This is a genomic window from Paenibacillus lacisoli, assembly GCF_030580655.1.
GTDB lineage: Bacteria > Bacillota > Bacilli > Paenibacillales > Paenibacillaceae > Paenibacillus > Paenibacillus lacisoli.
Map to the genome: position 1 here is coordinate 228915 of NZ_JAUQTB010000004.1, position 41459 is coordinate 270373.

General features: G+C 53.6%; 34 protein-coding genes and 9 tRNA genes (1 of these 43 only partly in view). 7 read left to right on the forward strand and 36 right to left on the reverse strand.

Annotation, left to right across the window (positions count from 1 at the left end):
- Both Q5741_RS10435 and Q5741_RS10440 read left to right on the forward strand, forming a co-directional pair.
- Positions 1 to 61: the 3' end of a gamma-glutamyltransferase family protein gene (locus Q5741_RS10435; RefSeq protein WP_305024069.1), read on the forward strand. It extends 1550 nt beyond the left edge of the window; the window shows 61 of its 1611 coding nt (coding positions 1551-1611); its start codon lies off the left edge, out of view; its stop codon occupies positions 59 to 61.
- 270 nt (positions 62 to 331) lie between these two features.
- Positions 332 to 484 (forward strand): hypothetical protein, encoded by a 153-nt coding sequence (locus Q5741_RS10440; RefSeq protein WP_305024026.1) that lies wholly within the window; start codon positions 332 to 334, stop codon positions 482 to 484.
- Positions 485 to 686: 202 nt separating this feature from the next.
- On the opposite strand, the gene Q5741_RS10445 is transcribed toward Q5741_RS10440, so the two are convergent.
- A complete protein-coding gene (locus tag Q5741_RS10445; RefSeq protein ID WP_305024027.1) occupies positions 687 to 1436 on the reverse strand; it encodes a Crp/Fnr family transcriptional regulator in 750 nt (249 codons plus the stop codon).
- Positions 1437 to 1777: 341 nt separating this feature from the next.
- Here Q5741_RS10445 and Q5741_RS10450 point away from each other — a divergent pair, with 341 nt between their 5' ends.
- From Q5741_RS10450 to Q5741_RS10460, 3 genes are all read left to right on the forward strand, one after another.
- Entirely contained in the window at positions 1778 to 2227 is a 450-nt protein-coding gene (locus Q5741_RS10450; RefSeq protein ID WP_305024028.1) for a GAF domain-containing protein, read from the forward strand.
- A gap of 103 nt (positions 2228 to 2330) precedes the next feature.
- Positions 2331 to 2984, forward strand: coding sequence for a response regulator (locus tag Q5741_RS10455; RefSeq protein WP_305024070.1), 654 nt, complete (start codon positions 2331 to 2333; stop codon positions 2982 to 2984).
- Positions 2977 to 4101 carry a PAS domain-containing sensor histidine kinase gene (locus tag Q5741_RS10460; protein ID WP_407074342.1) on the forward strand — a complete coding sequence of 375 codons (1125 nt, stop codon included), beginning with the start codon at positions 2977 to 2979 and terminating at the stop codon, positions 4099 to 4101. The genes Q5741_RS10455 and Q5741_RS10460 overlap by 8 nt, the downstream gene beginning before the upstream one ends.
- Before the next feature lie 96 nt (positions 4102 to 4197).
- On the opposite strand, the gene Q5741_RS10465 is transcribed toward Q5741_RS10460, so the two are convergent.
- From Q5741_RS10465 to Q5741_RS10570, 22 genes are all read right to left on the reverse strand, one after another.
- Positions 4198 to 6201, reverse strand: a complete 2004-nt coding sequence (locus Q5741_RS10465; protein WP_305024029.1) for a beta-galactosidase — start codon at positions 6199 to 6201, stop codon at positions 4198 to 4200.
- A gap of 224 nt (positions 6202 to 6425) precedes the next feature.
- On the reverse strand, positions 6426 to 6845 hold the full coding sequence (locus tag Q5741_RS10470; RefSeq protein WP_305024030.1) for a GNAT family N-acetyltransferase: 420 nt from the start codon (positions 6843 to 6845) through the stop codon (positions 6426 to 6428).
- A gap of 29 nt (positions 6846 to 6874) precedes the next feature.
- A complete protein-coding gene (locus tag Q5741_RS10475; protein ID WP_305024031.1) occupies positions 6875 to 7654 on the reverse strand; it encodes a DUF4362 domain-containing protein in 780 nt (259 codons plus the stop codon).
- Positions 7655 to 7811: 157 nt separating this feature from the next.
- A complete protein-coding gene (locus Q5741_RS10480) occupies positions 7812 to 9461 on the reverse strand; it encodes an FAD-dependent oxidoreductase (RefSeq protein WP_305024072.1) in 1650 nt (549 codons plus the stop codon).
- A gap of 75 nt (positions 9462 to 9536) precedes the next feature.
- A complete protein-coding gene (locus tag Q5741_RS10485) occupies positions 9537 to 10499 on the reverse strand; it encodes an ROK family protein (RefSeq protein WP_305024032.1) in 963 nt (320 codons plus the stop codon).
- A 45-nt stretch (positions 10500 to 10544) separates the two neighbouring features.
- On the reverse strand, positions 10545 to 11372 hold the full coding sequence (locus tag Q5741_RS10490) for a MurR/RpiR family transcriptional regulator (protein WP_305024033.1): 828 nt from the start codon (positions 11370 to 11372) through the stop codon (positions 10545 to 10547).
- Complete coding sequence (locus tag Q5741_RS10495; RefSeq protein WP_305024073.1) at positions 11350 to 12063, reverse strand: N-acetylmannosamine-6-phosphate 2-epimerase; 714 nt, start codon at positions 12061 to 12063, stop codon at positions 11350 to 11352. Before Q5741_RS10495 ends, Q5741_RS10490 begins: the two co-directional genes overlap by 23 nt.
- A 67-nt stretch (positions 12064 to 12130) precedes the next feature.
- Positions 12131 to 13687 carry a DUF4127 family protein gene (locus Q5741_RS10500; RefSeq protein WP_305024034.1) on the reverse strand — a complete coding sequence of 519 codons (1557 nt, stop codon included), beginning with the start codon at positions 13685 to 13687 and terminating at the stop codon, positions 12131 to 12133.
- Positions 13688 to 13722: 35 nt separating this feature from the next.
- Entirely contained in the window at positions 13723 to 15555 is a 1833-nt protein-coding gene (locus tag Q5741_RS10505) for a protein O-GlcNAcase (RefSeq protein WP_305024035.1), read from the reverse strand.
- 50 nt (positions 15556 to 15605) lie between these two features.
- Positions 15606 to 16406, reverse strand: coding sequence for a carbohydrate ABC transporter permease (locus tag Q5741_RS10510; RefSeq protein ID WP_305024074.1), 801 nt, complete (start codon positions 16404 to 16406; stop codon positions 15606 to 15608).
- Between the two features lie 113 nt (positions 16407 to 16519).
- Positions 16520 to 17401: a carbohydrate ABC transporter permease gene (locus tag Q5741_RS10515; RefSeq protein ID WP_305024036.1), complete on the reverse strand. Its 882-nt coding sequence runs from the start codon at positions 17399 to 17401 to the stop codon at positions 16520 to 16522.
- A gap of 100 nt (positions 17402 to 17501) precedes the next feature.
- Positions 17502 to 18800 carry an ABC transporter substrate-binding protein gene (locus Q5741_RS10520; RefSeq protein ID WP_305024037.1) on the reverse strand — a complete coding sequence of 433 codons (1299 nt, stop codon included), beginning with the start codon at positions 18798 to 18800 and terminating at the stop codon, positions 17502 to 17504.
- Between the two features lie 353 nt (positions 18801 to 19153).
- Positions 19154 to 20104: a D-alanine--D-alanine ligase gene (locus tag Q5741_RS10525; protein WP_305024038.1), complete on the reverse strand. Its 951-nt coding sequence runs from the start codon at positions 20102 to 20104 to the stop codon at positions 19154 to 19156.
- Between the two features lie 17 nt (positions 20105 to 20121).
- Positions 20122 to 21576: an aminotransferase-like domain-containing protein gene (locus Q5741_RS10530; protein WP_305024039.1), complete on the reverse strand. Its 1455-nt coding sequence runs from the start codon at positions 21574 to 21576 to the stop codon at positions 20122 to 20124.
- Between the two features lie 163 nt (positions 21577 to 21739).
- Positions 21740 to 22315, reverse strand: coding sequence for a DUF420 domain-containing protein (locus Q5741_RS10535; RefSeq protein WP_305024040.1), 576 nt, complete (start codon positions 22313 to 22315; stop codon positions 21740 to 21742).
- Between the two features lie 321 nt (positions 22316 to 22636).
- On the reverse strand, positions 22637 to 23788 hold the full coding sequence (locus tag Q5741_RS10540; protein ID WP_305024041.1) for a glycoside hydrolase family protein: 1152 nt from the start codon (positions 23786 to 23788) through the stop codon (positions 22637 to 22639).
- Positions 23769 to 25832, reverse strand: a complete 2064-nt coding sequence (locus Q5741_RS10545; RefSeq protein WP_305024042.1) for a glycosyl hydrolase — start codon at positions 25830 to 25832, stop codon at positions 23769 to 23771. The genes Q5741_RS10540 and Q5741_RS10545 overlap by 20 nt, the downstream gene beginning before the upstream one ends.
- 50 nt (positions 25833 to 25882) lie before the next feature.
- Positions 25883 to 27820 carry a heparinase II/III domain-containing protein gene (locus Q5741_RS10550; RefSeq protein WP_305024043.1) on the reverse strand — a complete coding sequence of 646 codons (1938 nt, stop codon included), beginning with the start codon at positions 27818 to 27820 and terminating at the stop codon, positions 25883 to 25885.
- 187 nt (positions 27821 to 28007) lie between these two features.
- The gene (locus Q5741_RS10555; protein ID WP_305024044.1) at positions 28008 to 28193 is read right to left on the reverse strand and encodes a hypothetical protein; all 186 of its coding nucleotides are present in this window, start codon (positions 28191 to 28193) and stop codon (positions 28008 to 28010) included.
- A gap of 197 nt (positions 28194 to 28390) precedes the next feature.
- On the reverse strand, positions 28391 to 31036 hold the full coding sequence (locus Q5741_RS10560) for a PAS domain S-box protein (RefSeq protein ID WP_305024045.1): 2646 nt from the start codon (positions 31034 to 31036) through the stop codon (positions 28391 to 28393).
- Positions 31037 to 31227: 191 nt separating this feature from the next.
- A complete protein-coding gene (locus tag Q5741_RS10565; protein ID WP_305024046.1) occupies positions 31228 to 32025 on the reverse strand; it encodes an NAD-dependent epimerase/dehydratase family protein in 798 nt (265 codons plus the stop codon).
- Positions 32026 to 32061: 36 nt separating this feature from the next.
- Complete coding sequence (locus tag Q5741_RS10570; RefSeq protein WP_305024047.1) at positions 32062 to 32340, reverse strand: GNAT family N-acetyltransferase; 279 nt, start codon at positions 32338 to 32340, stop codon at positions 32062 to 32064.
- Positions 32341 to 32557: 217 nt separating this feature from the next.
- Between Q5741_RS10570 and Q5741_RS10575 the strand changes: the two genes are divergently transcribed.
- On the forward strand, positions 32558 to 33952 hold the full coding sequence (locus Q5741_RS10575) for an amino acid permease (RefSeq protein ID WP_305024048.1): 1395 nt from the start codon (positions 32558 to 32560) through the stop codon (positions 33950 to 33952).
- Between the two features lie 218 nt (positions 33953 to 34170).
- On the opposite strand, the gene Q5741_RS10580 is transcribed toward Q5741_RS10575, so the two are convergent.
- The 4 genes from Q5741_RS10580 to Q5741_RS10595 form a co-directional block, all read right to left on the reverse strand.
- Positions 34171 to 34824 carry an amino acid ABC transporter permease gene (locus tag Q5741_RS10580; RefSeq protein ID WP_305024049.1) on the reverse strand — a complete coding sequence of 218 codons (654 nt, stop codon included), beginning with the start codon at positions 34822 to 34824 and terminating at the stop codon, positions 34171 to 34173.
- Between the two features lie 3 nt (positions 34825 to 34827).
- The gene (locus tag Q5741_RS10585) at positions 34828 to 35652 is read right to left on the reverse strand and encodes a basic amino acid ABC transporter substrate-binding protein (RefSeq protein ID WP_305024050.1); all 825 of its coding nucleotides are present in this window, start codon (positions 35650 to 35652) and stop codon (positions 34828 to 34830) included.
- A 183-nt stretch (positions 35653 to 35835) separates the two neighbouring features.
- Entirely contained in the window at positions 35836 to 37398 is a 1563-nt protein-coding gene (locus Q5741_RS10590; protein WP_305024051.1) for a DUF4179 domain-containing protein, read from the reverse strand.
- Positions 37399 to 37550: 152 nt separating this feature from the next.
- A complete protein-coding gene (locus tag Q5741_RS10595; protein WP_305024052.1) occupies positions 37551 to 38093 on the reverse strand; it encodes an RNA polymerase sigma factor in 543 nt (180 codons plus the stop codon).
- Positions 38094 to 38587: 494 nt separating this feature from the next.
- Between Q5741_RS10595 and thrS the strand changes: the two genes are divergently transcribed.
- On the forward strand, positions 38588 to 40501 hold the full coding sequence (gene thrS, locus Q5741_RS10600; protein ID WP_305024075.1) for a threonine--tRNA ligase: 1914 nt from the start codon (positions 38588 to 38590) through the stop codon (positions 40499 to 40501).
- Between the two features lie 122 nt (positions 40502 to 40623).
- Here thrS and Q5741_RS10605 read toward each other — a convergent pair.
- The 9 genes from Q5741_RS10605 to Q5741_RS10645 all read right to left on the reverse strand — a co-directional run bounded on the left by Q5741_RS10605 (position 40624) and on the right by Q5741_RS10645 (position 41451).
- A tRNA-Pro gene (locus Q5741_RS10605) sits at positions 40624 to 40697 on the reverse strand.
- 7 nt (positions 40698 to 40704) lie between these two features.
- Positions 40705 to 40784: transfer RNA gene (locus tag Q5741_RS10610), tRNA-Leu, on the reverse strand.
- Positions 40785 to 40802: 18 nt separating this feature from the next.
- A tRNA-Arg gene (locus Q5741_RS10615) sits at positions 40803 to 40879 on the reverse strand.
- A 13-nt stretch (positions 40880 to 40892) separates the two neighbouring features.
- Positions 40893 to 40963, reverse strand: a tRNA-Cys gene (locus Q5741_RS10620).
- A 14-nt stretch (positions 40964 to 40977) separates the two neighbouring features.
- A tRNA-Gly gene (locus tag Q5741_RS10625) sits at positions 40978 to 41049 on the reverse strand.
- An 11-nt stretch (positions 41050 to 41060) separates the two neighbouring features.
- Positions 41061 to 41145, reverse strand: a tRNA-Leu gene (locus Q5741_RS10630).
- 9 nt (positions 41146 to 41154) lie between these two features.
- A tRNA-Lys gene (locus Q5741_RS10635) sits at positions 41155 to 41230 on the reverse strand.
- Positions 41231 to 41295: 65 nt separating this feature from the next.
- Positions 41296 to 41370 (reverse strand) — tRNA-Gln (locus tag Q5741_RS10640).
- Between the two features lie 8 nt (positions 41371 to 41378).
- A tRNA-His gene (locus Q5741_RS10645) sits at positions 41379 to 41451 on the reverse strand.
- Positions 41452 to 41459 lie beyond the last annotated feature (8 nt).

Here is a 41459-nt window from a genome sequence, read left to right on the forward strand (position 1 = left end):
CACCGGCGTGCTGTGCGGAGGCACGGAGACGCGGACGGACGGAAGCATCGCGGCCTGGTAACCTTTTCTCCCTCCATATGCGCATGCGCTCATACCCTTTATTCATACAAGCCTGTCTGCTGCCGGTCTCGGCGGTAGCAGGCTTTTACTTTTCATCGTTTTTTTATTCTTGCCCTCTTGCATAATGATCTGATAATGATTATCATTATTGTAGAACATCTGATCTACAAAACTTTATTTTGGATTCATATCGATTGTTCATTCAATTGCTGAAATACCGACCGTTGATGCATAGATCCTTATTTTACCCGCAAAGGAGAGTACCCGCCTGATGAACGCATCTCTGCAAAAGACTTCCCTTCATGTTGATGACTATCTGGATTTGCTGAACCTTGCGGTTCAAATCGGTGATACGAAATGGCAGAAAGATATCACCCGCAAGCTCGAGTATCTGCTGGCCCGTACAGCCAAGGCAGGACGTTAAGTTTTACTCGCCTGTTTCTTGCGAATTAATACGCCTCCTTCATAAGAAGGAGATGCTTCATACATGAGAACAAGCCGGTCCCTTCGGGGCCGGCTTGTTTGTTCCGTTCATCTTGTTGGCGCTCTCCACTCGGATTCGCAATCCGTTCTATATATAGGAAGGTGAGGGGGATCGTTGCTTCGTTTGTTCTCAATAGGGGTTCCTAGAGACGGCAGATCTCCTGCGGACACCGTCCGTACGTAGGGCAGCCGCACATGCTGCGCAGCTCCTCCATATCGCGGATGACCAGCTTGCCGTCCAGAACGTCCATCGTTCCCTGTTCTTTGAGCGAGCTGAGCATCCGGTTCACGCTCTCGCGGGTGGCACCCACCATTTCCGCCAATACGGTATGGTTCAGCTTCATGTTGATCATGATGCCGCCAGGCACCTTGACGCCGCAGCTGTTGCTGGCACGGATTAACGTCGAGGCCAATGCACCGGTCTTGCCGTACAGCAGCAGATCACGGAAGCGGGACTGCTGAATGCGCTGATTTGTACCCATCCATTTCATGAACTGCACAGCCAGGTCGCCATGCTGCACCAGCAGCTGCTCCAGATCTTTTACCCGGATCACGCCCAGCTCACCGGCCTCTACAATTTCTGCCGTATAAGTGTATTCTTCGCCGCCCAGACCGCTGAATTCACCGATAATATCCCCGTTCTGCTGGATGGACAGGATCAGCTCCTTGCCGTCTTCCGTCGATTTGCGGAGCTGAACCCGCCCGGAACGGATATAGTACAGCTGTCCGGCCTGCTCGCCTTCCATAAATAAGGTCATGCCGGCTTTCGCTTTCTTCGGCTGCATGATCTGTCCCAGCAAATCTGCCTGCCCCGCTGTCAAATATTTTTCAATCCCGCCTCTGCCTACAGCAGCCACCATTACATCCGTCCGCTCCATCATCGTCATTCCCATTTTCCTCGTCCCCCTCGGTTCCTGATGTATTCATCATAACCTGAACCCGGCTGTTTCCATATCGGGATAACTCCTGAAATTAAACTTCGCAATCCCCTGATTTAGGTGTGACTTTCCTCACTACAAAACCCTGAGTTCTATGGTAACTTGCCACTACACGGCATTATCAGTGCAGGTGGGAGGAACAGTTAGGGGTTTTCCCCGACTTACTTTTTGTACAAAAGAGCCTACAATGATTAACGGGCAACGCAATAAACGACAACTGATCTATTAACAGCATATTCAGAAACTGGAGATCCGCCGTACGGCCGGATCCTCCTTTAATAAAGGAAGTGAACAGGATGCCAGAATTGCCGGCTGAAATCCAAAGGGAAATCGACCTCGTATGCACAGACAGCCGCAGCGACATCGCCGGTGTCGCGCTCGCCGCTCTTCCTGAAGGCAAGGTAGGCTGGTTGTACGTGTCCGGCAGCCGCAATGGGCGGTACCGGCGTATTATTGTAAAGCCCGGGCGGGGAATTGCCGGGTTGACCCTGCGCTCGGGACGTCCGGTCAAGCTGGACGATGCCGAACCTGATCTGGCCAAGCTGCGCCAGAACAGTCCGCTGATGCTCGCAGAGCAGCTGCATGCAGCAATGGCTGTGCCGCTGCGTTCGGCAGATGGCCAGGCGGTGGGAGTTCTTATGGTAGGCCGCCGTTCGCCGCATGTTTATACACCGGAAGATTTGAAATCTGCCGAGTCAGCTGCCGCCAAGCTGCGCAGCCTGCTGCTCGCGGAACCTTCGGTATAGTACACGATTGTGCACAGAAGCAGGGAGCCTCTTATTGAAGGGGCCCCTGTTTTTCTGTATGCTTATGGTAATTAGAGGATACTACAGAGACGGAGGAGCTAACGTGGTTCGAATTTTAGTAGTAGATGATCATATCGTGGTTCGTTCCGGTCTGATCGCTCTGCTCGACGGCAAGCACGAGATCACAGTCATTGGGGATGCGGCTGACGGCGATGAGGCCATTGCCAAGGCCCAGGAATTGAAACCGGATGTGGTTCTGATGGATTTCAGCATGCCTCCCGGAAAGGATGGGCTGACGGCAACCACCGAGCTGAAGAAGCTGATGCCGGATGTCGCCATTCTCATTCTGACCATGCACGATGATGAAGAGTATCTGTTCCGGGCCATTCAGGCCGGGGCATCCGGTTATATTCTGAAGAGCGCCCCCCATCAGGAGCTGATCAGCGCCATTCAGTCTGTCGCAGAAGGAAGCGCTTATCTTCATCCCACAGCAACTAAGCGGCTGATGAGCGAGTACCTTGACAAGGTGAAGCAGGAAGGTGCATCAGGGCCTTATGAGCTGTTGTCCGAACGGGAAAAGGAAATCTTGGGCTGGGTTGCCAAAGGCTACTCCAACAAGGAAATTGCCGAGCATTTGATTATTAGCGTCAAGACCGTCGAGACGCACAAAAGTAACCTGATGGAGAAGCTGCAGCTGAAGACACGACCGGAGCTTGTCAAATATGCGATGAAGAAGGGACTGTTGAACTTTGAATAAAGACAGCCATCATCCGCCTTCGGATGAAATGATCGGCATGCAGGTGGGCAAGCTTCTGAGTGAGCTGGACCAGCATATTCCAGACCCCGACTTCCGGGAAGAGCTGGGCACCTCGCTCCATCAGCTGTCTGACCTGAAGTTTGCACTCGATGAATCCTCGATTGTTGCCCTGACCGACCGCAAAGGTATCATCCGCTATGTCAACGATAAATTCTGCGAGATCTCCCAATTTTCGCGTGACGAGCTGATCGGCAGGGATCACCGGCTGATTAACTCGGGGTATCATGACAAGGAGTTTATGCAGAATCTGTGGGCTACCATCTCATCCGGGAAGGTATGGCGGGGAGAGATCAAGAACCAGGCGAAGGATGGCAGCTACTACTGGGTCAATACGACGATCGTACCGATCCTCGACAAGCAGGGCAGCGGCAGACCTTATCAGTATTTGGCAGTCCGTAATGAGGTCACCAAGCTGAAGCAGGTAGAGGCCGAGCTGCAGTCCATGATGAACCAGATGATGCGCATTCAGGAGGAAGAACGGAAACGGTTCTCCCGAGAGCTCCATGATGGAGTCGGCCAGAGCCTGTTCTCCCTCGTCATCCAGATTGACCGCCAGCTGGCGGAGCATGCGGATGAGCATCTGGCACAGCTGCGCCAGCAGGTCACTGATATTATTGAAGAGGTGCGCGGGCTGGCATGGGAGCTTCGTCCGTCCGTACTGGACGACCTTGGAGTGGTACCGGCCATTCGTACTTATATTGATAACTATTCCCGTCATTATGGAATCGATGTGGCATTCAACTGTACACTCCGCCGGCGTATTGACCTTCAGCAGGAGATTGCCATCTACCGGATTGTGCAAGAGGCTCTTACGAATATCGCCAAGTACGCTGATGTAGCCGAAGCGGCAGTGTCCCTGCTGGATGAAGGCGCACTGGTTGTGACCAGGATCGAAGATCAGGGTGCAGGTTTTACGCCTGAGACAGCCGGTGATGGTGTGGGCATGTTCAGCATGGAAGAGCGGGCCCGTGGTGCGGGCGGCCGTATTCAGGTCATGTCCCAGCCGGGTCAGGGTACTGTAGTAAGCCTGGTGCTTCCTGTTGTGCCGAAGGAATGATTGTATTATTATTCATGACAAGAGACGCAGCATTATAGAAAAGGCATTCCGTCCGTGCTCTTCACGGTGTACGGAATGCCTTTATTTCTGCCGGCGTTACGCCTGTCCTATATGCTTTTGCGGTGCAGATTGCAGCACTTCCACTCCGTAAGGCTCAAGCTCCAAAGTAGATGAGGCCTGGCCACGGCCCAGCAGCCGTTCATAAGGATGATCAAGCTTCACCGTCTTCACTTCACGGCTTAAATTTAGGACAAAGGTATATACAGCCTCTCCTCTTTGGCGGGTGGAGATCTGTACACCTTCCGGCAGCTGGCTTATCACCGGAATGTGAAGGCTGCGAGCTAATTCGGCCAACAGCCTATGCCAGTATGCCTCTTCGGGGAAGGTAGCCAGATAATACGCCTGGCCTTCTCCCCATGCATTGACGCTTACCGCAGGCGTGCCTTCGTAAAAATCGCCGGAATACCAAGCGACGGCACGCGCCGTAGTGAGTTTCAGCAGGTCATTCCAGAGCGAGCAGTGATACAGCGTACCGTCTTCATCATGGAAGGTATGGCGGTCAAGAGCAATCGGATCATATTCTGTCACCTGCACACCCAAGCATTCACTCAGCGGACCCGGCAGCGGCCGCATAATACATTGGTTATTCCCCTCCTTGACCCCGGTTCGGGGTGTGGCAATGAGAAGTCCCCCTTGTTGGACATAACCGGCAATAGCATCTGCCGTGCCAGGTTCAAGCACAAACATGGAGGGCACGACAACGAGATCGTAACGCTCCAGATGGGAAACGTCTGTGATCACATCTATGCCGATACCGAGCTTCACGAAGCTGCGGTGAATGACTTTCAACTCTTCGTAGTAATCAAAGCCCTCTACCTGAGGCTGCAGCTGCAGTGCCGTATGACTGGCAAAATCGTATAAAATGGCAGCACGATTAACCAGAACAGTGTCTGACAGCTGTTCGGACAATGCACGAACCTCACCGGCGAAGGTGCGGAATTCCTCGAAGCGCCGCCCAGGTACATTGCTATGATCAATTAAGCCATGCCAGAACTGCTCTGCTCCGGCTATCGCACTGCGCCAGCGGAAAAATACTACACCATCCGCTCCCCTTGAGATGCTCTGCCAAGCATACGCACGGATGAAGCCAGGATAAGGGCTGCGCCAGATCGGCATCCAGCTGCCCGGCGGCCCGCCGAACTGCTCCATGACCCAGAAATTGCGATTTTTGAAACCGCGGGTCCGGTCAAGGAGCAGTGCACCGCTGTAAGGGTTGGTTGCGGTCTTGTCCGGACTGGACGCCGGGTAGTAATCAAATGATGCAAAATCAAGCGGTTCATACAGCTTCTCGTGCTCCAGCGGCAGCGGTGCGCTCCACGTATTATGGGTGATGAACTGCTCCGGATTATGCTGACGAATTGCATCGACCTGGATCTGCTGGTAACGGACGACCGATTCGCTCTGGAAACGCCGGTAATCCAGCAGGAACGAAGGATTAAAATGCTGCTCGCTCGTCTCATACAATGTAATCTGACTCCAGTCCGTATACGCTCCGCTCCACACAGCCGTCCCCCATTCCCGGTTGACTACCTCCAGCGTCTCATACCGTTCCTGCAGCCACTGATGAAACCCATGTATACAGTGCTTGCAGCGGCACATATGCAAGGAGAACTCGTTGTCCGTCTGCCAGCCGATCACGGCCGGGTGGTCCTTGTAATGTTCAGCCAGCTTCTCTGCAATCAGGCGTGTATATTTACGCATGGATGGACTGTTATAACAGCGATGTCCCCGCACGCCCGGGTGGGACGATGGCTGACCAGGCAGATCCGGAAGGACGTCTGGATAATGCTGCGTGAGCCATAATGGTGGCGTCATAGTCGGAATACCGAGCACAACGGCAATCTCGTACCTTCCAAACAGGTCAATCGCTTCATCCAGCCAAGCCAAGTCATACCTTCCCTCCTGAGGCTCAAGCCGGCTCCAGGCGAATTCCGCCATTCTGACGACATGGACTCCCGCCTCCTTCATCAGCACTGCATCCTGCTCCCATAACGAACGATCCCATTGTTCAGGGTAATAATCCACGCCAACCCATATCATCATTTACAACTCCCTTTTATGTAATTTCCAGCTCTTAACGCTGATGAAATGAATATCAATCGACCGAAAACGTTTTATGAATACGCTTTAAATCTATCATCATCCTTGAATAAATACAATGAGCTGTGACCTGGTCTGTTTCAGCTGCTATTCCGGAGGACCGTTGCATGGTTGCATGGCCCCCCCTGCTGTTTAATGCTAGTCAAAAAAGGACTCGAGCCGCCTTACCATGGAATACCCGCCTGCATGGCATAATTGCGCTTCAGCATGCCGGATGTCCGGATCATTCCATGCCGCTCATAATATCCCTGCAGCTCGGGGTCACACAGCAGGTCAATCATGTAGTAATCCTTCAACCTTTCGAGCATCCTGCGAACAAGTGAATCTCCGATTCCCTGAGCCTTGTAGTCAGGCACTACTTCAAGCAGAGGAATATAGGCTGTCAGCACCCCATCCGCTAATGCATTGATATAGCCGACAATAAGCCCCTTGTTCTCATCTACTGCCAGTACAATATGCGAGGAATTCCCGAGAATACGTATTAGTGTGGTTACTGAAGGCGGATTGGGCCAACCGTCAAAAAAACCTTCCGCAAAGGACGATTCCTTCAGCCCTTCTATCGATTCTATATAAGTAATGCTCATCATGATCAACCTCTCTTTGTTTATATCTGCTAATGGACGGTTGGTTCCTCCGTGAATTTCAGCTCATTCGCTCCGATCCCATACTTGAACTCCTTGGTCATTCTCGGCCCCTCTCCGCTCATGGGCTCACATTCCCGAATGACCGATACGGTAAACGGGGGGGCCTCCCCCAGAATGTGATACACCCGCTTAAAAGTACTCAGAGGCGGACCGCACTCGGAGACCTGTTCGAGGGCAACCAGTCCAGCGTTCTGCTTGGCTGTCGCCCCGTTGTCCGGACCCGCATCCTCAACCGGGAACGAGAACAAGCTCCCCTCTGCAGAACGGCAGCCCTGCAGGGCATAATGCTTCTTCCCATCGCCTCGGATGGCGGGCGGAATGTTTAACGACGCGCACACAGTCTGGGTTCGTTTTTTGTTATCCCTCCCTGCAAAAGCGTCCATCGTATTGTCGTACGTGTAATAGATCCGGTCCTGATCAAAGCGCAGCTCATTCAGGATCGGATCCCCTTCATCAGTATAGTAGACAATACGGACCTGTGCAGGCTGACCCTCTTCATAGCGTTGCACAAATGCATCCCACTGGTCACGGTTCTTATCGCCGTTTGGCATGACCACCACATCTTTATTCTGAACAGCCTGCTCCATCGTGTACGGCAGCTTGACCGCTGGGAATGGGACCCACCCGGACGCCATCCCGGCCTCTTCCGGCACAGCCGGTTCCTGCGGACCGGCAGCATCCGTTGAGCATCCCGTCAGTACAAAAAGGACTGCAACCACCAGCAGAAACCGGGACACACTTCTATTCATCACAGCAATCACCTCAAGTCTCTGACGTTCATGGAAGAAGCTTAGTTCCACATCCTACCCTATATTTTTGTGAGCATGAAAAAAGGCCCAGCTAAAGACCGTGAACCGGTGATTGGCTGGACGCCGACTCTATTCTATGATGCTGCATCTGTACTAGCTACAGTTCACCCATCTCTTCTTCCGGCCAATGCAGCTGCACTCCGTGCGCCATCAGCAGTTCCTGATAACGGGAGAGGTGCTCCGTAGAAGCATGAATTTCGCGCGGGGAGACCGCTTGCTCTACAGCGTAGGCAGCCAGAAATCCAGCAGATTCCCCGATGTTCCATTCTGTGGGATGCAAACGGTAACAGCCATTGGCGATCTGGGTCATGCCGATGTTTTTGCAGGCGGGCAGCAGGTTAATCAGCCTGACCGGAATCAGCGATCCCAGTGGGATTTCGTAGGGATAGTTGGGGATGTAAAAGGTCCGCTGGGAACCCGTCGTCGGGTGCAGATCAAGATGATAGCTGCCTACTCCTACGCTGTCTGTATATCGCCGGATCCCCAGGCTTCCGCGCAGCTCCTTGCTGACATCATGCTCGGTGACCGTGTACAGTGCCCGAATGCGGCGGGATTCCCGAATGTAAGCCGTCTTGGCCAGTCCGTCCCTGGTACCCAGCACATCTCCACGGAGACGGACACCCGGATAACCAGTGCCTCCGTCAAGTCTCGGAGCGTCGTGCTGCAGCCAATAGATAAGACAGAGGGTTAGCTCACGGGCTCTTTCGCGATGATAAGCAGCTTCCTCCGGACTGACACCGATGACCGGTCCGCGGTAATAATCATTCTGCGCCCAGTTCAGCAATGTCACTTCCCCTTCATTCAGCGGAACGGCCCAAATGGAAGGGTCTACAATTCGACGGTAATCCCAGAGTGAAACGATCCCCTGATCATTCGGGAACATGGTAAACTGCTTCAGTTTAGTCGTATCGGCTGCATCAGACGCGTACCAGCTCAGGATGGGGAACCGGGAGAACGCCGGAATGTAATCCATCCACTCCTCATAAGCACCAGGCTTCGGAATGCGGAAATCGCCTCCCTCCACATAATCTACGGCCGCCACATGCGTAATGGACTGCATATCCAGCGGATCACGAACCGGCAGGGCGTGCGGCTCACCTGTCTCTTCTGCCGATTCCGCCCCGCTGACATACTCCGCACCGGCCAGCGGAAGCAGGTCACCGCACTCGGTGGCATCCAGGTAATAATCCCCCTGCAGCCGGATGAGCGGCTCTCGAAGAGCACCCTCGCCGTATTTGTTCCCGGAATGCTGCGGCTGCGGGCTGCCCTGATGCTGTCTTCCGACAGTTACCGATACAATCTTATCTCCATGAACCTGCACATCCACAGGCACCGTGTGATACAGAATCGTAATACGCCGGGAATTCACGTAAGGCGCCAGCATATCCTCAAGCACCTGAAGAGCCACCTTCGGCTCGTGCGCCAAGCGGCTGACCCAACCATTACCCGGATTCAACAGGGGATTGCTGCGGGCTTCCTCCGTAAGCGGGTAGTTATCCAGGTAATACTGACGCACCCTGTCACGAAACTCACGAAAACTGGCCGTACAGCCGAACTTCTCAATCCAGCGGTGCTCATCTGGCGGCACAGCCTGGGCCGTAAGCTGTCCACCGATCCAGTCCGTCTCTTCCGTCATAATGACCTTCATGCCTGCCTTGGCAGCTGCCAGTGCGGCTGACGTGCCGCCCAGACCGCCGCCGATGATAATGATATCGGCTTGCCATGTGTCCAATACTGCCTCCCCCATTTCTGTCCAAGTCGTATGTCTGATCGATCTGAAGCCTCTTCCATCTACAGCAGGTCCTGTCATGCCACAGCCCCATTAATCAGCGGCTGCCGCTCCTGCTTCGCTGCCGTACTGCTTTTCGTCTGCCAATACCGGAACGGTCTGCTGCCGCTCCAGGGCCAGCCATGCCGCTCCAAGACTTCCTGCACCGTTACCAAGCTGAGCCGGTCTCACCGGCTGAGCAACCCGGGCGCGGGCCAGCGCCTGCTCCAGCGCCCTCCACCACAGAGGTGCCGAATCTGCTACACCGCCCCCGAGAATAACCACTTCCGGGTTCAGACTCACCTCAATATTACCGATCAGCAGCGCCAGTGCGTCGGCATACTGACCGAGCACGGCCGCGGCCGCAGGTTCTCCCCGGGATGCGGCCTCAAACAGTGCCCGTCCCTCTGCAGGCGCACCGGCTTCCCGGGCCAGGCGGCTCAGCGCCGTCCCGGACACGTACTGCTCAGCGCAGCCGCGTCTGCCGCAGTTGCAACGGGTCCCGCCGGGCACCAGCACGCAGTGCCCCCATTCCCCGCCGCTCCAGCGCGCACCGCGCAAAAGACGGCCCTGCATCAGATTGGCTCCGCCGACACCTGTGCCGAGTGTCAGCATGACCACATCCTGCAGGCCACGGCCCGCCCCGCTCCAGGCTTCGCCCAGAAGCGCTGCGTTGGCGTCATTATCGACCGCCGCCGGAAGACCCCAGCGCTGCTCGATCCAGTCTCGCAGCTGCAGCCCCTGCCAGCCGGGCAGGTTATCGGTCGCGTAGACGACCTCGCCGCTCTCGCTGTTGATCCGGCCGGCAGATGCCGCACCGATCGCAGCCGCACACGGCGCCTGCTCCAGCAGACCGGCGAGCAGCTGCCCCAGCTGCTCCAGAATCGCCTCGCGTCCGCGGGCTGCTTCTGCAGGACGCCGGGTCTGCAGCAAAATACGCCCCGTCTCGTCGGCGACGATCCCCTTGATGGAGGTACCGCCGAGGTCAATGCCGATGACTTGCACGTGTTTATTCATCTCCAGGCCTCCTTGTCTTTCCTGCGGCGATGACATTCTATTCCCTTAATAGATCCGGTCAATAACAGCGCGGGCCGTCTTTTCCTTCATCACTTTGGTCCGGTCTGAATGACGCCGTGCCAGACTCTCGCAGATCAGGTCAATAATGAAGAGCTGTGAGAGCTTGGCACCAATCGAGCCGCCCTCCAGCGGAGTCTCCTTGCCCGCAGTCAGCAGGACGATATCGGCGATGGCAGTAATCGGGGATTTCGCATAATTCGTAATCGCAATGATGGTGGCCCCGTTCTGTTTGGCCTTCATCAGCATATCGTTGGTATCCAAAGTGCTGCCTGATACGCTGATACCAAAAGCTACATCTCCCGCTCCCATCGTGACGGCCATCATGGATTGGATATGACTGTCTGCGACCGCCTCTGCCCGCCGGCCAATCCGGAGGAAGCGGTTCTTGGCATCCATAGCGGTAATCCCCGAGGCTCCGACGCCAAAAAATTGTACGTACAGCGCCTGGTCGAGGGCATGCACGGCCTGTTCCAGCCGCTCCCGGTCCAGCAGTCCCATGCTGGACTGCAGAATATTCATCATCGTATCGAACACCATACCGGGCACATCTTCATCGCCGCCTGTTCCTGCAGAGGCATGCCGCCTGCCCGTCTGATCCTGGGCCAGCGCCAGCTTGAAATCCTGATAACCCTTGAAGCCAATTTTGCGGCAGAACCGCATGACCGTAGCCTCGCCGATGCCTACAAATTCAGCAAGCTCGGTCACACTGTAGTAGATCAGATCATCACTGTGTTCCAGAACACAGGCTGCCACCTTCTGCTCGGATTTCGTCAATGACGGATAATAGGTATTAATACGGTCTTTCATTTCCATGAATTAACATCACTGCCTTCCGCGCGGCTTCCGCAAACCGCCTTGTGATCAACTGGGGACGTGAGATGGCGGATCCGACGACAACGGCATGGGCACCAGCCTGCAGCGCGGCCTGCACCTGCCCGGGCTCCTGAATTCGCCCTTCTGCAATGACCGGAACCGGCAGAGCGGCAGCCGCCGCCTGCACCAACGTCAGGTCAGGACCTTCCAGCTGCGGAGAGTAAGGCGTGTAGCCGGACAGTGTAGTCGATACACAGCTTACTCCCAGGGTTCCGGCATATACTGCCTCTTCCAGGGTTGAAATGTCGGCCATCGACAGCAGTCCCCGTTCCTGTATATAAGATACCATACGCTCCAGCGTAACCCCGCCGGGTCTCGGGCGTCGCGTGGCGTCCAGTGCAATGAGATCGGCCCCCGCTTCAGCCAGCTCATCAATCTCGCGGAGTGTCGGTGTAATATATACATCGGAATCAGGATAGTCGCGTTTGACCAGCCCGATCACTGGCAGCGATACCGCCTTCTTGATCGCCTGGACGTCAGCCGCGCTGTTTGCGCGGATGGCCGACGCTCCTCCCTCCTGTGCAGCCAGGGCCATCCGGGCCATGATCTCTGATCCGTGCAGCGGTTCGCCGGGCAGAGCCTGGCAGGAAGCGATTAACGTGAAGCGCAGCTGCTGCAATATGGCGTTCATCGTACTCACCCTCTCACCCTCTCTCCTTATTCTATCGGCGTTCTCTCTATTTCCCTGATTTACGGATTTATGGCTGCAGCGGTAGGACAGGCTGCTCTGCGGGCGTGTAGCCGACCGTCAAGCCGACCTCAAAGGTTCGGTTCCAGGGCATATAGCAGTCCAAAATATGAACGCTTCCTTCCTCCCCGTTGATCTTATCCTCCAGTACAGCCTGAAGTCGTTCCTTTACCTGTGCGGCTGCCGTACCGCGGTGTCCATCCAGCTGAAATTTGCTGAGCCCCATCTCCTCAACGATTCCGCCGTTCATCTCACTGCGCACCACCGCACAGTAGCACACGTCTTCAGCATAACGAAGGGCAAGGAAGTCCAGGTGCTCCGGCGTACCCCCATAGAGGGAATACAGCATAGCCTGTGCGATAACGGTCCCAAGCGAATTAGAGCTGGTATTCCAGGCAGCATAGCCTGCAAGCTGAAAGAGCAGGCCTTTTTGGCGCAGCATTTTGACCAGCTTCAAATCCCCGCCGTTGGCATATCCTACATCCGCTACAGCAACCGGCTTTCCTCTGCTGCGGAGCATATGGCTGCCGTATTCCACCAGCTCGATCAGGTTGCGGTAGACGTCATAGCTGAAGAATGGATGATGCTGGGACACCGCCTCTGCCATCGTCTCACCGGGCGTGCTGACGAGCAGTACCCAGTCAGCTTCTTCACTGCTGGAGGCAATAAGGCCGCCAGCCGCCGTGATCTGGTATTTCAGCGTCTCGTAGAAGAAGCGGTCCTCGAACAGCGGCGTGACAAATGCACCCTGAACGGAGGACAGACGGGGGTAGACCAGGGGAGTTACGCCCTTCGCTTCATTAATCATCCGCGCCAGCAGTGTGCAGCCCACTTCATCAGCTCCGGGGTACATGTAGGCCTTCAGCTCCAGATCCAGCTCTGTAATGCGGGAGCGCACGCTCTGCTGATCCTTGGCCGTGTGGCCGTAAGGAGCTGAATCGTCCTGCGGCAGGATCATAAAATCGATCACTCCGTCAGCCACCAGCTCCAAGGCGCGGCGGTTGCCTTGCATATTGATGGCCCTTCGCCCCAGATAATCGTTCAAGATATCTGCCGGCAGTCGGCGGTTGATGTCATTCAGCTCCACCAGTTCTTCGGGCGACGCCATACCCAGCTCTTCACGATGAGCGATATAACCTTTACGGAAGATTTCCCTTCCCCAGTCGGCGTAATAATCCGGTTCTTCATCAGACAGGGAATACTGCGGGCAGCGCATGATCAGCTGAAAGGCATAAATTTTGAGCTGCGGGTGCCGCTCCTTCAGACGGCGCAGACGCTGCAGCCGTTCGTCGATCTGGCTGAACTCCATTGCGTGCAGACGGGATGGAATAATACCGCCATAGAGCAGCGTATCAAGCGCAATAACCGCCCCTTCTGCGCGGGCAGCCGCCTCATCCAGCCAGTCCCATAACGCTTCGGCGTCGCCGGGCTCCTTCTTGCGTCCCATCAGCTCGAAAGGGGCACGCTCCAGGGTAAACTCGGTTCCCCGTGCCAGCAGGCTGGGGAATTCATAGTTACAAGGCCGCTCATCCAGCGGAATGAAAACAATGGTTTGCTTTGAATTCATAGTCGTCTCCCTTCAGCTCTCACATGAATTAGCGATCATTCCCTGCCATCCGCCGAATGATTGCCGGATATGGATTCCATTACGGACAGCGCCTCGGATGAAGCTGGAGAACCACCCGCTGCCAAGGCCCCCTCTCTGGACGCATACCGCCCTTTCTCGTCCCGCTCCGCGAATCCCAGACGCACGGCTGCTGCAAGTGCTGCATTACAGCCAAGCTGGACCGGTGAGGCCAGGCACAGCTTCAGCTTCTGTTCTGTGAGGGAACCGCCGATGGCCGCAGAACCATTTGGACTTCCTTTAATCTCAGTATCCTCATTCAGGTCTACCAGCTGATCCCGCAGTGCCGCCCACAGTCCCGCTTCCTGCTCGGCCCGCTCCAGCCAAGGTCCGGCCTCTTGCTGGAATTTCGCATTCTCCAGCTGGCGCAGCCTTGTGACTGATCGCTGCAGACGGTCGAAATACCCGTCCAGCCACACCGTATCGCCAGCAGCCACAGCCTGTTCAACCTCTTCATAACCGCCGAAGTATAAGCGACTGTTCAGATTCTGTCGGCAAAAGAACATCATTTCCTCTGCAGCCGGTCCTGCAAATTCCTCCACGGCCCAAGACCATGATAAGTCCGGCATGTAGCGTTCACTGTTCCACATATAGTGGGACATTGTGATCAACGTAATTTTGGAGCATTCCCACTGGTTCATCGGATTTGCAACCATACCGGTATGTCCTGTATCATGCAGCCTGGAATACCGGTTGCGCATCGGATCCAGGAACAGACGGTCCTTATCACAGTCATTAACAGGAATGTTGTCCCAGAGCCACAGATCGTGACCGTAAAAATCCCGGTTATCTCTGGCGTGCTCCTCTCCAATCTCTGGAGCGAATACGAAATATCCGGTCCAGAACACCTTTACCTCCGGCTGCAGCTGTTCCCGCATATCACGTTTGTACTCCGTATCCCAGTATGACCAGTATTCAGACGGGCACATGGCCAGCGTATGAACAGGAAGTCTGGCACCAAGCCAGTCGTTCATTCGGTTCGTGATATAAGCGTGCGCCCGGCCAGAACGTTCGAGAAAATGCCGGTTAGCACCGGTCAGCACATAGTCAATATCGTCCATCAGCAGGGCAAAATGCCGGATTCCCAAAGAGATCATCGCTTCCAGCTTACGGGTCAGACAGGCAAAATCCGCCTCACTGTCGAAGGCCAGATCATTTCCCGGACTAATACAATAATAGAAATCCACCTGATAGCGGTCGCACTGCTGCTTCAGTTCAGCGATCCGCTGAAAATCATCTTCCGGATACGGGTCCCGCCACAGCTCCCGGTGGTAGGGGTCATCCTTGGGCGCGTACATGAACGAATTCATCCGGTGATCAGACATGAACGCAATGGCATCCATCCTGTCATCGAAGCTCCAGGGAACTCCGTAGAATCCTTCAATAATGCCGCGCACGGGAAAAGACGGTTCATCCTGGATGTTCACGATCGGCAGCGTGCACTGCTGCCCATCCCGTTCCAGGAGATGCTGCAGGGCATTCATACCGTACTGCAGCCCTCTTTTGTTCGACGCATGAATCTGGATCTTCGCATCCTTCCGGATCTCCAGACGGTAGCCATCCGCCTTCAGTCTATTGTCATAATGCAGCTCCAGTTGGGCGTTCCCGCGCTCACTGGCAGCCACGCCGGGTCCCGGAGGAAGAATCAGTGCAATGGGGCCGCCTTCCTGCAGCAAGCCTTCATACTCCTGGTTCATGGCATAACGGGAAACCAGTTCACACACCAGCCTTTTCCCCTGCAGCTGCAGGCGTTCACCCGTCTCCATATAATCGCGAAAATAATACTGCCTTTTCTGCTGTGTCAGATGCATGCTGCTGCCTCCTTGATAGTGTTAGAATCAGCATTTGATAATTCGTTGCTCTAGCCTTTTACCGCGCCTGCTATCCCCTCCATGTAGTAACGCTGGGTAAAGAGGAACACGAGGATAATCGGCAGCACGGATATCATCGTACCGGCGGCAATCCAGCCGAAATTGTAGGCAAACTGTCCGTTTAGAGTCGTCAGTGCGGCGGCCAGCGGGTACTTATCCGGGTCATCCAGGACGACGATCGGCCACAGGAAATTATTCCAGAAGGCCATGACCTCCAGCAGTGCAATGACCGCTATCGCCGGCTTCACCAGCGGCAGAATGAGCTGCCACCAGATACGGAACTCGGAGGCACCATCCATTTTGCCGGAATCGCGGACGTCGATCGGAATGCCAAGAAACGTCTGCCGCATCAGGAAGATGTTGAATACGGATACGGCTCCAGGCAGCACTACGCCGAGAAAGGAGTTCGTCAGGTGAAACGACTGGATCGTCAGGTAGTGCACGATCATCGCTGTCGATGACGGGATAATCATCGTGGCGATCAGCAGGCTGAAGACCAGATTCCGTCCCCGGAAGCGGAATACGGCCAGAGGATATCCGGTCAGTGCGGCGAGCACAATGTTGAAGACGACTCCCAGCGCCGTAATGACAACCGTGTTGAAGATATATTTGGGAAAGTCCATAAACTGCCAGACCTTCACATAGTTGTCGAAATCAATGAACGTCGGCAGGATGGCGGGCGGTGTGGAAAAGACGTTCTTACCCGGCATCAGCGATACGCTGAGCAGCCACAGGAACGGGCCCATCATGAACAATGCCAGCAGCACAAGCATGAGATAGAGAATCGTCATTCGCACGAGATCCCCGGGCTTTACTCTACGCCGGGCTGCCTTGTACCGAGCTGCGGGATGCCCTCCTGTCTGAACCGGGGGAGATGAAGCTGCGTTATTTTTGATCGTATCCATCAGTAAGGGTTGATACCGCCTTTCCGGTTCAGCCTGAACACCAGCACACTCAGTACAGCAATAATGACACTAACGATCAGACCGAGGGCCGATGCATAACCGAAGTTAAACTGCTCCAGACCCTTCTGGAAAATATACACACTCGAGGTCAGCGTCGAGTTACCGGGTCCGCCTTTGGTCAGGATATAAATTTCATCGAATACCCGTACCGCGCCCATCACCGAAATCAGCGTGCAGAACAGAATGTACGGACGCAGCAGAGGCATCGTAATGGTCCAGATCATGCGGAAACGTCCGGCTCCGTCTACACGAGCTGCCTCATACAGATCAGCAGGAATTCCCTGCAGCCCTGCAAGGTATAGCATCATATAATAGCCGAGCCCTTTCCACAGCGTAATGAACATCAGGACATACAGCGCAGTCTTGCTGTCAGACAGCCAAGAGACCTGTTCACTGAGAATACCTGCCTGCATGAGGAGATAGTTCACCACACCGTTATTGCTCAGCAGCCAGCTCCAGATCAGCGCGACCGCCACCATGGACGTTACCACGGGGATATAGTAAGCTGTCCGGAAATATTTCACCCCCGGAATTTTGCTGTTCACCAGGATCGCCATCAGAATGCTGAGCACCTGAATGAATGGGACGACCAGAACGTATACCAGGGAGTTCCATAAGGATATAAGAAAATTCTGATCCTTGAACGCTTTGGCAAAGTTATCGAAACCCACATAATGCGTCTCCGAGATAACGGAATAGTCGGTCAGCGACAGCGGTATTCCATAAATAATCGGCCAGAACACAAAAACGGCGATAATCAGCAGTCCAGGGGTCATGAACGCCCAGGCTGCGAAGGTTTCGGTCCGCATCCATTTCACCATTAAGCACACACCACCCGGATAGTTAAAATGACAGGGAGGAGGCTCCAGGCCTGCGCTCCCCGAGTACATTTATCTCATCGACTTAAATGATTGACTCCAATCATTGACTCAAAATCTGATTCACTTCCTGCTCCGTCTCGGTCAGCGTCTGTTTGACATCCGCACCGTTCAGAATGATCTTCTGCAGGCCGCGGGCAATCGCACTGTTAATGTCCTTGGCGTTCGGCACACCCACCATATAATCGGCCGCCTTGTCGAGGCCTTGGGCGGATGCAATCTTCGCTTGGGCTTCGAGCGTGTTATCCGACTGGGTGAAGAACGGATCCTTGATGGACTCCTTCGTAGAAGGCAGTGTATTAGCCGCCTTGGAGAAAGCCGTCTGATTGGCCGCATTGGTTACGTAGACTGCAAAGTCAACAGCTTCCTTCTGGTGCTCCGACTTTACCGGCACGACCACATCCATCGAGTTGGACAGACGCAGATTGCCTTTGCCTGTCGGCAGGGGAACTGCGACCGTATTTTTGTACACGTCAGGTGCAGATGTCTTGATGAAGTTAATGAACGTTGAGCCTGCCAGCTCAAACGCCACCTGTTCACCGGAATAATACTGGATCTGCTTCGTAAAATCAGCGTCCTCCTTCAGGACAACCCCTTCATCCATCAGTTTCTTCAGGTTGTTGATCATCGCCTCGGTGTCTGGCGTATTAAAGGCCGCCTTCGACTTGTCTTCGCTCAGGATGGAGACACCGTCAATCGGCAGCAGCTTGGATACAAGCTGCTGGGCGTAGCCGGCCTTGCCGGTTTTGGCTTTAATCTGGCGTCCCCATTCTGCCAGCTCTTCACGGGTTTTCGGCGGATTCGCCGGGTCCAGTCCTGCCTGCTTCACCAGCTTCGTGTTCATGAAGAGGACCTCAGTGCCGGTATACCAAGGAAGCGCATAGGCTTTGCCGTCAATGACAGTTGAGTTATAGATTCCGTCGAAATAGGCGCCCTTCTGCTCATCCGTCAGGAAATCATTAAAGTCCACCACCGCCCCCTTGGAGCCCATCTGGCTTGCAAACTCAGTGTTCAGATTGACTACATCTGGACTCTTGCCGCTCGCAATGCTCGTCAGCAGCTTGTTAGTCACCGCATCATACGGATAGTCCTTCCAGTCAATCTTTACATTGGTGTGTTCCTTCTCGTAGCTGGAGATGAGTTCGTTAAAATAATCGGTAAATGTTGGCTGAAGTGCAATCGTCCAGAATTCAAGCGTGATCTTCTCTCCGGCGGATGATCCGCCCGTGGATCCGCCAGCGCTGTCCGTGCCCGATTCCTTGCTGCTGCAGGCTCCCAGCAGCATGGACAGAAGCACCACGCTCAGCAGCATCACAATGAAACCTCTCTTGTTCCTTTTCACAGAACTTCCCCCTTACAAGTTAGGATGGCAGGAACATCACCTTTAAGCTAACATCACAAGGCAGGTTCCTTTATGGAGGACGGTTAGGATTGGCAGAATCCAGGTAATTTATGGATCATTTTTCCTTTCCGTTTCTCTTTAAGGGAGATTATAGCAGGTATTTTTCATTTGTGGAGTTTTATTTCAAAAAAATATATTTTGAAGGAATATTTTTTCTTTTATATGTAACGTATAGATGTAAGTGTCATGAAATATTATGAAATGAAAGATTGGAGGAGGGAAAATAAGAAAACGATAAAAGCCCCTTTCATCGTTCAAGGGGCTTTCTTAAGCTGTATTGAGTCTTAAGAAGTCTATATTTGTGTTCTTAAGCCAGCTTTAGAGTCGTCAGTGGTTCCAGATTTCCCGCCGCTGTTTAACGAAATTTCAATAATGGCATCCAGCAGCTCCGGATAGGAGATCCCGGCCGCTGAGGCACTCTTCGGCAGCAGACTGTTCGCCGTCAAGCCGGGCAGGGTGTTCACCTCCATCACATAAGGAATGCCGTCCTTTACCATCAGGTCTACCCTGGCGTAGACCCTGCATTTGAGTATCTGATAGCACGTCAGCGCCGCTGCCTGCACCGCCTGCTCCAGTGCGGCAGGCAGCACAGCGACTGTCTCTTCAGCCATGCCGGTTACATATTTGGAATCATAGTTAAAGAAGTCCGCCTGGTGCCGGATGGAAATCGTCGGCAGCAGTTTGCCGTCCAGCAGGCCGCAGGTCAGCTCTTCCCCCTCAATATACTGTTCAATCAGCACTTCGCTGTCCCATCGCCAAGCCTCTTCAACTGCGTATATGAGCTGCCTCCGGTCCGAAGCCAGTGTAACACCGACACTGGAACCGCCGGTGTTCGGCTTCACAACCAGCGGATATCCCAGCCGTTCGGCCAGCTCGAAGGGAATCTCTTCTCCGGTACGGGCCAGTACCCACGCCGGCGTGGCCACACCTTCGGAAGCGATCAGCTTCTTGGACAGGTGCTTATCCATACAGAGGCTGCTCGACGTCACACCGCTTCCTGTATACGGAATACCCAGCGTCTCCAAGGTTCCCTGGATCGTGCCGTCCTCCCCGTATTTACCGTGCAGGGCCAGAAAGGCCAGATCCAGCCCTTCTACCTGTCCGATCCAGTCTGCGCCCTCGCCCAGCTCAATCGGCATGATTTCATATTTGTTCTGATCCAGATGTTGCATGATCTCCCTGCCGCTCTCCAGGGAGACGGCCCGTTCTGACGAATTCCCACCCATGATGACTCCGACTTTCATGTGACTCCTCCTGTTATTCATTCGTTTGCCGGTTCCCATGTCCGGATGGTCCGGCCGATGACTGAGATCCCCCGTTCGATCTGCTCCTCCGTCAGACGCGAGAAGCCCAGCCTCATCGTATGGCGCCCGCCACCGTCGGTATAGAACGTTTCCCCAGGGGTGAAGACCACCCCCTGCTCATAACATTGATCCAGCAAAATTTCGGTATCGACGGCCGGGTCCAGCTCGACGAACAGATGCAGTCCGCCGTCTCCCGACAGCCGCACGAAGGGAATATGCTCTCTGCACGCATGAACCGCAGCCTCATAGCGCGATTTGTAGACCTGTCTTGCCTTTTTCAGATATTTGTCAAAATAACCGTTATGCAGATACTGATAAAGCAGGGACTGGTCAAGTGTCGATGTGTGAATGCTGCGTGCCCGTTTGACGCTCTCCAGCGCATCGATCAGCTCCCGGTCAGCCGCAAGCCAGCCGACCCGGATGCCCGGAAACAGAATCTTCGAGAAGCTGCCGATATAAGCGACACCGTTGCCGGCTCCTCCCGTTGCGATCAGCGGCGCTACATGCGCACCCGAATAACGAAGCTCTTCACTGAAGCCGTCCTCTACGACGGGTACCCCATAACGGCCGAACAGCCGCAGAGCTTCCACTCTTTTGTCCGGAGACATCACAATACCTGTCGGATTATGATAGGAGGGGATCAGGTAGGCCAGATCGTAAGCCTGCTCTGCCAAGGCCGCCTCCAGCTGTTCCAGATCGAGGCCGTCAGGCTCCATCGCTACCCCCCGCACCTCAAAGCCATGCATCCGGAATAAACGGAGTGCCGAGTGATGGGTCGGGTTTTCGCACAGAATGCGGCCGCTGCGCTTGCGGAAAGAAGAGAGCAGCAGATCCAGTCCTTCCGTAAAGCCGTTCGTGATCAGAATGTCCTTGCCGAACATGTCGGTCCCTTTGCTCTCCATATAACCTCTGAGGTAGTCAATCAAAGGCTGATAACCCTGGGCATACCCGTAATTTAGCACTACTTCTCCTTCGATAGAGACCCGGTCCAGAAAGGCACGTTTGAAATTATTAAGGTCAAACAGCTTCTCATCAGGCGCGATGCTGCTGAAGGCAATCATCCCCCGTTCCGGCCGCACCCCATGCTTCAGCGGATCCATCTCTTCCGCTACGCCGGCATAGTCGTTGATCCGGCTGTTCCAGTTCATCTCCCATGCAGCTACGGAAGGACCGGCAGCTTCCTGTACGAAGCTCCCTTTTCCTTGTATAGAGTAGATCAGCCCCTCCAGCTCCAGCTGGTTATAGGCGGCAATGATCGTATTGCGGCTGACACCGAGCCTGCCTACCATCTCACGAGTCGAGGGCAGCTTATCATGGGGCTGCAGGGCCGCCGTCCGGATCATCTGCTTCAGGAAATCATGCACCTGCAGATAGACCGTTTCCCCCTCACGGGGCCTGAAATTGTTGAACATCTGAGTCATCTCCTTATCCGTATCTTGACATAATTTGCAGGCAGGAGAAAGAGCCGCTGCTGATGCAAATGCTGCCTTCGCTGGTCTGCCTGTCCAGGCAACAGTAAAAAACCGGATTCCCCCGCAAGGGAGAATCCGGTCTGCATTCGCTATTTTCCAGAGATCAATAATAAGGCGCCATGAACAGGTATACAACTACACCCGTGATGCTGACATACAGCCAGATCGGCATCGTCCAGCGCGCAATGCGGCGGTGCTTCTGAATCTGCATCGTCCAGCCCCATACGACCGTAAAGAGTGCCAGCGGCACGATGACGGCTGCGAGAAAGCTGTGCGTAATTAGGATAAAGAAGTAGATCGGGCGAAGGATCCCTTCTCCCCCATATTTCGCTGTATCCGGCGATACATAGTGGAACGTCAGGTAGGACACGAGGAACAGAAGGGTTGTCGTAAAGGCGGCAAGAATAAAAGCCTTATGAACCTTTACATTTTTGCGGATAATCGCAATCAGTGCAGCCACCAAAAAGATAAATGTGAAGCTGTTAAAGATCGCATTCAACCGTGGGAAAATCGTTAAATCAAAGCTGACTGAGCCCTGATAGCCGATCGGCGAAAAGAACAGCAGCAAAATCACCACATTCGCAATTACGGACACAGCAATGATCAAAGCGGTAAAGTTTCTATTCGAGGTCGGAACGTAAGGCTGCTCAGCCTGCTTGTCCCTTTGGTTAGTGCTCATTTCCGCAGTCTCCTCCATCATTAGCATTCTATATCAATTATATTGCTCACAATCTCCATATGGGAAGTGACAACACTTTGAACATTTAGCTTTTTCCTCATTTACCTCTATTCTGGGCAAAAGATTATCCTAGCAATCCCTCTTTTTTTTGGCTTTATATTATTATAAAAAACAAAGACCTCCCTGAGGAGGCCTTGGCTCTCGTTGTAGGCTGATAGACAGGCAGCGGGGATTCGCCGCCAGCTCCTTCAGCATCCCACCGGTTTTATACACCCGGTCCATCTCCTTTTCCATCTCACGGATGAAAACTGCTCATTCGAATTATGGCCGATCACTGCACAGCGAGGTTGTCACGCGGAACAAGCCTTGATGTCCCCGCAGCTTGGCCAGTGACTCTACATAGAAATAATCACCATAAATTATGGAATGGTTGACATACAGCTGCTCGGGATAATGAACCGTCCCGTGCGTCAGAATGCCTTCGCTATCCCCATCCCGCTGGGTATAGTCTTCATGCAGCCGCCGGACCAAATTTCGGGCTGCCGCCCCATAGTGTTCTCCCCGCGCCGAATAACGCTCCAGTTCAAGCAGTCCGCTTGCCGCAATGGCAGCGGCCGATGAATCCCATGCCTCCCGGTGCCCGGAGGGAGCCCGGAAATCCCAGCAAGGCACTGCCTCCCCGCCCAGCTCTTCCAGGAAAAAATCTGCCGTGTTCTCGGCAATCGCCAGATGTCGCAGATCACCGGTATAGCCATAAGCCAAGGCAAACCCGTGCAGGGCCCAGGACGTCCCGCGTGCCCAGGCAGAACCTGCGCCAAAGCCCTGCCCTCCATGTTCCCGCTGCATGTTTCCGCTGGAAAGGTCAAATTCCACCACATGCCGGATGGAGCGGTCCTCGCGGACGAAAGTCTCAGCCACTGTATTGGCATGGCGGACGGCAAGGGCTGCATAACGCGGATCGCCGGTCTCCTCCGTGGCCCAGTACAGCAGCGGAAGATTCATCATGCTGTCAATGATGGCAACCCCGCGTGTGTCCATGAAGGGTGACGGAAAGTTCCAGGCACGGATAAACGCACCTGTCACATTATACCGGGCTGCCAGCAGATTCGCGGCAAGCAGTGCGCGCCGGCGGGAATCCGCATGTCCGGTCGCCCGGTAGGAAGCCACACCGCTAAGGAGCCAGATGAAACCAAGATCGTGGTCGACCTTCTCCGGATCATCCAGCACCGCGCCCAGCTGTTCTTCACAACGGGCTGCACGTTCGGCCAGCTGCAGCTCCGGATGCTCCAGATCCACCAGCCAGAGCAATCCCGGCCAAAAGCCTGCGGTCCACCATTCCGGTTCCCGTTCGTCATACCGGCCATTCAGTACTACATGCGGGAAGCCACCCCCGATCCTCCGGGCTGTTCGCAGAACAGCCGCTTCTGCTTCGCTCCAGGCGGTCTGAAGCCAGTTAGACTCTGATATGGTCATGGTTATTGCCGCTCCCTTCTCCTCTTGCTGCTGTCTCGGATATGCCTTCTCCGGCCGTTTGCCGCCCGTTTTGATCCAGGGTAATCACGAAGGATATTTCCCGGTGATCCGGCGCTTCCAGACGAATTCCTTTTAACCATCCGTTGCGGGAGGCCACCTGATTCAGAAGCGGCGGTTCCGTCAACCGGGTTCCCGCTGCTGCTGTGATGACCAGTGCAGCACCGCCATAACGGACAGAGGCCCGATCCTCTCCCACCGCGATCTCACTGTGCTCCCTGCCGTCATAAGCGAAGAGCGGCAGAAGCGCTCCCGTCTTCTCCACGTCTCCCTTCAGCCGGTAGGTCACCTGAATATGGCCCGGCCGCTGGCAGAAGCGGGCACTCACCTGCGATACCCCGGCAAAGCTGCCGCTCCAGCTTACTTCCCATTCGGCACAACCCGCAGCGGCGGACAGGAGCCGGACTTCTGCCGTGCCGCCCCCATCAGCCGGGTCGATGCCGATATCCCGGTCGAACGGCTGGCTGCCCCGGATTCCCTCTGACAGGCTGTGCCAGGTCCCATCCAGTGTCATCCAGGCCGGACTGTAGCTTAGGGGAAAGGTCTCCCCCTCGGCGAAGCCGGTAAATCCGCGGTCCAGATGCCCGCCCGCGGAAGGACCGATCAACGCCGGCAGGCCGGCGCGTTGAATACGGACGATGCCGGGAATATTATACGGGTCGTTCAGCGAAGTCTGAACGACCACCTGCTGTCCCGGCACCTGGGCGACGACGGTCTGGAACCAGCCGTCCGTCACCAGAACCCGGCTGCCCGCTTCAGCCGGCACCGGCATCTCCGGCGGCAGAGCCAGTCGCTCCTCGTGGAGGAGCGCATAGGCCAAGGCAGCCGCCGTCCAGAGGTTGTAGCAGGTATGATTGGTGTATACCTCATACCCATGGCGGTCTGCCGGGCGGTAGTAGTTGCGGACGATGTGGAGCGATCCGTCCGCATCACGCCAGCGGTCCACCGCCGCCCAGCAGAGGTTGGCTGCCCGCCGGAATGCGCCGGCCAGCACCGTCTCGCCCGCAGCCTGTGCCTGCTGCGCCTGGTCTGTGAAGACGAAGGCCGCGGCGCCTTCGTTCCACTGGTGCTGGGAGCTGCGGCCGCGCGGCGGCAGCTCCCCGAGCGGCGAGAGCGTCAACAGCGAGCTCAGCGCGCCCTGGCGCAGGCTGCGGCGCAGCTCCTGCGCGGCCGCTCCGCCGTAGCCGGCTGCGCACATCACGCCCAGGTGATAGCGGGTGACGATGTCATAGGCGAACGGAGAATTCGGGAGATGCAGCGGACCGTCCTGGTAGAAACCGAGCGGAGTGAACCGCGGCAGGTGATACAACTGCAGATATTCATCCATCCAGCTGCTCTCTGAAGCCAGTCCTTCCCGAAATCTCAAGTACTCGCCCGAAATCATAATCGCGTTCCAGTTGATCATCCGATTTGGATTGTTCTGCCTGCGCATCGTGAATACATAATCGTCTTCCGGTTGAATCTGGGACAATGCTTTCCGCCAGACAGCAGCCTGCCCCGGCAGCCTGGGGCTCAGCAGGCGATACGCCCCCATGATCAGCACCGGGAAGAAGTCCGGGTGCGAATCGGGAGCCTGCCCGCTCGTCAGCAGTCTGATGCTGTGAGAGAGCGCCTTCTCTGCTGAGGGCAGCAGTTCTTCATAACCGTGATGTACCAGCACCGCTGCTGCCAGTGCATATCCCGGTGTGGAATAATAGCGCTCGGCTGCGGAGTAAGGATCAATGATTGCCCCCAGCTCGTCCTGGTAAACCGAATACGCCGTCACCAGATTCAAAAGCAGATCCAGCTTACGTTCCCCGCTCCAGCCGGTAGGCTCAAAGCTGCCGGACTCTGTATCCGCAGCAGCGGTATGGATGTAATCTTCCAGCATCTCTCTCCAGGGATAAGCTTCCGGCACAAACGGACTGCCCTGAGCCTGTTGATCCCTTGCTTGGTGATCTACCTGTCTTTCGCCGATACCATGCCTGTTCGATCCCGCTTGATTCATATCCTTCACTCCATTTCATATGAATGGTTGATGCGCTGCGATGAACCTCGTCACCCCCGGCGGCTGCGGCTGATTCTCCGTTCCGGCTGGCGGCTGTGCTGCCTCTGACGGGCCTCGGCCGGTTTGTTGCTATGGTATCCAGACAATATCAAACGGAGCTCGCACAGGCAGGCTTCGAGACCTGCGGATCCCTTCCGCTCCTGCTTCTTGTCCTGCAGCAGCAGTTTCGTACGATATACCGTCATCGGAGATCCGTCATGTGCCGAGGTGACGCACTCCTCCACAGAAACTGCCCATTGATCCCTGGGATAGTTAAGAGTTAGGTATGCATTCTTCCCGTTCCAGATTAGTCTGCCTGCTTCTTCAGCAGGACGGATCAGACTGATCAGCCGTTCCTCCACCTGGCCTGGAGCCGTGCCAAACTCGAATCGGTCCTGCAGGAGAAGCTGAGCCTGCCCTTCTCCCTGCTTCCACTCCAGGCGACGATGGTATCGCTGCAGGTCTGCCTCGACCGGATACGCGGAGGTCAGGTCCAGCTCCATGACAGCCTCGTTCCTCTGGATGGATACTTCGACGACCCGGGCTGCAGCCGTATGGCCGCTTCGCTGTGCAACGCCGTTAATCAATGGCACGGAATGCCCTTCCGAAGAGATCTGAAGAATAGCATCCCGTCCATCTGCAAAATAGTCCTTCGAGTATTCCCCGGCGCCCAGATCTACCAGCAGATTTTCCCCGCCGCCATGCAGGATAAAATGTCCCAAATCATTATGGTTGTGAAACTCGCCATTATGGCCGCCCTTGGCGGCAAACGCCAGTACAGGCATTATCGGCTGGTCCCTCTCAGCGTACCGGCAGACCAGCCAGGACAGGTCAGCGAGATAATCCGCCTTATGCGGCTCGCCGCCATTGGAAGACGGGCGGCTCCACAGCAGATTGCGCAGAAGATGTGCCCAGCGGCGGCACGGATCTTGCCTGTAGCGGGGAAGATCCAGCGGGACTGATGTGAGTCTGTCATCCAGCTCCGCCAGCCGGCTCAGCAGCCCCGAAGGTACAATTTCGTGATCCGAGCTGTCGGAATAGTTAACGTAAGTTCCTCGGGAGAGATGGATATGGTCCGGGAAGAGAGCGATGGTCCGGACCTTGGCCGTGTCCAGAAGATCTATGCGCCCGGAACTGAACGTATGCAGCAGATCTGCAAAATATACAAAATAGCCAAATCCGTACACCCAATAACCCAGCCCTTCCGAACAGCCTCCGTCCTCGGCATAGCCTTGCAGGAAAGAGGTCATCACTTCAGCCATTCGGGCGGCTGACTTGCTGCGCATCTTGTTCCCGTCCATCAGGAGCAGGGCCGCTATGCCACAGCCGGACCCGCATACCGCAGCCCAGTTATGACAGGCCGTCAGCCAGCCAAAGGAATCCCCACGCTCAAAGACAGGTGTCAGCACGCGCCGCTGAACTTCCTCCCGGATCCGGTCAGCCAGCACCGGATTTAGGGCATCTCCCAGCAGCAAAACAACCTCGGCTAGCATTCCCGCTGTTTCTGAAGCAAACAGATCCACCTCTTCCCAAGCGGGTCTGACCTGCTTATCCTGTGGAAGATGGGCAGGCAAACACCAGGTATATTCCCCGCAGATTTCCCACAGCATGTCTTCCAGCACAGCGATCCGTTCGAAGGCCGGGTCAACGACCGCCTGCAGGACGGAGGCACACAGCCTTCCCCGCCGTTCAAAATAAACCTGTTCATATTCGAGGCGGCCGCCGCTCTCCGCATATTGGCGGAACAAGCCAAAAGACAGAACGGGCAGCGGTTCACTGCCAGCTGCAGCCGCTATCTCTTCCAGCTCATTCCATAGCGTACTGAACACGGGGTTTTTATGGGTCTTTCTGAGCCGGGACCTCCAACTTGCACCTAATTCCTCTTTCGCCTTTTCAAAGAATGAGCCGCTTAATAATCCATCCGTCCACTGCCCGTTCACCGCTTCCATATCCAACCTCCCTAATCCGCCGTTTTCGAACGTGACATCCTCATTTCAGTTTCATCCATCCCATGATTGAGTTCATTGTAATCAATTCCGCAAGTGGATGTAAGGGGTTTCATTATAGAATAAAATAAAAAAACGCCATGCCTTATTCAGGCATAACGTTCTTATGTGAGCTTCGTAATGGAAGCCATTAGCTGGTTTTTTGGTGAAGCTCAATGAGATCCTGCTGATTCCGCAGCGAGAGATGAAAATGAATGCTGGCCATCAGTTGGAGATCATTGCTTTTCTTCGCTTCCTGGATTCGTTTCTTCTTCTCCTGCTCGGAACTGCGCAGAAAGTCAGTCATCCACAGCGAGCCTCTTGTACCGTAATCCATATGAACTCCTCCTTTGGTTGAACGCATTGCGGTTCATTGCTGTAGGAGCATACACTCTTCCTAACATCAGCGGGACAAGTTGTCTCTGCTCCTTGCTGATATATTCTATTATATACCATTCTCGTTAATAGATGCTTGGAATCAGCTTAAAATCAGGTTAAATTTTGCTTATATTTATGTTTTCCGGCGATATATGGTTAAACCGATTCCCCCAGCATGCCGCACGGGAGCGTAAAATGAAAGGAGGAGCCTTCATTTTCTTCGCTCTCCATACCGATGACACCGTCCATCAGCTCAACGAGCTTCTTGCAGATGGAGAGACCTAGGCCGGTCCCGCCATATTTCCGGTTCAAACCGTGATTCAGCTGGGAAAAGGATTGAAAGAGCTGTTCCTGCTTGTCCTTCGGAATGCCGATCCCTGTATCGCGCACACTCCATTTTAGAACGCAAGTCTCCTCCCTGCTTATTGCAAGCTGCTCCAACACCACCTGTACATGTCCGGCTTCGGTAAATTTGATCGCATTACTCACCAGATTGACCAGAATTTGACGGATTCTCGCTCCATCCGTGATGACCAGCTCAGGAATTTGCTCGTCGATCTGTGAAGTTAATGATATGCCTTTCTCTGCCGCCTTTGGTGCGAAAAGCTCCAGCACATGGGCCAGCACAGACCGGAGCTCGACTGGCTCCTGTGAGATTTCCATTTTGCCTGACTCGATCTTGCTGAAATCGAGCACTTCGTTCAGGATATGGAGCAGCGATTCACTACTGTCATTGATGACCGTGGCGTAAGCCCGCTGTTCCTCATCCAGCGGTGTATCCAGCAGCAGACTCAACATGCCGAGCATCCCGTTCATGGGGGTGCGCAGCTCATGGCTGAGTACAGCCAAAAATTCCGATTTGGCCCGATCCGCCCGCTCAGCTGATTCCTTGGCCCGCAGGATGGCTTTCTCATTCGTAATATCGTGAAAGACGATGACTGCACCCATCAATTTGTCTTGGTCATACAGCGGCGTAACCCGATAGGATACCAGGAAGCTTGAACCGTCTTTTCTCCAGAAAACAGCTTCCCGGTACTCATCTAGTACGTTCTGCTCCCATATAGCTGAAGAAACGGCATCCTGGGCTGTCAGAGGCTTGCTGCCAAGATACAGCTGATCAATCATATTCCAGTAAGGCTCACCAGCGAACTCTCCAACCTCGATACCCAGCATACGTGCACCCGCCGGATTAATGAACATCGCCTTTCCCTCTCCATTCATTCCGAAGATCCCTTCAGACACCGAATTAAGAATCAGGGTATGCTCATAGCTGAGCTGCTGGATCTGCTCAACATATTCTTTCTGATTCGTAACATCACTGGCGATACCGTATACGCCAACAATTTTGCCTTCCACTACAATCGGCAGATTTACCATACTCACCTGCACTTCATGTCCGCAGCGGTGAACCCATACGGATTCATGGGCTGATGCATGGCCTTCCAGAGCCTGCTCGAACCACTGCCGAGCATCTGCCCGCTGATCAGGATGCACAACGTCCAGCAGATCCCTGCCCGCCAGTTCCTCCTTGGAATGGCCTGTCAGCTGCTCCATGGCATGATTGGATGACTGAATATGCCCTTGCAAGTCCAGGGAGTATACACCCGCCGGATGATATTCAAACAAAGAACGGTACATCTGCTCACTTTTGCTGAGGCGAAGTTCCATCCGGCGGTAATCTGTTGTATCCTGAATCATTCCGATTAGATAAATCGGTTTTCCTTCCATATCACGCTGAATTTCCCACTGGCTAAGAATATCCCGGATTTCACCATCCGGCAGAATGATTCGGTATGCAATCTGGGACCGCTCGCCGGATTGCAATCCTCTGACTGCTTTCATAATCGCTTCATTAACCGCCTGCAGGTCATCCGGATGAACGTATTTCACGAACATACTCTCATCCGGATGGCTGGATTCAAGGGTATACCTGAAAATTCTGCGGGTCTCTTCCGAGAACAGCAGCTCACCCTTGACCAGGTCCCAGCTCCAGGAGCCTATATGGGCAATCCGCTGCGCCTCAGCCAATATATCCTCTGTATGCTTCCGCTCAGTCACATCGCGTCCCAGCGTTATGACTTTAGCCGGTTCGCCCTGATCGTTATAGACGATTTCTACCATGATCTCCAGCCATAGATAATGACCATCCTTATGCCGAACACGCCGCAGCATAGCCTTATCCCCAAGCTGGAGCTTCGCATCCGGCTCGTAGCTGTCCAGTTCCTCAGGATGATAATAGAGCTGCTGGTTGGTACCCACCATCTCTTCCGGTGTCCAGCCCAGCAGCTTCTTGATAGACGGGGATATGTAGATTATGGTCCCTTCCGGCGTTGTATAGGAGAAAATGTCGTTACGGTTCTCGGTCATCAGCTTGTACATTTCCCGGCTCTCCGATACTTGTTCCTGTGCTTGCTTCTTGTTCGTAATATCCGCGGCTTGAACGATCACATAGTTGGGCTCGCCGTTCTCCTCGTTCCGGATCAGGGAAAGATGCACCGACACCCAAATCGTATTCCCCTCACGATGAATATAACGCTTTTCATAAGTGATGTGCTGCTGAGCAGGTCCGTACAGTCTGGATCCCATCTCTTCTACATACTGAATTTCCTTATCTTCAGGATGTGTAAACTCCAGATAGGAGCGATTCAGCATTTCCGCTTCCGTGTAACCCAGCATATCGCAGAAGGCAGGGTTCATCTTAAGCCAAACACCCTGATCAGGAGAAGCAATGGCTATACCGATCGGAGCCAGTGTATAAATATGCTCATAAATCTTAGAAGAATCTTCCGAGTGGTGAAGCATGATCTTCCTCCTTCTTTTCTGCTGTTTCCGGCATGGGTATCTTAAGATCAATTTATCACGAATTCAGATTCAAGCCTATACAAAAAAACTGCCGGGAGCTCCTTGAAAAACAAAAAAGCACCGGCTGAAGACCGATGCTTCCATACTTTTCAGTTTCTATCATTTTCGCTGGTAAGGTTATACAAAAGCTGTCATGAACCTTCCCCAACTGTTCGCCGCACACCAGGTCCTCCCTGATATTCGCCCTCTTCCTGCTTAAGCTCCTCTTCCCTCAGACCATACCGGGCTAGGACGTCTGCCGCATTATCCTGAGGGGCGTATCCGATTTGTTCCTTCAGATAGCCAATATCATAGTAGTTATCTTCGTTGGCCGAAGTACCGTATAGACTGAGGAAGGCCGCGGAAGCATCTGCTTCAATACAGCATTCGGCCAGCTGCACCATATCGCGTCTGGAGATCCAGATATGGGCAGCCCGGTCTGAATGCGGACGGTCGTCTCCAGGAAAGTTCCCTATCCGTATATTGAAGGAGGAGACGCCATACTTGTCAGCGTACAGCCGCCCCAGCAGCTCGATGTAGCTTTTGCTCAGACCGTAGAAGCTGTCCGGACGATGATCCTCCGGTGTAATCTCCTCGCCGACCTTGTAGAAGCCGGTTGCATGGTTAGAGCTGGCGAAGATCACGCGGGAGACTCCGGCTTTGCGGGCACCCTCGTAGATATGATAAGCTCCCGTGACATTCACAGGCAGCACTTTGCCCAGAAAGTCCTCTTCATCCTTCGCCCAGCCGAAATGAAGCACGGTATCAATCCCGCGCAGCGCTTCCTCTACCGCCGTTCCATCGGTAACGTCCAGCTTGGTAACACCGCGCGCCGGATCGGCATGAATGTCGGTCGCTGTCACCTCATAACGGCCGCTTGCCTTCAAGCCTTCCGCCACACAGCTGCCAATTCGCCCTGCTGCGCCGGTCACAAGTATTTTTCGACTCATATCTAGCTCACCTCCGGTTCATTCTGCCTGCCGGCTCTACTCCTTCTGCCATACATCCTGATATTCCTCATGCCGCTTGAACTGCGCAAGCGCGAAGGAGCATTCCGGAACAATCTGCTTCTTGTCCTTGCGGGCCATCTCGACTACTGCCTTGACCAGCTCATCTCCGAGCTTCTGCCCACGTTTCTGTTCAGAAACATACGTATGATCGATCATAATCGTGTGATCATCAACCGGCTGGAAGCCGATTTCTGCCACTTCCTGTCCATCCTCAACCATCACCAGCCCCTGGCTGTTCTGCTGGATTTCTCTCATTTCATTCACGCTCCTTCGCAATGTAGGTAGACCTCTTTAATTCTTCCCCTTTGCAGGTACTGCCGAAACGTCGGGCCTGGGTGCCACCTGAAAAATGACTCAATCCTAAAATTTACTCTGGTGCTTTAGCAGAAGAAAGTGTATGATAGGTACCTGTCAGATATTTTTATTGCGCTGATCCAATTTCAATTTAACTTGTAAAAGGGGTTTATCATCCATGACCAGACATAAATTAGGCTTCTGGATTCTGACCGCCCTTGTTGTCGGCAACATGGTCGGTTCCGGGATCTTCATGCTGCCCCGCTCGTTGTCGGAGGCGGCAAGTCCTGCCGGGGTTATTCTCGCCTGGGCCGCTACGGGCCTGGGCGTTCTGATGCTAGCGCTTGTCTTTGGCAGCCTGGCGGTCCGCAAGCCGGAGCTGAGCGGCGGTCCGCAGATTTATGCGAAAGAACTGTTCCGCGAAGGCTCTCACGGCTCCCTGTTGGCCGGCTTTATGTCCACCTGGGGCTACTGGGTCGGCAATATTGCCGGTTTTGTAGCTGTGATTACAACCTTTGCCAGCTATCTGTCCACCTTCTTCCCGGTTCTCACCAGTGACAAGGTATGGCTGACAGCGGGAAGCTTTACGCTCAAAGCAGGAAACGCCCTGACGTTCCTCGTCTGCTCGATCCTGCTGTGGGGTACGCATGCGATCTGCCTCCGCGGTATGAACGGGGCCGGACGATTGAATTTCATCGCTACGGCGACCAAAGTGATCGGCTTTGCGCTCTTTATTATCATTGCCCTGTTTGCCTTTCAGCAGAGCAATATCGGACCGTTCCTGGCTCCGCGCACCAATGAGAGCGGCGAGACGCTCGGGCTGCTCTCCCAGGTCAATGCGGCTGCTATTGCCACACTGTGGGCCTTTATCGGCGTTGAATCCGCCATGGTCTTCGCCGCACGCGCCCGCCGCAAGCAGGATATCCGCAGTGCGACCATTGCCGGCCTGCTGATCTCGATCGTTCTGTATGTCGGGATCAGCATCCTGACCATGGGCCTGCTGACACAAGAGCAGCTGATGGCTTCCCAGAATCCGCTGGTAGACGGCATCTCTACGGTGCTGGGATCTGTCGGCGGCAAACTGCTTGCCGGCCTTGGGCTGATCAGCCTGCTCGGTTCCACCATCGGCTGGGTGCTCCTGAGCGCCGAGGTGCCGTTCCAGGCTGCCAAGCTGGGCGTGTTCCTGCCGTCTTTTGCCAAGGAGAACAGCAAGAGTATGCCGAAGGTATCGCTCTGGGTTTCTAACGCATTGGGCCAGCTGCTGCTGTTCTCTACCATCTCTGGCTCCATATCGGCGGCGTTTGACTTTATCATCACGATCGCTACGCTGGCCTATCTGGTTCCTTACCTGATCGCTTCGCTGTATCAGCTCAAGCTGGTCTGGACCGGCGAAACCTATACGCTGCAGAAGGAGCGTGTGACGGAGGGCATCATTGCAGCTCTGGCTGCGATTTACTCCCTCTGGGTGATTATTGCGGGGACCGCGAATCTTAACACCTTCCTGCTGGGTCTAGCGCTGATTGTGAGCGGGATTCTGTTCTATCCGCTGCTGCTGAAGTCCAGAAGAGGCTAGAAATCGAAAAGAGGTCTTTTCCATTGTCCGAGATGGAAAAGGCCTCTTTTCTTGCACTGCTGGAACGAATGATCACACCGTTACTGATCACACGGTTACCAGCTTTTTAGCTTTCAGTTCGTATACGGTCTGGCACAGATCAGATACGGTCGGTATACAATCTTTCAGATCATTAATAAAACCCGAGAACGTCCAAAAGACGATTCTCGGGTCTTGGTTTACGCTTCCATCCTCCGCTCAATCAGCAGCAGCAGCTTGCTTAGAAAATAAGTGAGGACCAGATAAATAAGTGCCGCCGTCAAATACGGCTCCCACACCTTGTAATACTGCCCTCGCATGGAGTTGGCATAATACATAATCTCCGGGGCAGCGACGACAGACACCAGCGATGAATCCTTGATCAAGACGATAAATTCATTGCCAAAAGCAGGGATCATCCGCTTCACAGCCTGAGGCAGAATGACATACCGCATCGCCTGCCAGTGGCTCATCCCCTGAGAATAGGCCGCCTCACGCTGTCCGTGATCGATGGATTGAATACCTGCCCGGTAAATCTCCGCCGTATAGGCCGCCGAATTCAGCGTCAGCGCAAGGATGGCCGCCACGATCACGTTTGTCTCACCGATCAGCATCGGCACCAGGCCAAAATGAACGAGCAGCACCTGCACGAGCAGCGGCGTTCCGCGGAAGAAGTTGATATACCCACTCATGGGAAGCCGCAGCCAGAGGCTGGACGCCATTTTGCCGAAACCGACGAACAATCCGAGAACAGCCCCCAGCAGAATGGAAGCGGCCGACACTCCGATGGTCAGCAGCGTTCCTTTGAGAAATAAAGGCAGATAACCGGCAATAATATCAAAGTTAAAATCCATAGCCTATTCCTTCGCGTTCTTCAGATTCGCCAGATCCGGTTCCTTGCCGAACCATTTGCTGTAAATCTTCGCATATTCGCCATTATCAATCACTTTCTGGATCGCCGGGTCCAGCTTCGCTTTTAGCTCGCTGCCCTTTGGCAGCAGGATCGAGTAATACTCCGACGCAAAATTGCCAGGGTCCGCCACGGTCTCCATATCCTTGCCCGGATTATTTTTCACATATTCATTCACGATGGCCACATCAGCTACCACAGCATCTACACCTCCGCTCTCCAGCTCCATAATGGCTATTGGATTGCTGTCAAATTTCTTCAGGTTGGCGCTGTTATCACCCATAATTCCAGTCATGATCGTATCTGCAGTAGTCGCATTCTGGACCGCTACTTTCTTATCCTTTAGATCCATGGCGCTGGTAATCCCGCTTCCCTTCTTCACAAGAATCATGTTAGTGGATTCAAAATACGGCCGGGAAAAATCATACGTCTGCTTGCGTTCTTCCGTCACCGATACCGAAGAAATCCCCGCCTGATATTCCTTGCCCTGTTTAACGCTCTCCAGCATGGTATCCCAGCCGGTATTCTTAACATCATAATCTAAGCCGGCTTCTGCCATAACCGCTGCAATAAAATCAATGTCGAATCCCGTCAACTTGTCTTTGTCCATATACTCCATGGGGGCATAGGAGGCATCGGTTGCGAACATCACTTGGTCCCCGCCTCCGGAGGAACTCTCTCCCGCAGCTGTCGAGCTGCTCTGTTTCTGTCCGCATCCAGCCACTAACACAATCATTAATGTAATAATAAATAACATAATTTTGTTTTTCATCGACTAACCCCCTCATTTTTGAATGAATTTACAGAAATATTATCAGTAAACGGAGTAGATAACAATGGATTTTTTGTATTTATGTAAGTTTAGTTTACATTGTATAGTGTTTGAGAAAAATAAAAAACACAGCCGTCATTAAGATGACAGCTGTGCCCATTGCCGCTTGACTTATAGCTTCTATCACTCCAATTGAAGACTTATGTCTCGTTGGGGGTCGTTGAACAAATAAATTCCGGGATTAATTTCCCACTCTTTGTCCGACGCAATATTCGGATATCGTTCCACTGTATCCCCTATAGGATTGGGTCCTCTCTCATGGTATTCAGGATAAATCTGCTCTTTCGTTCCCTTCAGACGCAATGTGGTCTGACTAATCCGTATAAAGCCAGGTGTATCCGAATGAGACTCTACCATAAGATCATCCCCATCCATGTAATAAGTGTATTCAATTTCATATCCATCTTCTGTACGAATGGTGGTCGACTGCTTCTTAGCTCCAGGACTCACCAATGGAGTCCAGTTCCGCGTAATATCCCGCTTGTTAACAACAGCCTCTTTCAGTTCAAGCTTCATCGGCTCCCCGGACCAGTCCCGATACCACTCCGGCGATTCAAATTGAAACAGCTGTCCTGTCACTTCATTGCGACTGTTAGTACTGCTAATCTGAGAACCTGTGATCGTTCGGCTGCCCATCTGCAGCGCAACGCTTTTGTACCGGACATCTTCCCAGACTCCTGGGGTATTCGATTGTTCGGCCCCCCCTTCTTTTTCCTCAGCCGATACCGTGATGTTTAGTGGGGAAATGACCAAATCTTTGAGATATAAGCCTGTCTTCTGAGTCAAATCCTGAGAATTTCCTTCTGCGATCTTTTTGCGGGTCAGAGCTTCACCAGCTTTTTTGCCATCTGCCTTGTAAGTAAAAGCCCATGTTCCCTCGTACTTTTTCTGCTCCTTCAAGTAGGTCAATTGTGCAGATGCCGTTCGAAGCGTTTCAGGCTCAGCCTGGTAGACGTCCTCCATCACCAGTCTCCCTTTCTCTGGCTTAAGGACACTCCGATGCAGCGTGCTCAACTTTGTCCCATGCTCTGTCAGTTCCACATGAGGATCCAGGTTCGCGGCCTCATTGACAGGTACACGAGTGCCTATGCTGTAACGGATAGCGGTTTGTTCCCCGCTGCGGGTAACCGATTCGACCCGAATATCTTGATACTCAGGTACATTCAATGCTATCTTCGCTCCTTCTTCAGCACCCCAATGGACCGGTATTTTTGTATATTGATAAAAGATTAAATTGCTTGCTGTCAGGTCATACATTTTTTCCTTTAATTCAAGTGTATTCTCTGTAGTATACATCCCCAGCAGCACATGATTGTTTTTATCTTTTGTCAGACTTCCATAGATTTGAGATGAATTGCCACCATGCTCTTGCAGCTTGGTGTCTTCAATTACCGCAGCGTCAAAGTCTGCCATCCCAGGTACCTCCAGTGACACGAGAATCTTCATCATGTCCTGGTCCGTGACGATTCCCTTCAAACTCATCGTTACACCTTCCGACGTTCGCTGCATATTATACTGCTGGCCTTCCCCCATCTCTAACGCCCTGGAGACAGCCTTCCCCCCGAATAACTGATCCCAATTCAGATGCAGACCGGCATAGGCCGGGATACCGATCACGAGACAGCAAACGGCGATCGCTGCGGCAGATATCCACTTTCTCCTGTAGTGGACTGCTCGACGATCCACTGGATATGCATCCCGTTTCTCATCCATCCCTACGCGTCCGGAGTATTCCCGACTTACTTTCTCTATTCTTCGCCTACTTGTTTCCTGTTGAATGTTCGTCCACATCGCCTCATAATCAGGTTGAGATTTGGGCGTACTTGTTAACCGTTTTATTATTTGTTTTTCGTCGCAGACAGCCATTTCCAATCCCCCTCCGGCTCTATTTCATCTCTAGATTCATTAAACATACGGCGCAGGATTCTTAATCCGCGATTCACTCTCGACTTAACTGTTCCCTCTGCAATCCCCAGCACTTCTGCTGTTTCCGCTATACTTAGATCACCGGAGTAACGCAGTAGAATGGCCGAACGAATCGGAACTGACAGCTGTCCCAACAACCGCTCCAATTCCCCTTTTGTTTCAGCGTTCTCCCAGTTTTCTTCTACCTGTGCCTGACGTTTCGTCAGAGATAAGAGATAAACCAGCTTTTCTTTATGGTGGCCTTTGCGCCTGCGCTGGAGTATCGTCATGCACTCATTGCTCGCGATACGCAGCAGCCATGGCTTTAACTCCCTGATCTGAGAGCGATCGGCGAGCATGGCTTTGACAAAAACCTCTTGGCAAATGTCCTCTGCATCCGCCTCACTGTGCATCATATACCTGCAGAATCGGTATACGTGCTCGCGGTACGTTTCAAATAGTTCCCGGTCATTCATGCCTGTTTCACCTCTCTTTCTTTCATTCACCTATACGACCAATAACCCACTGAAATGGTTCCATCTGAATTATCACTTCGACAATCCTTTTCATATTTCCACCTTGACCTTCTGAAGATGTGCCGCTATAATACGAAATCAAGCACCAATATCAGGCAATGACCAAAGACATGATTTCCTTCACGGGCTGTACAGAGAGAGAAGTTCAAGCTGCAAGCTTCTCCAGCAACCGGATGCGGAATTACCCCTTTGCAGCCGCGGCGCTGAACTGTCGGTCTCCATACCGACACAGTAAACGCTGCCGATTCGTCCCCGTTACCGGATGACAATGAGGATCTGTGACAGATACGGCTTTGTGCCCGTACAGTACAGATCAAATCAGGGTGGAACCACGAGCTGAACGCACTCGTCCCTTCGAGGATGATGTGTGTTTTTTTGCGTTCAATACATTAATTTTTAACGTAAAAAGGAGGCTTATCAGCATGGCGGTTAAGATGAACATCCGTATTATTTTACCGAATGGAGCGGTACGAGAGGTGGCTTCCGGCACCACCATTGCAGACATCGCCCGTTTGATCAGTGCCAGTCTGGGGAAAAGTGCAATCGCTGGGAAAATGAACGGTCGAGCTGTAGACTTGAACAGCCAGGTCCATGAGGATAGTCAGATTGAGATCATTACGTTGGAAAGCCCGGAAGGGCTGGAGATTTACCGTCACAGTACAGCTCATCTCATGGCTCAGGCCGTGAAGCGGATCTATGGTTCCACAGCCGTGAAGCTTGGAATCGGGCCTGTCATTGAAGACGGATTCTACTACGACATGGATATGAAACAGCCTCTGTCTGTGGAGGATCTGGCAGCTATTGAACAGGAGATGGAACGGATTGTCCTTGAGAACCTCCCCATTACACGCAGAGTAGTCAGCCGCGACGAGGCTCTCACCATCTTCTCTGATCCGGAAAATCCTTTGAAGCTGGAGTTGATCCGCGACCTTCCGCTGGAGGCAGAGATCAGTATATACGAGCAGGGGGAATTCCTGGACCTGTGCCGTGGGCCCCATCTTCCATCAACAGGACTGATCAAAGCCTTTAAGCTTCAAAATGTAGCCGGTGCCTACTGGCGCGGGGATTCCGAGAGACAGGTACTGCAGCGGATATATGGAACTTCTTTTCCACGTAAAAAGCAGTTAGATGAGCATCTCGAACTGCTTGAGGAAGCCAGGAAACGGGATCATCGCAAACTGGGAAAAGAGCTAAACCTGTTCATGTTCTCGGAAGAAGCGCCGGGCATGCCCTTTTACCTGCCCAACGGCATGACGCTGCGTACACAGCTGGAGCAATTCTCCCGGGAGCTGCAGCTGAAGCATGATTATTCGGAGGTACGAACTCCTTTTATGATGAACAACCGCCTGTGGGAGCAATCCGGCCATTGGGATCATTATAAGGACAACATGTATTTTTCCGAGGTGGATGATTCGACATTTGCCCTGAAACCGATGAACTGCCCAGGCCATATGCTGATGTACCGAAATGAACTTCACTCCTACCGGGACCTCCCCATCCGTATGATGGAATTCGGTCAAGTGCACCGCCACGAACTGTCAGGGGCATTGAACGGCATGATGCGGGTGCGGACCTTCTGTCAGGATGATGCCCACCTGTTTGTCCGCCCCGATCAGATCGAGGAGGAGATCAGCCAAGCGATGGCTTTAATTGATCGGATCTATCAGGTGTTCGGCTTTGAATACAGTATAGAACTCTCGACGCGCCCGGAGGATTCGATGGGATCTGAGGCACTGTGGGAGGAAGCGGAGCAAGCGTTGAAGAATGTCCTCGACCGCCGCGGTATCGCCTACCGGCTGAACGAGGGTGACGGTGCCTTCTATGGCCCTAAGATAGACTTCCATATCCTCGATGCCCTCAAACGAAGCTGGCAGTGCGGTACCATTCAATTGGACTTCCAGATGCCAGAGAAGTTTGATCTGAACTACGTGGATGAGAATAACCATAAGCAGCGACCGGTTGTTATTCACCGTGCTATCTACGGTTCCATTGACCGTTTCATCGGCATTATTACCGAACACTATGCAGGTGCCTTCCCGCTCTGGCTGTCCCCGGTGCAGGTTAAGCTCTTGCCGGTGTCAGAGCATTATGTGGATTATGCTCTCCAGGTAAAGCAGCAGCTGCAGGCCGCAGGAATCCGGGTGGCGATGGATGCCCGCAATGAGAAGCTTGGTTATAGAATCCGTGAAGCTCAGCTGGAGAAGGCACCCTATATGTTCGTGCTCGGGGAGAATGAGAAGAACGATCGGTCTGTCTCTGTGCGTGAACGGGGAGAAGGAGATGTGGGCAGACAAGGATTGGAGGAAGTGATTTCTTCTATTCTAGAAAGAATCAAGGCCAAAGCTTAAACCGTTCTACATTGAATAAAAGAAACAGCCCGCCCCGCCTAAAAGCGTGGTTGCTGGCTGTTTCATTAATATAAGCAAAAAAAGAAGAGATGGTGATATACCATCTCTTCTTCATTCATTTATCGGGATGACACGATTTGAACATGCGACCCCCTGGTCCCAAACCAGGTGCTCTACCAAGCTGAGCTACATCCCGTTATCAATGCCGGTGAAGGGACTCGAACCCCCACGGTTTCCCTCACGATTTTGAGTCGCGCGCGTCTGCCAATTCCGCCACACCGGCTTATATTAGAAATGATAATGGCGTGCCCTGAGAGATTCGAACTCCCGGCCTTTTGATTCGTAGTCAAACGCTCTATCCAGCTGAGCTAAGGGCACAAAATAAAAGTGAAGGCGCCACCCAGATTTGAACTGGGGATCAAGCTTTTGCAGAGCTATGCCTTACCACTTGGCTATGGCGCCAAAAATATATATAAAGCGGACGACGGGAATCGAACCCGCGACCCTCGCCTTGGCAAGGCGATGCTCTACCGCTGAGCCACGTCCGCGAAATATAGGATGCGGTCGAGAGGACTCGAACCTCCACGGGGGGTTAGCCCACACGGACCTGAACCGTGCGCGTCTGCCAATTCCGCCACGACCGCATAATATAATGGTGAGCCATGAAGGACTCGAACCTTCGACACCCTGATTAAAAGTCAGGTGCTCTACCAACTGAGCTAATGGCTCTTACAAGATGAAATCTGATTATAATCAGGTCCATCATTCAAGCTTATCTCACTTTTGAAGTGAAATGGCTGGGGATATAGGATTCGAACCTATGCATGACGGAGTCAAAGTCCGTTGCCTTACCGCTTGGCTAATCCCCAACATAAAGGGCGATCGATGGGACTTGAACCCACGAGTGCCGGAGCCACAATCCGGTGCGTTAACCCCTTCGCCACGACCGCCATATTTA

Coding starts and splice junctions, on each gene's coding strand:
- Q5741_RS10540 (WP_305024041.1), bottom strand. CDS start 23,788: ATGACCATATCAGAGTCTAACTGGCTTCAGACCGCCTGGAGCGAAGCA.
- Q5741_RS10505 (WP_305024035.1), bottom strand. CDS start 15,555: ATGCATCTGACACAGCAGAAAAGGCAGTATTATTTTCGCGATTATATG.
- Q5741_RS10440 (WP_305024026.1), top strand. CDS start 332: ATGAACGCATCTCTGCAAAAGACTTCCCTTCATGTTGATGACTATCTG.
- Q5741_RS10550 (WP_305024043.1), bottom strand. CDS start 27,820: ATGGAAGCGGTGAACGGGCAGTGGACGGATGGATTATTAAGCGGCTCA.
- Q5741_RS10490 (WP_305024033.1), bottom strand. CDS start 11,372: ATGGAAATGAAAGACCGTATTAATACCTATTATCCGTCATTGACGAAA.
- Q5741_RS10495 (WP_305024073.1), bottom strand. CDS start 12,063: ATGAACGCCATATTGCAGCAGCTGCGCTTCACGTTAATCGCTTCCTGC.
- Q5741_RS10450 (WP_305024028.1), top strand. CDS start 1,778: ATGCCAGAATTGCCGGCTGAAATCCAAAGGGAAATCGACCTCGTATGC.
- Q5741_RS10530 (WP_305024039.1), bottom strand. CDS start 21,576: ATGTTCAACAATTTCAGGCCCCGTGAGGGGGAAACGGTCTATCTGCAG.
- Q5741_RS10510 (WP_305024074.1), bottom strand. CDS start 16,406: ATGACGATTCTCTATCTCATGCTTGTGCTGCTGGCATTGTTCATGATG.
- Q5741_RS10545 (WP_305024042.1), bottom strand. CDS start 25,832: ATGAATCAAGCGGGATCGAACAGGCATGGTATCGGCGAAAGACAGGTA.
- Q5741_RS10585 (WP_305024050.1), bottom strand. CDS start 35,652: ATGAAAAACAAAATTATGTTATTTATTATTACATTAATGATTGTGTTA.
- Q5741_RS10465 (WP_305024029.1), bottom strand. CDS start 6,201: ATGATATGGGTTGGCGTGGATTATTACCCTGAACAATGGGATCGTTCG.
- Q5741_RS10535 (WP_305024040.1), bottom strand. CDS start 22,315: ATGAGCACTAACCAAAGGGACAAGCAGGCTGAGCAGCCTTACGTTCCG.
- thrS (WP_305024075.1), top strand. CDS start 38,588: ATGAACATCCGTATTATTTTACCGAATGGAGCGGTACGAGAGGTGGCT.
- Q5741_RS10560 (WP_305024045.1), bottom strand. CDS start 31,036: ATGCTTCACCACTCGGAAGATTCTTCTAAGATTTATGAGCATATTTAT.
- Q5741_RS10485 (WP_305024032.1), bottom strand. CDS start 10,499: ATGAATAAACACGTGCAAGTCATCGGCATTGACCTCGGCGGTACCTCC.
- Q5741_RS10555 (WP_305024044.1), bottom strand. CDS start 28,193: ATGGATTACGGTACAAGAGGCTCGCTGTGGATGACTGACTTTCTGCGC.
- Q5741_RS10580 (WP_305024049.1), bottom strand. CDS start 34,824: ATGGATTTTAACTTTGATATTATTGCCGGTTATCTGCCTTTATTTCTC.
- Q5741_RS10500 (WP_305024034.1), bottom strand. CDS start 13,687: ATGAATTCAAAGCAAACCATTGTTTTCATTCCGCTGGATGAGCGGCCT.
- Q5741_RS10570 (WP_305024047.1), bottom strand. CDS start 32,340: ATGAGAGAAATCCAGCAGAACAGCCAGGGGCTGGTGATGGTTGAGGAT.
- Q5741_RS10445 (WP_305024027.1), bottom strand. CDS start 1,436: ATGGGAATGACGATGATGGAGCGGACGGATGTAATGGTGGCTGCTGTA.
- Q5741_RS10525 (WP_305024038.1), bottom strand. CDS start 20,104: ATGAAAGTCGGAGTCATCATGGGTGGGAATTCGTCAGAACGGGCCGTC.
- Q5741_RS10595 (WP_305024052.1), bottom strand. CDS start 38,093: ATGAATGACCGGGAACTATTTGAAACGTACCGCGAGCACGTATACCGA.
- Q5741_RS10475 (WP_305024031.1), bottom strand. CDS start 7,654: ATGAATAGAAGTGTGTCCCGGTTTCTGCTGGTGGTTGCAGTCCTTTTT.
- Q5741_RS10575 (WP_305024048.1), top strand. CDS start 32,558: ATGACCAGACATAAATTAGGCTTCTGGATTCTGACCGCCCTTGTTGTC.
- Q5741_RS10565 (WP_305024046.1), bottom strand. CDS start 32,025: ATGAGTCGAAAAATACTTGTGACCGGCGCAGCAGGGCGAATTGGCAGC.
- Q5741_RS10470 (WP_305024030.1), bottom strand. CDS start 6,845: ATGAGCATTACTTATATAGAATCGATAGAAGGGCTGAAGGAATCGTCC.
- Q5741_RS10480 (WP_305024072.1), bottom strand. CDS start 9,461: ATGGGGGAGGCAGTATTGGACACATGGCAAGCCGATATCATTATCATC.
- Q5741_RS10515 (WP_305024036.1), bottom strand. CDS start 17,401: ATGGTGAAATGGATGCGGACCGAAACCTTCGCAGCCTGGGCGTTCATG.